The following is a 57,671-nucleotide window of genomic DNA, read 5'->3' on the forward strand; positions in this document are numbered from 1 at the left end:
TCTTTCAACCGTGGATCGAAATCAAGTTTTGATGCCCGAAAAAATGCATTTCTCGCACTCTGCTTGTTTCCATCTTTGATAAATGCTTCTCCCAGTGTAATCATTCCGCTTTGGTAAAATACATCAGGGGTCGCAAGTTTCTCTAGTTCCTTTATCGCTTTTTTATGATCACCCAACTTTAGGTAAGCGTATCCCATTTGATAATCATCCTGATTATTCTGGATGGCGCCCCGGTCAAGGCTTTGAAATTTCTGATAGTAACTAATGGAGTTCTTATAATCTGATTTAGCGAAATAAGTAGCAGCAACAATCCGGTACATTTCTGCCTTGTATTGCTGGTCTATTGTTTCGATTGCTGGGATGGTGTAGCTAAGTACCTCGTCATATCGTTTATTCAAAAAGTATAAAGCCGAGATATAATATGGGTAACTCGCCTTATACGTTGTACTGCCCTGAAGTCTTTCAAATTCTCTTAACGCAGTAGTATAGTCAGCATCTAGATAATTTAAATATGCGAAATAGTAGATAGAAGCTTCGTTATATGGGCCTTTCTCATCTTTCAACTTTGCAAACAAGGGTTCCGCATCTGTATATTTTTTCAAAGTGAAATAAGAATAGGCAACCTTGAACCTGTATTCTTCGCTTTCATTGGAGGTAAGACTATTAGCATCGATTTCTTTATACCATTCAAGTGCCTTCTCGAAGTTCTTTTTCTCGAAATAGAAATTACCCAATTGAAGGTAAGCAGACTTAGTGAGAGCACTTGTTGGATATTCCCGAATGAACTTTAGGAATAGGCCTTCGGCATTTGAATTCCCGAGCTCCAGAGCGCACCGAGCAATATAAAATTGCGCACTTTCCTTAAGTACGGAAACCTGTCTGTTATCAACAGGTTGGGTAGAAGGTACTGTTCTATAATCTTCAACGCGGCTAAATTGCTCGCTTGCGGCAACGAATTTCCTTTTTTCAAAAAGTTCAACTCCACTTTTATAGGCATTGTTTAATGTATACCACTCAGTGGTTTGTGCCTTTGCCCCAAGTACTAAAGATTGAAGTAATATTATGGGAAGTGCGTATTTCTTTAGCATATCTTATTGATTGTAGCGAAGTTAACAGTAATACAAAGCTGATTCTCCACTGGAGAAATTAACACGTGTGGAAAACCCGTCAAAAATAACGTTTAAAACAGCAAAAACGGTATAATCCTTATTAAAGAAAATAGGGTTTTTCGCGTTTATCGCTGACCAGCAAGGAGATATAATACTGCCATTCTAACGGCAACTCCATTTTCTACCTGATCAAGAATAATTGACTGTTTGCTGTCGGCAACATCACTTGTAATTTCGACTCCTCTGTTTATTGGCCCGGGATGCATTATAGTGATCTCTTTGTCCAGTGAGTTTAGAATCTCTTTATTAAGGCCATAGAGCATTGAGTATTCGCGGAGGGATGGGAAATACTTAATATCTTGGCGTTCGAGTTGAATACGGAGCATATTGGCAACATCGCACCAGTTTAAGGCATTCATCAAATTATATTCTACCTTAACATTCAAAGATTCGATGTATTTAGGGATTAATGTAGTCGGTCCGCAAACCATTACCTCTGCTCCTAGCTTCTGGAGGCAGAGAATATTAGATAAAGCAACTCTGGAATGTAAAATATCGCCAATTATGGCAACTCTTTTCCCAGTTACGTCTCCGTATTTTTCACGAATGGAAAACGCGTCTAGTAATGCCTGAGTTGGGTGTTCATGGGCGCCATCTCCTGCATTAACAATGTGTGCGTCTACTTTTCTGCTCAAAAATACTCCTGCTCCTGGATAGGGATGTCGCATAACAATCATATCCACCTTCATTGCCAGGATGTTATTTACAGTATCAATAAGCGTTTCTCCTTTGCTTACCGAGGAAGATGACGCTGCAAAATTAATTGTATCAGCAGAAAGCCTTTTTTGAGCCAACTCAAAGGACAATCTAGTTCTTGTAGAATTCTCGAAGAAGACATTTGCGATAGTAACGTCTCTAAGGGAAGGTACTTTTTTAATAGGTCTGTTCAATACATCCTTAAATGTATCGGCAGTTTCAAAAATCAGGTGAATATCTTTTTCAGTTAAATCCTTTATTCCTAAAAGATGACGTGTACTAAGAGTCTGATTATCTGCCATTGCTGTATGTAAAACGCTTGCCGTTTATTGTGTTTAAATGTTATTATTTTCTAGTACTAATTCTACTTTATCTTCCTTATCTGCCTCTTTCCAGCTTACAATAACTCTCTGAGAATTGATAGTGTCTACCTGGATACCAATGTAATCCGGCTCAATTGGGAGGTGCCGGGAGAATCTTCTGTCTACTAAAACAAGAAGTTCGACTTTCTCCGGTCTACCAAAAGCCAGCATAGCATCCATTGCAGAGCGAATCGTTCTGCCGGTCCATAAAACATCGTCTACGAGAATTACTTTTTTTCCTTCAATAATGAAATCAATCTTTGTTCGATTTGGCACTAAGACTTCGCGTCTTCTGAAATCATCTCTAAAAAAGGTAATATCAAGGTTTCCGTTATTGATCTTTGCTTTAGGTAGGATGGATTGAAGTTCGGAGGCAATACGGTCAGCAAGAAAAACTCCTCTTGGCTGGATACCAAGTATGACAGAGTCTGAAAAATCGTTGTGATTTTCTATAAGCTGATGGCAAAGCCGTTTAATAGTAATTTGAAACTTTTGACCGTCTAAGAGGATTAAGTTTTGCATCAGTATTGATTTGGGCAAAGGTATAAAAAAAACGTTTGGGACGATAAAAATAAAATTGGGGAAAATAAAAAACCCCGCTCGACGAGCGGGGTTTGATTATTCTAACGATTCAGTTATGAATTATCCTTTTTGGTTTTTTTCAGCACCTTCCATTTGCTCTTTCAATTGAGCAAGAACGCCTAGATCACCTAAAGTTGATTTTTCAACTGATTCTTTAACTTTCTTCACTGCATTTGTAGTAGCTTTCTGATCGTTTTTCTTTTGAGCAACCTCTGCGTTTCTAGCTTCGTTTTTAGCCTCTTCCCAGATACGAGAGTGAGAAACAACGATACGTTTAGCTTCTTTGTTAAACTCAATGATTTTGAACTCAGAAGTTTCTTCAGCTTTTAATGCTTTTCCGTCTTCTTTAACGGTGTGTTTGCTAGGAGCGAACCCTTCAACACCATAAGGAAGAGCAACGATAGCACCTTTGTCAGTTACTTTCAATACAGTTCCAGTGTGGATTGAATCCAAAGTGAAAATTGTTTCGAAAGTTTCCCAAGGGTTTTCTTCAAGCTGTTTGTGACCTAAGCTAAGCTTACGGTTATCAGCATCAAGTTCAAGAACAACTACATCAAGAGTTTCACCAACTTTAGTGAATTCATTTGGATGGTTGATCTTTTTAGACCATGACAGATCAGAGATGTGAATTAATCCGTCAACTCCTTCTTCGATCTCAACGAATACTCCGAAGTTAGTCATGTTTTTAACAACTGCTTTATGCTGACTACCAACTGGGTATTTCTGAGCGATATCTTGCCATGGATCTGGAGTAAGTTGTTTGATACCAAGGCTCATTTTGCGCTCGTCACGATCTAAAGTTAAAACTTGTGCTTCAACTTCATCACCTACTTTAAGGAAATCCTGAGGATTACGTAGATTTTGAGACCATGACATCTCTGAAACGTGGATCAATCCTTCAACACCTGGAGTGATTTCAAGGAATGCACCGTAATCAGCTACAGTAACGATCTTACCTTTTACTTTAGAACCAACTTCGATAGCAGTATCAAGTGATTCCCAAGGATGTGGAGTAAGTTGTTTCAAGCCAAGAGCGATACGTTTTTTCTCGTCATCAAAGTCAAGTACAACCACATTGATTTTTTGATCAAGTGATAAAACTTCTTTTGGATGCTCAATACGTCCCCATGAAATATCAGTGATGTGAAGTAATCCGTCAACGCCACCAAGATCGATGAATACACCGAAATCTGTAATATTTTTAACTGTTCCTTCAAGAACCTGACCTTTTTCAAGTTTTGCAACGATCTCTGTTTTTTGGTTTTCAAGATCGTCCTCGATAAGAACTTTGTGAGATACCACAACGTTTTTGAACTCATGATTGATTTTTACAACCTTGAATTCCATTGTTTTTCCTACGTATACGTCGTAGTCACGGATAGGCTTGATGTCAATTTGTGAACCAGGCAAGAAAGCCTCAACGCCCATGATATCAACAATAAGACCACCTTTTGTGCGGCTCTTAACAAAACCAGTGATGATTTTGTCCAATTCAAGAGCCTCATTGATAAGCTCCCAAGATTTTTGAGTTTTTGCACGTTTACGGGAAAGTACTAACTGACCATTAGCATCTTCCTGAGACTCAACAAATACTTCAACCTGATCGCCAACTTTAAGATCAGGAGTATCACGGAATTCAGATAATGATACCATACCATCAGATTTGAATCCGATGTTCAATACCACATCCTTGTTGTTAATGTTAACAACTGTACCAGTGATAATTTCACCTTTGTTGATTTGATTAAAAGTTCCGGCATACATTTGCTCAAGCTTAGCACGCTCTTCGTTACTGTAGTTTCCGAATCCTTTTTCGTCTGCATCCCAATCAAAATCACCGGAAGGTGTTACCAGGGTTTTAGACTTAATGTCTTCAATTGACAATGAATCAGCTTCTGACTCAATGTCTTCTCTTTGTTTTACCGCTTTGGTGTCGTCGCCTTGGAGTTCTGCTGATTTAGCAAGTAGCTCCTTTTCTGCTTCTTGTTTTTTGGCCATTAATTATTTTATCTCCTTTTTCCCAACATCAATTGGGACGACAAAGTTACGTAAATATATTTTGATAAAAAGAAAATTATCTCATTATTTTATTGATATCTAGCAACTTTACACTATATGATATAAATAAAACTATGCCTTGCGAAAGCTTGTTAACCGTTATAATAAACATCTATGGATATGGAAGATTTCAAAAGTAACGATGATAGAATTTCACGGGCAGAGGATGATGTAAAAGCGGCTAATGCAGATCAGAATGCCAAAGAAAAACCTGTAGACGACGGGTTTAAAACTTCGAATAAGAAATATCAGAAACAAGAGTGGACTGAGCCTTTAGACGAGCAACAATTCGATGATACGGATTTAAGTCAAGGTTCTGAGTAAATTTGGGTATTTTACTATGGATACTGTTGCGTAAACCTACTCCTGGGTTTACGCAACGTATTTCTCTATCAGGTCAACTGCTTTTTGTACTCCATTTTCTTCAGATATCTTTTCAGCAAGTTCCCTGCCTTCCACAGGAGATATTTCCGACAGTTGTCCAATCCTGGTCTTAAATAATTGTGGTGTTAGCCTGTTTACTGGAACAGGTTTAACGGCTAGTCCCTTTTTATAAGCCAAATCTCCCCAGAAAAACTGATCTCCTACCGGATATAGCACCGGGCACACAAACATCGGCTTTCCTGCTCGTAAGCACTCCGCTGTTGTGCCAATACCACCATGATGCATCACAGCCTTAACCTTCGGAAATAAAGTTTCAAATGGAGCACTATCAGTTATATAAACATTCGAAGGAATTAAATCTCCCGTTTCCCAGTCACTCCAGGATGCCACAATCAGAAAGCGTTCTCTGATTTCTGCAGCTGTTTGGAGGATCATTGATGCAATTTCTTTCTTTATCTGCATGCTGCCGAAAGTGATCAGTACAGGAGGAGGACCGCTGCTCAGGTAATCCGTTAATTCTTGAGATAACTGTTGTGCTTTTACATCGGGAAACCAAAATCCAGTTAACTGATGAACAGACGACCAGTCTTTCGGACGTTCAAGAAAATGCTCGCTGATACCATAAAGGGATAGTTCTTTGTGCGGATCCTGAGGGGTATGGTCAATTATGCCGTTCTGCTCGCAAAAGTTGCTAATCGGTTTACTTAGTAACTGATAGCGTAAATTATTTAGTTTAAAGCTCCATTTATACAAGAATTCGGGTATCCAGAAACCACTGATAATAGGATTTATAAATGCAGCTGTTTCTTCCGTTGCAGGTACCACGGCCGCCTTAATGCACTTAGTCTTTAATTTTCCAGTAAAAATATCTGACAAGGTTTTGGGCCTGTATATAAAGAGATCACTAGACTGAGCCAACTGGTAGCATTCATTAAGCGATTGTTCGATGAGAGGGTAGATTAATTTGTCCAGATTCCTTTGAATAGCAAATAAGTTTGCTTTCATTATTTTACTACCCTCATTTGAATTAAGGACCTCTTGATAATCAACATCAACTGGATGAAAATTTATACCATAACCTTCTACCAGGGATTTAAAGTTTTTTGAGGTTGACAAAGTTACATGATGCCCATTTGCAGCAAGAGCCTTACCCAAAGTTGCATATGGTTGTACGTCGCCTCGTGTTCCAATGGTAGATATAGATATTTTCATTTTGGTTCTGTTTTCAAAGTACAGCAAAAAGTCTTCAACCTATTTTAAAAACAGATTAACGACTTCTCCTCTCTATGCTTTATCCTTTAATAACAAAGAAAGTGCAAAAGTTTTTATACCTACCTGAAATAATTATTTCGGGTACCAAACAGGAAAACAGAGATGTGAAATTATTGAAAGCTAGACTACATGTCTGAAATTAGATACAGCTATTGCTATTGGTATTCAAACGTGAATGGTTTAACCTTTTCCAATACAAACTCCAATTGTTGGACTTCATTCAGGTTTGTATTATCCAGAATAATGGCGTCGGTTGCTCTTATAAGTGGGCTTTCTTTACGAGTAGTGTCCTGATAGTCTCTGTGGGCAAGATTCTCAAAAACTTCCTCTAATGTTACTTTTTCGTCTTTGCCCTGTAGTTCCTTGAATCTACGTTCTGCACGAACTTTAGGATCGGCTGTCATGAAGATTTTAACCTGTGCTTCCGGAAAAACTGTAGTGCCGATATCACGGCCATCCATTACTACATTTTTAGACTCTCCCATCCGTTGTTGCTGTTTTACCATTTCGCGTCGTACAGCTTTAATGGCACTTACTTCACTTACTTTTTCGGAGACACCCATCTGCCGTATTTCATCAGAAACCTCAATTCCATTAAGTGTGATATGGCTTTGATAATCTCTTGAATGGAAATTTAAATGAATATCATCTAATGCATTTTCAACCCGCTCTTCATCTTTAATGTCAATGTTGTTTTTTTGCAGATAAAGGGTAACTGCCCGGTACATGGCACCAGTGTCTATGTAAATAAAGTGAAGTTTTTTCGCAAGTGCTTTAGCTAAAGTACTTTTGCCACAAGACGAATACCCGTCAATCGCGATTATAATATTATTTAACATAGCGATACAAAGGTAGGGTTTATTGATGATTTTAAACAGCAGGTCGACTAATTTGTAATTCTATATATGGTTTTTTTAAGAGAGGATTTGGTTCAGTATATAGTTTTTAAAACCTCGAGAAGTGGCGGGAAAGGAGGCCAAAATGTTAATAAGGTTTCCACTAAGGTGGAGATTAATTTCGACTTCGAGTCGGCAGCTTTTCTAAGTGAAGAAGAAAAGGCGCTTTTAAGAATCCGGTTAATAAACCGGTTAAATGCTGAAGGTAAAATTCAAGTTGTAAGTGACGAGGAAAGAAGCCAGCTGCTCAATAAGGAAAGAGCCCTAAATAAGCTTTTATTGCTAATCCAGGCTAGCCTTGTGGTGCAAAAGCCGAGAAAGAAGACTAAACCCAGGAAAAGCGATATAGAACGACGTCTTAAGGATAAGCAGAAACGGGCGATCAAGAAGCTAAACAGGAGAGGAGGGATTGATTATTGAAGTCAGTTGAATCTGTAATAGAGACTAACAGATCCATACTGTTGGGGTGATATTTGCTCTTTTAGTTCTTTAGTTTGAAAAACCATAGCAAAATTGAAGGTCCATCGGTTTTCGGAGTATGTATATCCCAGTTCCTGTGTAAATAATACCCGATTAGGTTTGAAAGTGGCAGGCCCTTTATTCTGGGTAAACATGCCACCTTGTATAGTAGCATTATAAGCAACAAAGTTAAGCATAGGGCGTGCGTAAAAAAAAGACTCTTTTTTAATAGTAGAATCCTGCTTCTCCCTGGTAATTCTACTATTATACATAGCAGAACTAAAAAGGGGATTTAAATTTCCTGTTCTATATAACAGCCCAGCTCCCGCCCCTGAAAATGTGCTCCCCAAACTAAGATAAGTACTTAAAGTGAAATCATTTTTTCCTCTACGGGCAAGCAAGTTTGAAAAGCTAAATGATGAATTAATTCCAGATTCGTTATTTATTTGATATTCCCACCCGTGGATAGTATAGAAGCCAACGGTCTCGTGCAGCGTTTCCTGAACCTGCTTGCCATAGGCCTTCGGGCCGACAATCCCAACCTGTAATCCTCCCTGGAAGACCGATTCCTTATTTGTGAACCAATTCAGCTTCACTCCGCCGTATAAGTAACCCGCGAATGGCCTGTCAACTTCTTGAAGGTTTTGGATGTCTCCTGAATTAGCATTATACATATATTGCCCAACCTCTGCCTCCCAGGTTTTCTTCTTTAGAAACTGCCTATCGGTACGTCCGGCATGTTTGAACGTTATAAAAAGTCCATTAGTGTAATAACGGTCCTGACCGATAGCTAGATACGCATCATTGTCAGAACGAAATCCAAATTCGTTATCAAAAGTCTTTTCCTGAGAAAAAGCTCTAACAGACAGGGCAAATACAAATAAAATAAGTACCAGACGTTTCAATTCTTCGCGTATTTAGTCATTCTCTCACATTTGGGGATGGTTAAGCAAGTTAGCCACTAGATTTGAGAATCTGCCTGAGATACCAGAACGGATATGAATTCGAAAAATTGCTGGGAGGCCAAAGCAGCTTAAGGTGTTCTTAAAATAAAAGGGGCAGCGCCCCTTTTATAATTATTATGATTCAGAAATAATTACTTCTGGTGCTGTTAATTTTAAAGTAAGGTCAATCGGATCTTTAACTTTTTCGTTAAGAAGAGCGATATCGATTACTTCTTTCATTTCTGTTACATAGTGAAACGTCATGTCTTTGATATAATCTTCTTTTATTTCAACTATGTCCTTTTGGTTAGCTTTCGCAAGTATCACTTCTTTTATGTTAGCTCTTTTGGCTGCAAGGATTTTTTCTTTAATTCCTCCAACCGGCAACACCTTACCTCTAAGAGTAATTTCACCCGTCATTGCAAGATGCTGTTTCACTCGTTTCTGAGTGAACGCAGACGTGAGAGCAGTTAGCATAGTGACACCGGCCGATGGACCATCTTTAGGAGTGGCTCCGGCTGGCACATGTATGTGCACATCCCATTTGTCAAACAGCCCAAAATCAATATTAAATTTGTCGGAATAAGCCCTTAGGTAAGCCATGGCAATCGTAGCTGATTCTTTCATAACATCACCAAGATTACCTGTTAACGAAAGTCTGCCTTTACCCGGACTAATACTTGCCTCTATAAATAAGATATCTCCGCCAACCTGTGTCCAGGCAAGGCCTGTAACCACACCCGCAACTTCGTTACCTTCATACAGATCTTTATCGAAAATAGGGGCTCCTAAAAGTGCTTCAATATCAGGTTTTCCAAGAGTAGGGGAAAACTCGTCGCCCATGGCTACCTTAGTAGCAACTCCCCTGACAACGGAACCTATTTTCTTTTCGAGTCCGCGCACTCCTGATTCCCTTGTATAATCTTCGATAATTTTTTCAATTACCGGTAGTTTCAAAACTACGTCTTTCCGTTTCAAGCCATGCTGCTCAAGCTGCTTTGGAAGTAAATGTTGTTTCGCTATTTCTATTTTTTCTTCAATAGTGTAACCATTCACTTCAATTACTTCCATACGGTCCAGAAGAGCAGGTTGTATGGTGCTCAAAGAATTCGCTGTTGCGATGAACATCACTTTTGACAAGTCGTAATCGAGTTCTACATAGTGATCATAAAACGCGTTATTCTGCTCGGGATCCAATACTTCCAAAAGGGCTGATGATGGATCTCCCCGAAAATCGTTACCTACTTTATCAATCTCATCAAGTACGAATACCGGATTTGAAGCACCAGCTTTTTTTAGAGACTGTATTATCCTCCCTGGCATTGCTCCAATATACGTTTTACGATGTCCTCGTACCTCTGCCTCATCACGGATACCTCCTAGAGCAATTCTCACATATTTTCTGCCAAGAGCTTTTGCGATAGATTTTCCTAACGACGTTTTTCCAACTCCCGGAGGGCCCGCAAGACAAAGGATGGGGGCTTTCATATTATTTCTAAGCTTTAAAACGGCCAGATACTCTATGATACGCCGTTTAACTTTTTCCAACCCATAATGCTCCTTATCAAGAATTTTTTGAGCTCTCTTGAGGTCAAAATTATCCTTTGTTACTTCTTCCCAAGGAAGGTCAAGCAGTAACTCAAGATAGTTCATCTGGACGGAATAATCTGCAGCAGCAGGATTCATCCTTGCCAGTTTGTCAACTTCCTTATTAAAATGGGTTGCTGTATCCTTGCTCCAGGCTTTCTTAGAAGCTCTGTTTCTTAAGCTCTCAATTTCAAGGTCAGGAGAATTTCCACCAAGCTCCTCCTGAATCGTTTTTAGCTGCTGATTTAGAAAATATTCCCGTTGTTGCTTGTCCAGGTCTGTCCTCACTTTAGACTGGATCTGGTTTTTCAGCTCAAGCATTTGTAGCTCGGTGGTTAAGTGCTCCAGAACCATTCTTGCTCTTTCATGAAGATTTGCCACTTCCAGCATATTCTGCTTCACAGGAACATCAGCATTCATGTTAGAGGATATGAAATTGATCAGGAAGGAGGGGCTTTCAATGTTTTTTATAGCAATTGCAGCCTCACTGGGAATATTAGGAGAAAATTGAATGATTTGCATGGCCATCTCTTTAATTGAAGCCACCATTGCTTTAAACTCCTTTCCGGCTTCCGGCCGGATCTCTTCAAATTTCTCAATTCCTGCCTTAATATAAGGCTCCGACTGGATCTGCTCCCGCAACCTAAAACGCTGTTTCCCCTGAATGATAACAGTGGTACTACCGTCTGGCATCTGAAGCATTTTTATTATTAGTGCCACCGTACCTACATCATTAAGCTGCTCAAATGTTGGATCTTCTATGGCTACATCTCGTTGTGATACGACACCAATTGTGCGATCTCCCTTATAAGCATCCTTAATAAGTTTTATAGATTTATCACGGCCAACTGTAATAGGGATAACTACCCCGGGAAACAATACAGTATTGCGTAAAGGCAAAATGGATAATACGTCAGGCGTCTGTTCATTATTCATTTCCTCTTCGTCTTCCTGCGACATCAAGGGAAAGAATTCAGTGTCTTCGTTTATTATGGGTAATGATTGAGCGATATCGTTAATATTCATTCAAGTCTTTTCTTAAGTCAAGATGACAGTTTGATTCTCTTTTACGATTAAAAATTAATGAACAGACAAAGTTGCAAGGCTTATGCCAATCATAAGTATTGCTAATGCTAATGATGAAATTAGGAAATTGTCTGTTAAAAAGTCAGGCAATCTATAAGTTTTTTTACAAAACTGAGTTAATGAGAGAAACATTAATTTAAATTGCTTTGTATTAATACATCCTTCGTTTTGACTGTAAAGCCAAATAATATTTCTTATACTTACTGGAAATAATATTACCTTTCTGCCGTTATCCTGAAGGATTAATTATATCAATCTAACATGAAATTTAGTACTTTATTTTTATCAGTTGCTTTGTTATTTGGCGGCGTTACGCATGCACAGCAGAAAACTGCAAGTAATAACAAATACGTGAATTTGGGTCAGAAGGCTGTGATGGATGGAAATTTCAAACAAGCTGTTGCTCATTTAGAAAAAGCTCTGCCAGAAGAGGCTAATAATCCACAGGTTTTATATATGCTTGCCTATTCTTATTATCATTCTGAAGAATACGAGAAAGCAATAAGTGGTTTTGGACAAGTAATTTCCCTGCGCCCCAGCGAAGTATCTGCTTACTACTATAGAGCAAAGGCCAGAAATTTCATTGCTGCTAAAGCTACAAGCGAGTTGACACTTGTAGAGCGCGAGAAACTTTTGAATGCAGCTATTCGTGATTACTCAAAAGCAATAGAACTCACTCCGGATGATATTAAGCTTTATCAAAACAGAGCTATTGCTTATCGTGATTATGGCATTTTAAAGGGACAGAAGGTTCCTAAGATATATGATAAGAACGTAGCGTCGAGTTCGTTTAAGTCATGCATTAATGATTTGCAGAAATTATTGGATTCTAGTCCGGGTAGAAAGGATATTCAGGAAGAGATGAAGAAAGCTAAGGTTTATATGGCGAATTTAGATAACAAGTAAGTTTACTAAACTTAAAAAAAGAAAGGCTGAAGGTTTTGAACCTTCAGCCTTTCTTTTTTTAAGGGAGTTTAGGGATAGCTAAAAAGTCTTTTTGCACGTATTTGTACCTACTAGTGATCTTTTTTTAAGACAGATTTTGGCACAATTATCCAAAAGACCCTGTTTTTATAGCATTTTCGAGCATTTTGGGAAGTGGCTTATTTTTTGTATTTATTTGATCAGATAAGTTAATCAATCTAAAACGAAAAACATACTACTATGGGAAATCTACTTTATTTGATCGCAGTTGTCCTGGTAATTATCTGGGCTGTGAGTTTCTTCGGAGGATACGCTTCAGGCGGAATTATTCATATTCTTTTAGTGATTGCAATCGTTGCAGTTCTTCTAAGAGTTATAAGAGGAGCCGTATAGCCTTAGAACGACATAACTAAAAAAAATCCGGTTCGCCGGATTTTTTTATGCCCTTTTACTTAGGATTATCGAGGCGAACTCCAAATCTTCAGGATATGTTATCTTCAAATTTTTAAAATCGCCCTCCACCGTGTGTACTTGAACCCCTAATTTCTCAACAACGCTAGCATCATCAGTAAACTCAGGTTGATATGGCTTCTGGTAGGCTGCCTTAAGAATCTCAGATTTAAATACCTGAGGTGTCTGCACTATAAGAATAGTGTCTCGATCTATAGCTTCCGTTATGAGCCCTTTTTTTATTCTTAAAGAGTCTCGAGATGGAACTACGGGGATGGCAGTTCCCAGCTCTTCTGCCGTATTAAAGCATCTTGTAATTAACTCTTCTGTTATAATCGGCCTAACCGCATCGTGAACAGCTACCAGGCCTGAATCGGGTATTGTATCTAAAGCATTTTTAACCGAATCAAATCTCTGTGCGCCCCCACTTTTAATTTCGTGTGGTATTGTAAAGTTGTATTCCTCGCACAAGTTTCTCCAGTACAAATGGTAAAGATTATTTAGCACAAGGATTATTTTCGCCTTTTTACTTGAAGAATAGAAGGCCTTTATACTGTGCATTAGAATTGGCAGTCCATTTACTGGAATGAATTGTTTGGGAATTTCGGAGTTCATCCTGCTTCCCGACCCGCCAGCTACTATGATTGCATAATTCATTTATAAATTCAGAAATTAGGGTTTAGTATTTATCTAAAATAAAAAAGATCTGGATTAAAATAACCCAGATCTTTCTTTGTAAGAGGAGCGAAGTATGCTCAACTCCCAAGTATGTCTTTAAATAATCAACATAGCGTCGCCATAGCTGAAGAAGCGATATTTCTCTTTTACAGCAACTTCATAAGCGTTCATTACATGCTCGTAACCTCCAAATGCACAGATCATCATTAATAAAGTAGACTCTGGCGTATGGAAGTTCGTAATCATACTGTTAGCGATACTAAAATCATAAGGCGGGAAAATGAACTTACTTGTCCAGTCATTTGCAGATTTAAGAGTTCTGTTGGCTGACACCGCCGACTCAATGGCCCGCATTGTGGTTGTTCCAACTGCACAAATACGGTTTTTATTTTCGATACCCCGATTTACAATGTCGGCGTCCTTCTGCTCGATAATGAATTGTTCAGAATCCATCTTATGTTTAGTAAGATCTTCAACCTCTACGGCCCGGAAGGTTCCTAGTCCAACATGGAGTGTTACTTCTGCAAATTCAACCCCTTTTAATTCAAGGCGTTTCATCAGCTCGCGGCTAAAGTGAAGTCCAGCAGTTGGGGCAGCTACAGCTCCTTCTTTTTTAGCAAAAATTGTCTGATAACGCTCTTTATCGTCAGCTGTAGCTTTACGTTTAATATATTTGGGGAGCGGAGTTTCACCAAGGATTTCGATGTTTCGACGGAATTCTTCATCCGTACCATCGAAAAGGAATCGAATTGTACGTCCGCGGGAAGTAGTATTGTCTACTACTTCGGCAACTAACAGATCGTCGTCTCCGAAATATAGCTTGTTTCCCACTCTGATTTTACGGGCTGGATCTACAAGAACGTCCCATAGACGAAGCTCTTTATTTAACTCTCTAAGAAGAAATACTTCTATAGTAGCACCAGTTTTTTCCTTATTGCCATACATGCGAGCTGGAAATACTTTGGTGTTATTAAGAATCATCACATCCTTATCATCAAAATACCCCAATACATCTTTAAATATCTTATGCTCTATAGCACCTGTGTTTCGGTCAAGTACCATCAACCGAGCTTCATCGCGTTGCTCAGCAGGCGTATGTGCAATCAAAGAATCAGGTAAATTGAATTTGAACTGCGATAATTTCATAAAATCTTAATAATTTTTTAGGGCGCAAAGTTAGTGAATTAATTTCTATTTCATTAATTATAAATAATGTGTTTTGTTTTAATGTATTAGGTTTAGTTTCTAAATACGTATTACCCATATTCGAGCCTGCTTCGGAACCACGAAGAGTTGAATAAACCTATATTAGGGTAGTAATAGGCTTTTCTAGGAAGTATCCCAAAGTCATCCACGAACCAAGTACGGATAAAGGGGGCAAAATATCGCTATAATGTCGCTGTAATGTCGCTATAAATTCGCTATAAGGGTGTAAGAAGGAGTAAAGGAATAGTGTGAGGGAAGTGAATACCTCAATTATACAAAAAATTTACTGATTATTTAGGATAAAACAAGGGGAATTAGGCTGAATGTAAATGATGGAAATCTACACTGGAGCAGTTGAGGGGATGAAAGCAAATAAAATAGCAACAGTGGCACATAGCTGCCTCTATTGCTATTTTTTATATTTTAGGATTCAAAAAACCTATAGGCCGTTCTCATCGCATGTTAAGGATATATATATCAAACCTCCTATTACAATACAACCCAGTCCAAATACTAATGCAAATTCCATAACCCCTCCTCGTTTATAGTAGTTGTTACGTATTGTCGAATCCTAAGGTTGTAAAAATCTGATATTTAAGTTTTAAAACTACCATTCGAGATCTTTTACATACTTAAGAATGATCAAGCCAAGGGGAGGCAATGTAAGACTTATAGAATGACTTCGCCCATGTTTTGGAACGGGGAAGGTTTCTATGTCTTCCTGGTTATTTAATACATTACTTCCGCCATATTTCAAGTTATCTGAATTAAAGATTTCTGTATAATATCCTTTCTTGTAAGACCCTATCCGATAATTCTGTTGGGGAACTGGCGTAAGGTTAGCAATAAACAAAAGGTGCTCGTTGCTGTCTTTACCTTTTCTTACCCAACTGATTACACTATTACGATGATCATTAATATCGATCCACTCAAATCCCTCATTACTGAAGTTGTTTTCATATAGCGCAGGCTGGCTCCTGTACAGTTCATTTAAATCTTTAATAACTTTTTGAATCCCGTTGTGGTAAGGGTTTGCGTTTTCATGCCAGTCGAGACTGAAGTCGTGCCGCCATTCATGCCTTTGTGCAAATTCACCTCCCATAAACAAGAGTTTAGCTCCTGGGTGGCCATACATATAGCTATAAAGCAATCGCAGGTTCGCAAATTTTTTCCAATCATCCCCAGGCATCTTATTGATCATGGAGTGCTTACCGTAAACAACTTCATCATGCGATAGCGGCAGGGTGAACTTCTCAGTAAAAGCGTAAACAAGACTAAAAGTAATTTCACCCTGGTGATAGGAACGGTAGATTGGATCGGTTTGGAAGTAATGCAAGGTGTCATGCATCCAGCCCATCATCCATTTCATGTCGAAACCTAATCCCCCCGTTGCTGTTGGGTGTGTAACTCCCGGCCAGGCGGTCGACTCCTCTGCTACGGTGAATACTTCAGGGTGATGATCATGAACTGCAGCATTGAATTCCTTTAGGAAAGAAATAGCCTCCAGGTTTTCACGTCCTCCATAAATATTAGGGATCCATTCTCCATCCCTGCGGGAGTAATCAAGGTAGAGCATTGATGCAACTGCATCTACACGCAACCCATCAATGTGGTATTTATCTAACCAAAAAAGTGCATTCGATATTAGAAATGACCTAACCTCGTTACGTCCAAAATCGAAGATATTACTTCGCCAGTCTGGATGAAAACCTTTACGGGGATCGGCATACTCGTATAAAGGAGTACCATCAAAATAGCCAAGACCATGTTCATCTGTAGGAAAATGCGATGGTACCCAATCTAAGATCACACCAATACCCTCCTTATGTAGTTCATTTACCAAGTACATAAAATCCTGGGGTGTACCAAAACGGCTGGAAGGTGCGAAGTAGCCAGTAATCTGATAACCCCATGAGCCATAGAAGGGGTGCTCCATTATAGGCATGAACTCTACGTGTGTAAAATTCATGTATTTGCAATACTTGGGTAATTCTGCTGCCAGCTCCAGATAGCTCAGGAACTCGCCATTCTCATTCCTTCTCCATGAACCAAGATGTACTTCATAAACCGATATGGGTTTGCTTAAAGCATGCGCAGTGCGACGCTCTTTAAGCCAGTCTTCATCATCCCATACAAATTGAATGTCTTGAACTACGGTAGCTGTTCTAGGTGGAGTTTCCCAATAGAAAGCGTAAGGGTCGCCTTTCTCTACTGTATAGCCGTTGATTGATTCAATATAGTACTTGTAGAGGTCGCCTTTGGATAGACCGGGAATAAAGGTTTCCCAAATGCCAGAGTGATCTTCTCTCTTAACCATATGATGCTCGAAGCGAGACCAGTGATTAAAGCTTCCTACAACAGATACAAATCTGGCGTTAGGCGCCCATACAGCGAAGTAGATCCCTTCTTGTCCATTGTGTTTAACCTTGTGGTTTCCTAACTTGTTATACAAATGGTAGTGCCTCCCTGCCTTGAATAATTCAACATCAAAATCAGAGATTAAAGTGAAACGTCCATTTTCATCGGTAAAGCCGTCAGAAAAAGGCACAGTCATTTCCTGGTTTGCTGATATAATATCGTCTTTTTCTCTAGTTGCCATAATTGCAAAATGTGTAAGGAAAGCTTATGCTTTAGCCAGGGTTTGTTCTCCCAGTATTGCTTTAATTCCTCTTATCGGGATAATGACCCAAGAAGGCCGGTTGTTTAATTCGTAGTTTAGCTCGTAAACTGCTTTTTCAAGCAGGAAGGTCTGGATCAGTATTTCGAGGCTTTCCTTGTCTTTAGGAATGATCATGGTGTCTTTTACTGTATCAAGGTACCCTTTCATAAAGAAACCAGCCATGTAATGATACCATTGCTCGGCGTATGGGATTAATTGCTCTGCATCCGCCTCACTAATTTTATCATCAAGGAAAAGGCCGGCATAGGCAGCATAATGGAATGATCGTATCATCCCCGCAACATCTCTTAAGGCTGACCGCTTTAAACGTCTTTCACTATAGGCCTTAGCAGGCTCTCCTTCAAAATCCAATATCACGAAATCCTTCCCGGTAAAAAGCACCTGACCAAGGTGATAGTCACCATGAAGACGTATCTTAACCACGTCTATTTTCTTGCTATAGATCCGCTTGAAGGTGTTAAGTATTTCTTCTCTCATTCCAAGGACCTCCATTGCCTCATCTTTTGCGTCGCCCTGAATCTTATTCAGATTCCTACGCTGATTATCAAAGGTGGCTCTCACAAGAGATTGCAGTGATGAGAAAAGCGAACGTTGATAGTGTAATGAATACTCCTCAGGTTTGAAAGCCGGATCTTCATTGCTCGATGCCAGTAATTTGTGCATTTCTCCTGTCCGTTTTCCTAATAATTCAATTCTCTCAGCAATGGATGCATCCAACAATTTCTTTATTTGCTCAGGAACCTCTTCGTATGCGACGGGAGCAATCAAAGAACCTTTAAGTTCTGCGGTTGGTGCTTCAACTCGGGTACCTGACAAAATCTCTTCATAGAAAGCAGTTAAACGATCTATCGTAGTTGCCCAGGCATCGCCACTATTCTCGACCATCTCCTGCATCATACCAAGAACCATGGTAGAATTTCCCATCTTCCATTCTACTGATCCTGCTAATTGAGGAATATTTGCAAAGTTGGATTCGGCGAGAAACTTATTTATCTCGAGGTCTGGATTAATTGCGGTGTCAACTTTCCTGTAAAGCTTAAGGAAGAACTTATTGTCGAAGGTTATTGAACTATTGCTTTGTTCTGCTGATAGGACCTTCGACTTAATTTTAGTATTTTCTTCTGGATATGCAGCTAATAATTCGCTTCCCGAAAAGCGCAGCTCTCCACTCGGTAACTTTATATAGCTTTGGTCTCTCATATATATGAACAAAGCTTTTTGGAAGTCTTCACTAAAGGCGGAATCAAACAGTGCCCCCATATGACCTTCGGTTTTGATCTGGCAAATGATGGCCTGAGGCGCTGTGGTTGATAGTTCAGTGGCAAGCTGATCAGGAGCAAAACTTACTGGCACCTGATAAGTATCCGGCAAGCCGTGTTGATAATTAACCTCAAGTATCAGTATAAGCGCCGGGTAAGGAGTTAAAGGGACATCGGCCTTGTTCACAATCCGAACACTTTCAATACCGCGTGCTTTACCGCCGAACCATCTAACTTTTAACAAGTATTCGGGGAAAATTTCGGTTTCCAGGACACGCAAAGTATGTTCATCGCTTATAGCTTCCCATGAGGAAAGTTCGATTATCGGCAGATCTTTCCTCTCTGTTACTTCCGCATGCACTTTTTCCAGCTGGAACCAATGGCAGTCAAAGGGCCCGAGTGTAAAGAAATAGGGCTTGTCGTCCTTAACTGACGGGAATTTATTTTTACTTAGGATCTCTACCGGTACATAGCCTTTAAATTCTTTCAAATCTATTTCAGCCGGTTGAGCGTATCGTGAGAGGTTCACTACTACCAGGATTGTTTCTTCCTGATACGTTCTAGTAAAGGCGAGTATCTTGGAGTTTTCTGTTGCTATAAACTTAAGATCTCCCCGGCTAAAGGCCTTGTACTGTTTGCGTATATTAATCATACGCTTTGTCCACCATAAAAGAGAATTTGTATTTCCTCTTTGGATATCTACGTTCACAGATTCGTAGTGATAGGCTGGATCAAGTATTACGGGAAGGTAAAGTTTATGAGGATTTGCCTCAGAAAATCCTGCATTCCTGTCAGCCGACCATTGCATCGGAGTCCTTACACCATCCCTGTCTCCAAGATAAAAATTATCACCCATTCCGATTTCATCCCCATAGTAAATAACAGGAGTACCCGGAAGGGAGAATAGAAGATAATTTAGCAATTCGATTTTAGCCCTGCTATTTTCCATTAAGGGGGCTAAGCGATGGCGTATTCCAAGATTTATCCTTGCTTTTGGGTCTTTAACGTATGCCTTATACATATAATCCCGTTCTTCGTCGGTCACCATTTCAAGTGTTAGTTCATCATGGTTACGCAAGAACATTGCCCATTGACAAGTCTCGGGGATTTCTGGAGTTTGATCAAAGATATCGGTGATAGGATAGCGGTCTTCCATTTGCAATGCCATAAACATTCTTGGCATTACCGGAAAGTGGTAATTCATATGGCATTCATCCCCATTGCCAAAGTAGGCTGCAGAATCTTCAGGCCACATATTTGCCTCAGCAAGCAGCAAAGTTCCCGGGAAGTTTTCGTCAACGTGCTTTCTCAACTTTTTAAGAAAGACGTGGGTTTCGGGTAAGTTTTCGCAATTTGTTCCTTCGCGTTCAAACAGATAGGGAACTGCGTCTAAGCGGAAGCCATCGACGCCAAGTTTACACCAAAAGTCTAATACCCTGAAGACCTCTTCCTGCACGAGCGGGTTGTCGTAATTTAAATCCGGCTGGTGATGGAAAAAGCGATGCCAGTAGTATTGCTGCGCGATCGGGTCCCAGGTCCAATTGGAAGCTTCAAAATCCTGAAAAATTATACGTACCTCCCGAAACTGATTTGGGTCATCCGTCCAGACATAATAGTCCCGGTAGGGAGAACCTTTAGGTGATCGCCGGGCTCGTTGGAACCAGGGATGTTGATCTGAAGTGTGATTTATAACAAGCTCGGTAATTACTTTCAGATTCCTTTTATGTGCCTCTTGTAAGAATGCCTTAAATTCTTCAATATCTCCGTAAGAGGGATTGATGCTATAGTAGTCGGCTATATCGTAACCGTCATCCTTGAGGGGTGAAGGGTAAAATGGGAGAAGCCAGATTGCAGTTACGCCGAGGTTCTGCAGATAGTCTAAACGTTCCATCAGTCCTTTGAAATCCCCTATCCCATCACAGTTTCCGTCGCGGAAAGCTTTTATATGCAATTCGTAAATAATTGCGTCTTTATACCAGTGAAGTTTATCGTCAAGCATAATGATAGTCAGTTTAATTTTAAATGTTTGAGCGTATTACAACATTTGTTCCTGCTGCTCTACTCTGAATACATGGGCTGGCATTTCGTAAGGGTTCAGCTCAACGTAATTCCATTCGCCATTCCACGTATATTTACTGCCACTAAGTAGGTCGTGAACAGTAAACGGTTGCTCATGAGTCAGCCCGAGTTCCTGTAATGGAACTTTAACCATCGCTCCCTGAGTATGATGAACGTCGAGATTTGCCGCCATAATCAAAGCATTCTTAGATTTCTTATCCGTTTTTGCATAACAGATAATATTATCGTTAGTGGTTGGGGCAAGGCTTATGTTCCACGTAGATTGAAGGGCCGGATTTTGCTTCCGGATTTTATTTATTCGCCCAATAATTTCTTTAATTCGGGTATATTGATCCCAATCCCAGTGCTTTATCTCGTATTTTTCGTTATCGATGTACTCCTCTTTTCCTGGTCGGGGTGTGTTTAATCCAAATTCATACACGGGTCCATACAGACCGTAATTAGAGGAAAGCGTTGCCGCCAAAAGAACACGCAGGATATGGGCGTTTTCGCCTCCATATGTTAGTTCCGGGGGAAGGATATCCGGAGTATTAGGCCAGAAATTGGGGCGGAAGAAATAACGTTGCTCTGTTTTAGTTAGTTCCGTCATGTATTCTTCCAGCTCGTATTTATTATTTCTCCATGTAAAGTAGGTGTACGATTGGTTGAAGCCCGCTTTGGCCAATCGTTCCATTCTTCTGGGACGCGTAAATGCTTCTGCCAGGAAAATTATTTCAGGATGTTTTGCCCGAACCTCTTTGATCATCCATTCCCAGAAGGGAAAGGCTTTGGTATGGGGATTATCTATACGGAAAATGGTGATACCCTGGTCAATCCAGTAATCAATCACACTTTTTAATTCTTGCCAGAGATTCTCCCAATCTTCCGTCTCGAAATTAATCGGCAGAATGTCTTCGTACTTTTTCGGAGGGTTTTCCGCGTATTGGACCGTTCCATCAGGCCGCCATTTAAACCAAGAAGGATGCTCTGTTACGTAGGGGTGGTCCGGTGCGCATTGGTAAGCAATGTCCATTGCAATCTCGATATCCAGTTTTTTGGCTTCTTGCACCAATTCTTTGAAGTCCTGCAATGTTCCCAGCTCTGGATGAATGTCTTTATGTCCTCCCAATCGGTTTCCTATTGCCCAGGGTGAGCCTGGTTCTCCAGGTTCCGTTGTTAAGGAGTTGTTTTTTCCTTTACGGTTAATCTCGCCAATTGGATGTATAGGAGGGAAATACAGGACATCAAAGCCTAGTTTCGCCACCCGTGGAAGTACTCTTTTTACATCCTGGAATGTCCCGTGCTTATCGGGTTCAGAGGCTGTAGAACGGGGAAATAGCTCATACCAGGTGCTGAACGCCGCTTTTTTACGTTCCACCTCGACAACAAATTCGGAACTCACAGTATCCATAGATTGGTCGCGGTATTTCCTAACGAGCTTAGACACTTCATCGCCACAAGCCAAGGCTACCGAAATTTCTTGTTCTTCGTTTTTTCTAATAGAATTCGCCCAGCTAAGCAAAGTTGCGGCATCTGTTTTTTCGGCAATTTTTGCTGCTTTCTCAAGCATTTCCACACCGATAAGGAGTTCTACGCTGATATCTTGCCCTGCGTCAGATTTTTTTCGCAGGCCTAACTGCCAGGTGGTAAAATGATCTATCCAGCCCCTGATGCGAAAATTTAAGAAACCGGTTTCGCGAGGTTCAACTGTAGCCTCCCAGTAATCGTTAATAACGAAATTCAGGGGAATTTCTATCCAATTATTTTCGCCAGCCTGTTTTATCTCTACAGAAGCTGCCACCTCGTCGTGCCCATCGGCAAATATGCTTGCTGAAATAAGCAAATCTTCATGTATCGCTGCTTTTGCTGGATATGTACCACCTTCAACCTGGGGTGATATAGCAGTAATAATCACTCTTTTTCTACCGTTCGGATTCATTAGCAGATGTTTTAAGCAGACAGTTGTTTGTCTTACATAGGTTCTAGCAGAAAACTTATCATTAGTCTAAAAGTTTGCGAAAAGTGAGAGAAAGGGTAATTGTTAGGTATAGGTATATGCAATGTATAAAGTGCTTTATTTAAATTAATTTTTTTTGAACGATTTTGAAGATCTGTTGTTGTAGGTTGGGGTAGTTATATGAAAAGAGTGCTGGTCTGCGACGACGAACAGGATATTTTAGATATTATTGAATTTGTGTTAGCCGATGCCGGGTGGGAGGTTTTCACAACAACTCATGTTAACGACATATTAGATCAGGTTGAAAATTCGCATCCATCAGTGATCCTTATGGATAATTGGATCCCTGGAACGGGAGGGATAACAGCAACCAAAACCATCAAGAGTCATCCATCTTTTAGAGGGATACCGGTGGTTTATATTACAGCAAACAACGATATTAATCATTTGGCTAGTGAAGCAGGAGCAGATTATGCACTTCCAAAACCTTTTGATCTGGATCTGCTTGAAAAGGTGGTTGAAGAAGCTTATCTTAAAAGAGAAGAAGGAATGGTTCAATGATTACATTCTGATTTCCTAACACTGAAGTTATCCTTCAGGAATTACGTCTGCCAATCGATAGGGCGATTGCCTTGTTGCCCGAGAATTACATTTGTTTTCGAAAAATGCTGGCAACCCAGGAAGCCCTGAGCTAGTGGCGAAGGATGAGGCGCTTTGAGCACATGGTGTTTGTTCGTATCAATGTAAGCAGCTTTTGATTGTGCGAATTTGCCCCAGAGTAAGAATACTAAGCCTTGCTTTTGATCTGCCAGTTTTCGAATGGCTGTGTCTGTAAATTGCTCCCAGCCCTTATTTTGATGAGAACCCGCTACCCCAGCCCTAACTGTAAGCGTGGCATTTAAAAGTAAAACCCCCTGATCTGCCCATTTTGTCAAATCACCATGGTCTGGGATTTTAAACCCCGGTATATCTGTTGATAGTTCTTTAAAAATATTTCGGAGGGAAGGAGGGATTGGAACGCCACGTTGAACTGAAAATGATAGTCCATGCGCCTGACCGGGGCCATGATACGGATCCTGACCAATAATAACAGCCTTCACCTGCGATACAGGCGTATGATTAAATGCATTGAAAATTAGGCTTCCCGGAGGATATATTGTTTTTCCTTCCTCTTTTTCCGCTTTCAGAAATGCCCGCAATTGCACCATATAATCCTTTTCAAATTCCTCTCCCAAAAGCTCTTTCCACGATTCATCTATTTGAATTGCCATAATTCTCTGTTTTCTTGTTTAAGCAGTTTAATAAGCAGATATTTGCGCCACAAAATAAAGAAATATTAGAAATGCCAAATATTTTAAGGTTAATTATAGCTTTTGCGGTGTTGGGTGCTGCGGTAACACTATTCGTTTTTGGACACTGGGGCTGGGGTATACTTGCCCTGCTTTTATCGATAATAGTGGTTGTTACCTTCTTCTTTAATGAGAAAATGCTTTTAGCTCAATATTACCTTAGAAAGGAGAACATGGAAGGTGCTGAGAAATGGCTAAACAATATAAAGAATTACGAGAAAGAATTGATCAAGCAGCAGCACGGATACTATCACTTATTGCTGGGTTTGATTGAGTCGCGTCGTGCGCCAATGCAATCTGAAAAGTTTTTCAAAAAAGCACTGTCTCTTGGAATGACTATGGATCATAATATTGCCCTTGCAAAATTGAGCCTTGCCGGAATTGCCATGGCAAAAAGAAATAAGAGAGAAGCTCAAATGTATTTGCAGGAAGCTAAAAAAGCCGATAAAAACAAACTTCTTGCCGAGCAGATCAAGATGATGCAAGGTCAGATGGTCCAAATGGATAAAACAGTTGTGCAGTCCAGAGGTGGTGGCGGATTCAGAAGATAGACCGTTTATAAAATATGAAGGCCCTTAAACGAGGGCTTTTTTTTTGAGATTTAAATTTGTTACTGAATTCCCAATAAAGAACTCTAAGGCTATTTTATCATTCAGGTTATAAACCTCTGCCTTTGGTTTTGTTGAAACCTTTTATTGCTGCGTTTCAATACGTGGATGGAAAATCATTTAAGCAGGGCGCATCAATCCTATGTGAATAGCATTCGCATCAGGGTTTGGCTTCTTAAAGTTAAGGGTTGGATTTAAGTTAGATGGTATACTTGTTTAAATAAGGCAGAAGATCACCAGATGATTTTATTTGTCATCCAGGTGATCGAAGTAAGGGCCTCTATCTCTATTTCTACTGATTATATCGTCGTCGCTTACAGAATCAAAGTTGAAAAAAGTTTCAGCTTGTATCCTTTTAACCAAATTATTTATAAACGAAAGGTCGAAATCTTCCTTGTTTAATTTTATCAGGTACTCCTTCTCTGTGATTTCAATGCTTGATAATTTCATTTCTAATTTTTTATTTTTCTAAAGTTATTTATCCTAAATAATCCAAATGTTTTCGGCGTTTTAAGATATTGTTAATAAAGCTACTTAACTATTTCTTAGCTGGTAATAATGTTGCATTTATTTTGCTAAGATGTTAAGCAGTATAACAGAGAAAACAACAATTTGTTTTAACCTCATCATTAAGAAAGTAAAAAATGCTTAAAAAAATATAAGATTAATAGGAATAGGAGCAACTGTGGAAGTCGTAACAAAAAGATTATTGTTCAAAACAAACTATCTGGCCAGCGTCTTTAATAGAAAATCGAATAGCTATGAATATTGAGGAGAACGAATCTTTAGAAAATCAGGACAGGCCAACGGATAAGCCGGTTCATGATAATACGGTAGATAACAGTAATAAGAGTGCTAACAAAAACGATTACGATTCTGATATGGAACGTTATCAGCAGGCTGTAGACGCTTCTGAAGCGTCCTTCACTATCGAGCCCGAGAAGGGGTTAACTCCAGATCCTGAAACATTAAACAGTGAGGCTGAAAACGAAGGTAATAATGTAAAGAAGTAACTCACATTTGTAATAACTATAAAAACCCGGCCTGAACGGGTTTTTATAGTTACTCAGTATTTTTTAATGGTACTGTACTATTCTTTTACTATCGTCTTGCGTTCAATAATACGATCTCTGCCTCCCGAACCGCCAAGTAAGGCAAATAGAAGTACAATTAGCACTATTCCTCCTACTATCCACAACCAGGGGAAGGAAGATGCTGTTTCACCGCCTCCATTTATATCGACGTTAATATCTGTAGTTCCTGCTCCTTTTTCTTGTGCAAAAGCCATTACGTTTACAAACGCAAGTAGCAAAATTGAATTTAGCTTTTTCATATAAGTAGTGTTTTATATTCCTTTGCAGATATCTTGCCAGAAAAATACAGGCTTGGGATGCTTATATTTGATGATGTAGGGAGAGGAGACGTCTTCTTCTCTATACACCACTAAATGTAAAAGGGTACTGAATGCCAGTACCCTTTTACATTTAGTATCAATACAGTTTTAGCTACTTTCTAATTGTAGGTGAACTTTCCAAATTCAGAACTAACAGTTACTTGTTTTCTGTCAGCAGCCTCAACCCGTCCTACTATGCGAGCATCAATGTTGAAGTTTTTAGAAATGTTAATGATGTCTTCTGCTATTTCTGATGGGACATAGAGCTCCATCCTGTGACCCATATTAAATACCTTATACATTTCTTCCCATGAAGTACCAGACTGCTCCTGAATCAAACTAAAGAGAGGAGGAATAGGGAAAAGGTTATCTTTGATAACGTGAAGTTTCTCTATGAAGTGAAGTACTTTTGTTTGCGCGCCGCCACTGCAATGAACCATACCTGAGATCTGACTCCGATATTTTTCGAGTATTGTTTTGATAACCGGTGCATAAGTCCTCGTTGCTGATAAAACCAATTTTCCGGCTGTTACTTTTTCCCCAGTTTCAACGGTCACTTCGTCGGTAAGTTTTTTCCCTCCTGCAAATACAAGTTCATAGGGCACTGCAGGATCGTAGCTCTCCGGATATTTCTCAGCGACATACTTATGGAAAACATCGTGGCGGGCAGAGGTTAAGCCATTAGACCCCATACCTCCATTATATTCTTTTTCATAAGAAGCTTGTCCGTAAGAGGCTAGGCCTACAATAACATCACCTGCCTTAATCCTGTCGTTTGAAATTACATCCTCTCTTTTCATTCTGCAGGTAACTGTAGAATCAACAATGATCGTTCTTACAAGGTCCCCGACATCTGCTGTTTCTCCGCCAGTTGAATATATTCCAATTCCCAACTCTCGAAGTTCCGAAAGGATTTCCTCAGTACCGTTAATGATCTCAGCAATAACCTCTCCTGGTATTACATTTTTATTCCTTCCAATGGTAGAAGAAAGAAGTATATTGTCTATCGCCCCAACGCAAAGAAGGTCATCAATATTCATGATGATAGCGTCCTGAGCAATACCTTTCCATACAGAAATATCACCCGTCTCTTTCCAATAAACATATGCCAGGGAAGATTTGGTTCCTGCACCATCAGCATGCATAATATTGCACCACTTTGAATCGCCAGCTAATATATCGGGAATTATTTTGCAGAATGCCTTAGGGAAAATTCCCTTATCAATGTTTTTGATTGCGTTATGAACGTCCTCTTTTCCGGCAGAAACGCCCCGTTGGTTGTATTTCAAATCTGACATCGGGTGCAAAGATAAAAATTTAGACGTGAGAAATGACGGTGTGAAGGGCTTTGGTTTCTTAACAGTAAGTGATTCATAAACAAAGCCCGAGGAAATGTTAGAATTCGCCTCGGGCTTCAATTATATGATTTACTTTTAACTCCCTTTTAGTAGGGATATCTCTTTATTTGATAAACAACAACTCTCTGAACTTAGGGAGAGGCCATTTATTATCGGCAATCAATTGCTCTAATTTGTCAACGTGATAGCGAATTGGTTCAAAAAAGGTTTTCACAGTCTCGTCGTAAGCAACTGCTCTTTCTCGCGGACCCTCAATTACGTTAGCCTGTTTACGTGCATTAACCATTTGCTTCACATTTGCCCTGATCTGATTTACGTGTTCAGAGATTTTAGTAATGATTTCCAGCTGGGCCTGGTATGTTTCCTCTCCAAGACCAATTTCTTTTAAACCACGTACGTTATTTATCAAGTCCGACTGATAGTCGATAGAAGCAGGAATAATAACATTGTTTACTAATTCGCCCATAACCCGAGCTTCAATCTGAAGTTTTTTATAATAGTTCTCTAACAAGATCTCATGGCGTGCATGAACCTCACGTTTAGAGTATACTGCGCTCTCCTCAAACAGTCGCTCTGTTTTTTCAGTTACCAATGCATCAAGAGCTTTTGGCGTAGTTTTAATGTTTGCTAATCCCCTTGATGCTGCTTCTTGCTCCCACTCTTCCGAGTATCCGTTACCTTCAAAACGGATAGCTTTAGATTCCTTGATGTAACGTTTGATAACAGTCATTATAGCAACGTCTTTCTTTTCTCCTTTACGAAGAAGTTTATCGACGTCAACTTTGAATTTATTCAACTGGTCTGCAACGATGGTATTTAATACGGTCATCGGGCTTGCAGAGTTTGCTGATGACCCAACTGCTCTTAATTCAAACTTGTTACCAGTAAAGGCGAAAGGAGAAGTACGGTTACGGTCAGTATTATCTAGCAGGATTTGAGGAACTTTAGGAATGTTAGTCCAAAGTGCTGCTTCATTTTTCATTTTGCTGGTAACACGTGAAGACTCAATTTCATCCAGCACATTGCTTAATTGACTTCCAAGGAAGATGGAGATAATAGCTGGAGGGGCTTCATTGGCACCTAAACGGTGATCGTTACTAACTGATGCAATAGATGCACGAAGTAGATCAGCATGTTCGAAGACGGCTCTGATGGTGTTAACAAAGAACGTAAGGAACATCAGGTTGTTTTTAGGAGTCTTCCCTGGTGAAAGAAGGTTCTTTCCAGTATTAGTGATCAGCGACCAGTTGTTGTGTTTTCCTGATCCGTTGATACCCGCAAATGGTTTTTCATGAAGAAGCACCTTGAAGTTATGCTTACGGGCAATCTTATCCATCAAATCCATTAATAACTGGTTGTGGTCGATGGCTAAGTTGATCTCTTCGTATATGGGAGCGCACTCGAACTGAGAAGGGGCAACTTCATTATGACGGGTTTTAAGAGGAATTCCTAGTTTAATAGATTCAATCTCCAATTCCTGCATATATGCCAGTACCCTGTCAGGAATAGAACCAAAATAGTGGTCTTCTAGTTGCTGATTCTTAGCCGACATATGGCCGAATAGGGCTCTTCCTGTCAGATACAGGTCGGGCCTAGCGTTGAATAAAGCCAGGTCAACAAGGAAGTACTCCTGCTCAATACCGAGGGAGGCATTTACTTTTTCGATACTTTTATCAAAGTACTGCGCAACCGAAACAGCTGCTTTGTCGAGAGCAGCTAAAGCTTTTAATAAAGGAGCTTTGTTATCTAAAGATTCGCCGGTATAGGAAACGAATACAGTTGGAATACAAAGGGTTTTACCCATTAGGAAGGCAGGGGAAGAAGGATCCCAAGCTGTGTAACCACGAGCTTCGAAAGTACTGCGGATACCGCCATTAGGAAAACTTGAGGCATCTGGCTCTTGCTGAGAAAGTGCGTCGCCTGTAAATTTTTCTATCGCAGCACCATCTCCAGAGGGCTCAAAAAAGGAATCATGTTTCTCGGCAGTAGAACCATTTAAAGGCTGAAACCAGTGGGTATAGTGAGTCGCACCGCGAGAAATAGCCCAGGATTTCATTGCAGAGGCAACCTGCTCTGCAATATCGCGCTCTATTCTTACGCCGTGGATGATTGAATCATTTACACTTTCAAGGGCTTCTTTAGATAAATATTCGCTAAGTTTCTTTTTATCAAAAACATTAGACGCATAAAATTCGGAAACTTTATCCGATGGTGCTTTTACTTCAGGAATGCTCCTTGAAAGCACTGCGTTTAATGCCTGGAACCTCAAATTTGCCATTGTATCTCGTTTAATTTTTATTTTTTTCTAATCTACCTAGAATTCTAAGGTTCAAATATTTGCAAAAAGTATTGAATTATCTAAACATTGTTTAAAAAAAGAGTGCTTTTCGAATAAGTAAAAAAAGTTTTCTGAGCTTATGGAATATGATAGTTGGTCAGCATCCAATCAATAAACGAACGATTATGCTTAGCTCAAAATTAAACGTATACAGCATCGAGTGGCTTGATGTTGTATTTGCCAACCGGAACCAGAGTTATGGAGCTTATGAATTAAGAAAAAATTATAATTCGCGACTAACCAAAGCCTTATTTATTGCCTCTGCACTCTTTATTGGCGGAGTTTGTTCTCCACTGATCTATCAATATTTGAAGGGAGAGGATGTGGTTGTCTCCGGCACGGAAGCCCCAACAATCCTTCCTGCAGACAAAGTAGTAATTGTTGAGCTCCCAACTAAGAAAGTTGAACCGGCAAAATCAGAAGGGCAATCTAAACCAGAAAAATTAAAAACGATTAGGCATGTAGCTCCAAGGGTTGTTCCTGCAAACTCTTCAACTATTGAAGACCCGGCTACGCCACAAGAGATCGAACATGCAGTGATTGGCCCGATTACACAGGAAGGGACAACCGGAGCAACAAATGCTATTAGTACGCCAACAGAAGGGCAAGGGGGAAATGGAATAGGTGAAGGTACATCAAACAGTTTAGGTGATGATATCCTTACCCCAGGTACTTTAGAAGTTCAACCTGCATTTCCTGGTGGTTTTGATGCCTTTGCCAACTACCTAAGGAAGAACCTTCGCTATCCTGTTGCAGCTCAGGAGGGTAACATATCCGGACGTGTTTATGTGAATTTTATAGTGGAGAAGGATGGAAGCCTTACAGATATAAAAATCGCTAAAGGAATAGGTTTTGGTTGCGATGAAGAAGCAGCAAGGGTTATCAAAAAGTCACCTAAATGGAGTGCAGGTGAACAGAATGGAAGGAAGGTACGGGTAATGTTTACCATACCGATTGTATTTGCAATGGGGGAATAATCCTAATTTGGTTCCTAATCCTAATAATAGAAGGCGCTGAGAGATTTGGATAATTATTATCTTTCAGCGTTTTTTATGCTGATAAAGGTTAGTGAAAATACTTGGACTAGATTTCTGAATGCCGCGCCACTCAGTTCAACTACTCAAACACGGAAGTTTTTAGAAGTAGGAGCAAAATGTTCAAGGCGACAAATTGTTTACTTCATTTGGAGTAATAATGAGGGTGTTCAAACAATTGGATTTGCAGCACTTGAAAAGCAAAAGACACTGACTCAACCTATTTACAACCTTTATCATAATTTTCTTATAGGCCACGGAATTGATGAAGAAGCCCTGGCCGAAGACTTTTATCTTCTATTCACAGAGCTTAAATCGAGGTATTTATTTATTAGATTAAGATTACCTCCAGCGTTCAAGTATATCGACTCCTTAGAACGTGCACAGGTTTTTTTGAGATACAAAAAAACGTATGTAAAAAGTTTAGATAACCTTAAGTATTCACGAAACCTTCATCGAATTATAAATAGAGGCTTAGCGAAAGATTATAAGTTCATCAAATCAGACAAATTTGGTTCGGGTTTCACAGAAATCCTTAACCATAACAGGAAGTTTTGGTCTTTGCGAAAAAGGCGGTTGCACAGAAAATTGCTTGAGTCCTTACTTGCAGATGGAATTGCTGAAGTGTACGAGCTTTGGAAGTCCTCAGAACTTTCAGGCGCTATTTATATCTTCCGTGATGATTTCCGTTGCCAGGTTCAAACAATGTTCCTTACTAAACGAAATGGAAATGAGGAAGCACATACGCTGTTATACCATTTAGTTATGGCAAAATATAAAGAAAAAGGATTTGAAAGCTGTGATTTTCTAGGAGCTAATATACCGCAGATTGCTTGGTATAAAGCAAAGTTTAAAGGCGACTTGGTTTCGTATTGTGAAGTGGAAATTTGTGGCGGTGCCTTTTACAAGTTATTAAGGGTATTTAGATACGCTGTTGGGATCTGATAGGAGGAAGTTTTATGTGGAAGCAAGTTACATCTGTTGAATGGGCTCAGAAGACTTTAGATCTACCATTTTCCATTTTTTTTAACCCTGAATTTCTAGGTACCCTAGCTCAAACATACTCCGCAACAGTGATTTATTATTTGTACGAGGAACATTCACAATTAAAGTCGGCAACAGCTTTCTTTAGTAAATCCAACGAAATTATCACGCCGGCAGAGTTTTACTATCACCCTTTCTGGGTTGCTAAACCAATGACGGAGTTTATTTACATTGAAATCCTTACTTCCATTATTTGTTCATTAAAAGCAACCTATCGAAGAATAACACTTAAGTTAGATCCTTCCATTACAGATATCAGACCTTTCATCTGGAATGGGTTTAAAATCGAAAATAAATTTACCTACGTGAATTTGAATAACCATCCTAGCGGCAAGAGCGTATTAAAGGATTCTCTCCGGCTGGAAACAAGGGAGTATTTATTCAAAGTAGAAGGTTATGATAAAAGGTCATGGGAGTTGAATTGTTCTTTTCATCAGTCTTTGGCCTTTTCCGCTCAATTACTGCGTGGGTATGAAAAGTTATTCAATTTATGGAGCGAGCATAATTTCCTCCAATCGTGCAACCTATATAAGGGAAACAAACTTATTGCTGCCGCTTTAGTATTGATTGATAATAAAAGTGGAAAAGTTTATCGAGTAATGTTAAATAGAGTGGATAATGAAAAGTACGCCCATACATATCTTAATTACTATTTTTTAAAATGGTGCAATGAACATAAATATTCTTACGTCGATTTTTGCGGCGCAAATATTCGGAATATAAGTCTTTTTAAGTCTCGATTCGGAACGACGTTAATACCCTACCACAAAGTGTACTACGACCCCTATTACAATACAATAGAACGCTTAGCCGCGAAGCTTGCGTCGGTCATAAGAAGAATAGTTTAACCGAGTAAATGGAAATTCAACAAGTCTCTCTGGAGACGTGGGAACAAATTAGTAACGGCACAATTGCTCCATCGATCCAATATAAAGCGGAATTTGTAACAATAATTTCCGAATCTTTTAATTTACGCCCAGTAGCTTGGATAGTGATGAAGAATGGGAAAGCTGTTTTAGGCTTTCAAACATTTTCAAAAGACGCCAAGCTCATTCAACCATCAATCTATATTTATACCTCAATTTGGACTAATGGTAACTTTCTTATTTGTCAGCAAGCATTACTAAAACTACTTGAATTGCTTAAGTCTAAGTATAACTCAATGCACTTCATATTTTCACCGAGCTTCACAGATGTAAGGCCATTTATTCGTTTGGGATTCAAGGCCTCTGTCAATTACACCATTTTAAAAAACTTAGATGAATTGGAGTTTCACGGAAAGTTAAAGGCAAGAGAAACCAGGGCGAGAAAAGAGGGAATAAAATTTTTTTGGGGAGATGAGTCTCAGGATGTCCTTGAGCAGTACAGGCGAGATTTTACGAGGTACGGGTTTTCGAAAAAATATGCCCAAGGCTTGGAGCTGCTCATAAAGCGAATGATAAAGGCTGGTTATGCCAAGGCTCTAACTGCCAGGCTAGGTGAGGAGTTGATAGCTTCTGGAATACTAATAGTAGATGATTTAAGGAAACATTCAATGAACATCTTAATAAGCTCTGAAAAGAAGCACTATGACACGGGCGTTCATACTGCGCTCTATATGGAAATATTCCGCCAATTGAAGAAAGATGGCTACGAAACCAATGATCTTTTTGGAGCTAATACACTAGGTATTGGTAATTTTAAATCAAATTTTTCAGAGGATCTTACTGCTCATTATGAAGTTAAATATAACTTTTTTCGAAGTTCTCTTAGTAAGCAGTTTAATAGTATGAGTCGGATTCTAAAGAGGTTTGTTACCTAAATAGTAAATGAGGAAGCTTAAAGTTTTATTTTTTCCGGCTTGGTACCCAAACCATCTAAATCCGATCGCCGGTAAATTTGTCAGGGACCATGCTAAAAGTATTAATAGTGATACTCACCTGGCAATTTACTATGTAATAAATGATCCTTCCTTAAACTCTTTATTTCAATTTAAGGCAGGTGTTGAGGATGGTATTAGTGTTTATAGGAGCTACTCTCTATGGATTAATAAATCTTACATGTTTCCGCTAAATGCGATCCTGTTTATGTTTGCTTCTTTCTATGGATATTACAAGGCTTATAGGATGTTTGGCAAAGCGGATGTTAATCACGTTCATGTTCTAACAAGAAGCGGTATTATCCCATTTTTTCTAAAATTTTTGCACCAAACTCCCTATGTAATCACGGAGCATTGGAGCAGATATCTTCCTGAACGAAATACCTATAAGGGACTTTTTAGAAAATTTGTAACAAGGATAATTGTTAAGCATGCTTCCGGTATGTCTGCTGTTTCAGAAGCTTTAAAGAGGGCTATGATAAAGCAAGGTTTAAGTCATAAAGATTTTCGTATCATTAACAATGCAGTAGATAGCAATAGGTTCACTTTATCGCCCAATTACTCCCAATCCAAGACTAATAGTTTTCTTCATATTTCCGGTATGGAAGATCATGTTAAAAATATCCGGGGCATCCTTGGCGCAGCAAAAATTGTAAAATCAAAGGGAAGGAGATTTGAACTGCATTTTGTAGGCCATTCAAAAGAGATTGATGAGTTTAAGAAAATTGTTTGTACTGAAGGTTTAGAGCAGGAGGTTTTCTTTCATGGGCATATAGACAAAGAGATCCCTGAATATTTTCATCAATCTAGCGCCTTCATACTTTTCAGTCATTTTGAAAATCAGCCAGTAGTTTTAATTGAATCTCTTCTGTGCGGAGTGCCGGTAATCGGATCAATGGCTGGAGGGATTCCTGAAATGATTAGTTCAGATAATGGACTTTTGGTTAGCCCAGCGAACAAAGACGAGTTAGCTGAATCGATGATTAACTTCATAGATGGAACCGTAGATTTCAATAGAGATAAAATTCGTTCTGAAGCGCTCAAAAAATATGGAAGGGCTGAAGTCGGTGCCCAATTGCTAAAATTCTATATGGATGTTATACTACCGCATTAAATAAATCTTTCCAAAATTCTGCTTGAACATAGAGTCTGCTGAAGTAGAACGATGTTTAATTCCCGACTTATCATTATTTTCAACATACACTCGATAGAAGTATACTCCATTTGCGAGTCGGTCTCCGAACTGATCGGTACCATCCCACCTAAAGTTTGAGATATTGTTTCCTATCCGCAGATCCCCTAATTCTTCTTTCAGAACCTCCCGTACAATCTTTCCGGTTGCGGTCATGATCTGAACTTTTATTTTATCCGGTACCTGCTGCCCGGTTATTTTAAATACAAACTGCATGGAGGTGGTAAAAGGGTTAGGGTAGGGCAGGAAGTGAGTGATCGTCGCTTCGTTGATCACCTCGAACGATACTTCATAATCGTTACTGCTGGTAAAGTTTCCCGACTTATCCTTGCTTCTTACATTTAAGGTATAGACCCCATCAGCAAGTTGATCAGGAAGGAATAGAAAAGTAGCTTTGTTATTGTCAGAGGTCCCTGGAGTTTGTAAGGTTACTTTATTTGAGCTAAAGGCAATCCTCTTGAGGTGGCCGTCTGCGTTATTCTTTAGGTAAAGTTCAACCGATGTAGTATCATTAAGGAGAAGGAACTTATTTTCATCTCGTATTAAAACTGCTATTTGTGGCTTTGGAGAAACCGTCTCCCCATTAACAATTCGCTGACCGTCAAATAACACATCTACCAATGGCCCTTTTTTATCCGGCTGCACATAGAAAAAGTAATTGATCTGGTTATTAAAGCCTAAGGCGTCTTTCAAATCCATAGGCTCAACAGAGATCTGAAGAAGGTTAGAATCGGTGAGGGCAGTGGTAGGGTAAGAAAATGAAAGACTTGTATTCGCTTTAGGATCCAGTGGGGCAAGCGTAGTTATTGTTCCTTTAATCTCTGTGTTGTCGGGTTTAATTATTTTATAGCGGGCAACGAGCGAATCGCTTTTGCTAATGCCTAAGTTGCTTACTCCAACCTTAAGCTTTATAGTATCTCCTCTCGAAATTGTTTTACTATAAAACTCGTCGGCAAAATCTGTATTTAGGGAAATATCCGGATATGATTTGAAAAGTACTTTCCAGGAGCTTAACTGAGCAGGGGAATAGAATTTATTGTCTTCCACATTAGCCCTCAGTTTTATAAACGGATAAATCGTTGGTTGTACATGCTTCAAATCCACAGAGCCAAGTCCTCCGGTAGGAGAAGCATTATGCAAGATTACTTCAGAACCGTCTTCCTTTATGCCTATCACACTATATTGAATTTGGTCTCCCTGATCTGTCTGGAAACTAAATTCAGCGCTTGTCCATTCCAGTGCAGGACCTATTTTATCGGAAGTGAAAAAACCTGAGCTAAAAGGATAGGGAAGATTGAAATTAACCGTAATTGCCTGTTCCCGTGCAGGCGTTACATGGCTATAATCTGCCGTAAACTCAGTTGCTGTACCAGGTGCTGAACCTTTTTTTCCAGAGAACGCAAAAGGTTCACCTAAGCCCACAGTATTAAAAATCGAAAGGCCTAAAGAGCCAAGAGCGGCTTTCACCACCGAAGGGAGGGTCTTGGGATCAAAATTCAATCCGCTCATACCTATCACGAAATAACCTGCCGGAATATTATTTATATACCTAATAAGGGAGTCTTGGCCAGCAGTAAGGCTGGTATTAAAATAAAATTGTCCTGTACCGTTAATGCCATCATTTTTATAATTGTGAGGACTTGGGTAGTTCAGGGGAGAATTTTGCTTCAATGGATTCAGAGCGATGATCGTTAGTCCTTGAAATTCTGAGGTATTAAAGGAAAATTTACCAGCCGAAATGCCGAGGCGAATAGCTCTTTCTGTTGATGTCGGTGCAAGGTCTCCGCGTGTTCTGATAAGTACAGGATAAGTGGTGTTTGCAAACCGGAACGATTTCTTGTCTTCCGAGTAAGTTAACCTGTCGCTAAATGTTAAGTTATCAAATTGCTGATAATGTCCCTGGTTCCAGCCGGCTGGACTGGATGGAATATAGGTGAAAGAGGTTTGTTGCCATCTACCTCCCTGCTGTTCATCAAGATTAACTTTGGCTCTCCAGTAGTAAACCTTCCCCGCATCCCAATTTACGTCCGGCTGCCATTGTGCAAACAGGCCTGAAGTAATGATAGGGGAGGATTTCTTCCATCCGCTGTCGAATGTGTTAATGGTATCAATTTCAAAAAGATATTCCGAACGTTTAACTGACAAGTTGTTTTGTTCTACTTCTAGTATCACCGGATTGGTACCTGCAATGCCGAAAGCAGGGGGCGAGACAAGCGATAGGCCTGTTGATGGAAGGAAGTAATTGTAAGTATAGGTATTATTGCTTTCATTAAGCTCCTCAACAGCATTGATAGGATCAGCACTAACAATGAAAGTGTTATTTCCTCCGGCCCTGTCAATGTCGTTATTGATTAAAAACGTAACAGTATCAGTGTTATAGATAGGAGAATAGGATTGATGGGGATAGTTTACTATTCTTTTGTCTTCCAGAATCCTTTTTACAGAAACCGAAACGCCAGAGGTAGATACCTTTCCTGGATTTCTAATAACTATGCTTAATTTTAGTTCCTTACTATTGGCCGTTATATTCTTATCACTGAAAAATACATCTCCTTGTCTAATCTCATAATCAGGTTTAGCAGGAGCGTAAAACCCAACAGTGGGATCTCCAAGGTAAATATATTGCCTTGTATGGGCTTGCTGTAAATTTTTATCTGCGATCTGATAGTCGCGCGTTGCGTATAGTAGGTTCATCGCTACGGGCTCTCCATAATGGGTTTTGAATGAATGATCATAGAACTTTTTACTGAAGGAGTATAAGTAACTTGCTACACCCTCACTACTTGTTCCAATCCATCCAATTGCTCCGCGACCTTTCTGAAGAATATAAGACTCTCCAAGTGAACCGTTAGTAAAAGCATTGCCCGTACTGCAGCCGTTGATTAGGAAAAATAAAAGCCGGTCTTGACTGTAATAGGAGGGGCTGCCGAGGGAAACTTCTGTTGCGCCAGTGCTGCCATGACCGAGGAAAGATAAAAAACCTGCCCCATTACTAATTTTGTTTACAATCTTATCTGACAGATTTTCTGTTACTGCATCTGTTACCTGCTTGTTAAAGTTGGTTATGTGGGCCCCCATGAATTCTCCCTTGGCAATTTTAGCAAGATCATTCAAGTAGCTGGTGAAAAGGCTGTTTTCATTAATATCCCGGCCTCCGGTTACATGGATCACGTTTTTTCTGTATAAAGAATCAGGTAAGGCGTCGTAAGCCTTTAGCTTGTTCAAATAATTAAAAACCTCCTCGCTGTTTTTTGCAGGGATCCTTCCGGTTGCCAGGGCCGGGGCCAGAGTATTATCAAGAATCTGAGAGGAGAATGCTGCATCCGATGCAGGGTAACCCATGGTAGGAACCAGGTCTTGTGCAAGCAGAGCACGCGGTGTTTCATACCCCTTTCCCAAAAGCAATAAGTACTGCGGCTTTGTCTTTGCGGTACCAAAAATATATCTAAGGTAGTTTCTGATGGCCTGCGGATGATGGGTTCCATAATAGAACTGGTCGTAAATATCATCTGTATTAATAAGGCTTGTCTTGTACCCTTTTGATATCTTATACTTCGAGTATTCCTCTGCTGCACCTGCAAGAGAGCTATGCGTGATAATGATCAAATCTGCGTTAAAACTGTTTCCATCAATTACATTAAAATTCACCTTCTCAATCGAGACTGTTTTTGCCGAAGAAATTGTTGTAACAAAAAGAGCGCTTTCCCCCGGATTATTAATGACAAATTCCGTATTACTGCCACTACTGGTTCCTGTGTACGCCCTGGCGTTTGTCGTGTCTAAAACCATTGCGTCAGTCCAGGAAGCATTGGTAAACCTGAGAAGGCTTGTTGGGGATTTCGAATTTAGCTTAAACGAAAGAGAATTAATGCCGGCTGCATTGAGTGATCTGGGGTAAGTGATCCGGGCATAAGAAAGAGCTTGATAGTCGGTCGCGGCATTCAGGTCATTTACAGAGCTAAAGGTAAGTGAAGTTACATCGTTGATATCAGAACTTTCAAGAGGTACTCTTGCGCGTATAGTTGAATAGGCGTTGAAAAGCGTGTCTTTTATAGTTTTAGATCCTATCAGGACCTTTAAATGGTGATTGAAGCTAGAAGTAGAGAGAGCATTTGATCTTCCGGCAACATAAAATTCAAGAAGGGGTTTAACGCTGTTAGTTATTACGCGGTGGGGGGTAGCAAGGGTTTTAGTTTGGCTTTCCGATTTCCCAAACACGGTGCCCATATATCCTTCTCCGTTTATGTATTCCGACAAAGACATCACATCCAGCAAATATTCTCCCGGCTGATACTGGTCTAAAAAGTTTAGTGAAGAAGTATAAAGTATGAAGGGTTCGGGACTTAATGATGTTGCATTTAATGATGGGGTTTGGTACCGTTTTCCTGCTATACTAGAAACGGTTAAGTAGTAGGTGGCTTGGTCTGTAAAAAGGCTTACTTCAGGATTAGGTTGAAAGGAGGGCTTTTCGTAAAGAACTTCATCCAATTTTCCATCGTTTTTATTACCAAAAAATAGAATTTGATCCCCACTGTCAAAGCTCCCGTCATTTTCTCCTGTAACAATTAGAGGAATTTCTTTTCCCTGAAAGAATATCTTAAAGTTTCTGGGATCAGTATTCTGCCCTATGAAACTTGCAGCTTGCAGCTGTGAGTAAGTAAGTTTATAAAGGCCGCTCTCAGAAACCCTGATTTTTAAATAGGGCTGATTTTTTTTGATCCACTCATTGCCATAAGGCTGCTGGGCAAAAAGCTTATTAAAAAACAGAAGGAATATTAAAAGTAACTTAAATCTCATCGATCAAATTCAATAAACAGTTCCCTCGCTGCTGTAGGCAACATTAGGAAGATGACAGACATTTCTACGTGAAATTCGTAAAGAGGTAACAAATCTTTTAATTTTTTCTTAGAACATGATAATTCCCCAATAATTAAGTCCATCGTGATAGTTTAACGGGATGTATATATAGTTTTTCTCTGGGGAAATTCATATAAAGGTAGTTTAAAGATTTCTTGTACGTTCGCTCGCATTCACGGATCCCTTCAGATCTCCAATAAGTCTCACCTTTTAAACCTAGCTGGTCTTCCATTACAATTTTGTCTGCCGACAAACATAATGCAGTTGGTATAGCAATTTCGACAAACAGATGTAAGGCTGAAAAAATACCGCAGTATAATGAGAACTGATTCGCGTTCTTTCGCGGTATGATAAAAATGTCAGAATAGGAACCGACCAAAGGATATTGAAGCTTGGCTCCTCTCAAGATGTATTTGAAGTTGTCAGAGAGCAATTTCAATCTTTCTATGTTTAAAGAAACATCTTTTTTTCTCCTAATACCCCTGAATACGTTTTTTCCAAAGAACATCTTCCTGTCCAGATTTCCTGAAAACGCAAATCCATGTTTCGCCAGCAAGGTAAGTGCTTCTTCATAGGTGGGCAGCATTTTTGCTACCTCAATACCTCTCTGATCAGTAGTAAATTGTATGGCGCTTTGTAAGTGAGGCCACCATGGAGAATGTGGACGGAAGGGTCTTGTTTCAGCTGAATCATTTAGCGAAAAAATTCCCGGAATGAAAGCGGTTGTTTCGTCCACCCTGAAATACTCCCTATAATTGGCTTCATTTATTTCGGGGTTGAGATAAAGATCATCACTAATAAAAAAATAATGATCGAAGTTAAGCAGTTCTATTGCCTTTAACGCTGTAGTAACATATCCCTGAAAATAGAAGGAGTTTTCATAAACCGCGATTACATCCTTTCGGCTCCCGGTATAGAAAGGCATGATAAACCAGATGTTCTGAAAGCGGGACGAATAAAGTTCCGAGAGCCTATCGAGATTCCCCTCATAGTTGTGGTTAAAAATTATCAGTAAGGCTACTCTGTTCATTGCGGGTTGGAATCTTAATAAGTTTAGCCAGAAAGCTATTCTTAAAAACCATGATCTGTAAGACAAAAATGCTAATAATATAAATCAGTCCTGAAACTAAAAGAAGAATGTTGCTTCTGTAAAAATCTTTTAAGACCAGGGTTAAGATAAAGGTGAAAATTAAGCTTGTTGCGATAAGTCTTAATAGATTATAGTCTATGCTGATGGTTATAAATTTCCGGGCAGCAGAAAAAATATAGGTACACACAACCACTTCAGCAACCAGGGATGCAGCTGCAGCTCCCTCATGTTTTAAAACTGGTATTAGAAGGAAGTTTAACAAAAGACTGCAGATCAGGCCGAAGATTGTTGCTTTAAGTATTTTTTGCTCCCGTCCGGAAGGCAATAGATATTGAGTACCCATAACATTGCAAAGACCAATAATAAGCGGAATAGGTGCCAGAATTTGAACGCAGGTAGCAGCGTGTTCATATTTATTTCCCGAAACAAAGCCAAGGATCTCTCTCGGAAAAACAAGGCAGAAAAAAGCGAAAGGAATGGTAAATAATAAGACAAGGCTAAAGTTTTGGGTCATAATCCTGGCGATTTCCTTTTGTTCTCCTTTTTTATGGAAATTAGCTATTCGAGGGATAAATACTATTCCCAGGCTCGCTGTTATTGACCAAACTATCTTTACTAATCTCAAAGGTACATTATACAAGCTCACACTTACAGGGTCTGTAAGAATACCCAGAATAATAGTATCCAGGAGAGTGTAAACACTTACTGCAAGGTTAATTGAAAAAAGGACAAACAGAGGTTTAAAATGTCGAAATGGCTTTAAGGGTTCGGAGGGGGTATAGTGGTAACTTTTTAAATACCTTGAAAAGTTTATCAACGCATTTATCGTGCTGATTACCACTGGTATGGAATAATATAAAAGGTAATCATTCGGCGATTTTACTAATAAAATAATGGAAGCAACACTTAGAGCTTTTAATAATACTGTTCTAGTAGTGATATAAGTGTATTGTTCTAATCCCTGGTAAAACCACTCGATAAGGAAGGAAGAACTTATGATGCTTATGCAAGACAATCTTATAAGATCTGAAAGTGACGCCAGATTGGGAACCCACAAAGGCAAGCATAAAAATATAAGGGAGAACAATAGTCCAAGTCCTCCTTGTATCATCACTAACTCCATTACAATCCTGGAATATACTTCAGGTTCATTCCTGTTTTTTGCAATCTCACGAACTCCATAGGCGGGGATGCCAATGCAGGAAAAGAGAATGAAATACTTGGTAAAGGCTTCTACATAGAACACCTGACCCAGGCTCGCGTTCGAAAGCAAACGGGTTGTATAAGGAAAGGTAATTAGCGGGAATACAATATTGGACATGGTTAGAATGAAATTGCTAACCATACTTTTCCTGATGCTCATTCCTGAAGTCTTTTCTTAATTTCTATAGAAAGATGCAAACTCCTGTTAATACATTCGTCCATGTTAAGATACTCCCATTCTCCAAATCTTCCGAGCAGCTGGATTCCGAGTCGCCTAAAATGATCTTTTAGCAGTTTTGTGGTCTCTTTATACTCTTTGTCGAAAACCACGTAAGCATGATCGGACACATGATATGCTAATGGTTTCACCAAAAATGGATCTTTCTCTCCTGCTGTTTTCATCTCTTCATAGCTTCTTTCCCCAATTGATTCCGTAATAGTAATATCTTGTTTTGGGGTGAAATAGTTACCGATATGTATGTATCGGTGAAATATTGATTCTTTTTCAGGTATATAAGTCCAGGTCTTGTTAGTTGTCCCTGATGTCCAAAGCATTGTAGTCACCTTGTTATACTTCAGTTTTCCTGCAGCTTCAATTATCTCCTGAGGTGTTCCCATGATCATCTCTGGCAGTCGGTTCAGCGGTATGGTGCTTATAAGTATCTCAAACTCTTTCTCCCCATTCACCGTCCAGGTATTTCTTTCTTTGTTGTTCCTGATGGAAGTTACTTTATATTGCCTGGTAATATTCAATTCCACGGCCAGCCTATCAATAAAGGTATTCTGATTGTTGGTTTTCGGATAGAAGAAGTGGCGATGCGCCATGTGGTCGTGTTCCTCATTGTTTAAGCTCCTTAGAAAGGATTCACGATCAGGAATCGGCAACTTCCCCTCTACCCAGCTCGGATCTATCTCTGAGGGGTCCCTATCCCAGATCTTCCTGCTGTAAGGCAAGAAGTAGATTTCGGATAAGGTGTTCCCAAATTGGTTCCTGAACCATTCTTCCAAATTTTTACTGATATTGTTTGTACTTGTTGTCTTGAAATCTGCTATGATCGCAGCAGCCATTTCGGGAAAATGTTCAGCTATTTCCCTTACAGAATATTCGATGGGATAGTTAACTTCTTTGCTCCCTAGTTTTATGGCAGCATCTCGTGTAACAACGTTCCAATCTTCTCTTGCTAAAACCTGATCAAATACAAAGTTTAAAACTGTACTGTGTTTCGAGTTAAAGCAATGACCGCCGACAGGGTGATAAGTAAAGCCATCAACAGAAAGAGTCCTTGCAATTCCTCCCACCTCATCCTTACTCTCAAGGACCTCAACATGAAAGCTATCTTTAAGAAAGCGGGCCAAACTTAAACCAGATATTCCTGCCCCTAAAATCCCAACTCTCATACTTTAATATTACGTAAATATCAGTTCATTAGGCAATGCTATGCCTTGCTGTTCAGCATATAAAGAGGCAATTGTAGAAATAATTTGAAAGGAGCGAATGTTACTATTACTTTGCATTGGAGCTTCGAGAGCTATAAATATACATGAAACAAGCTGTTGCCATACTCGCGCACAAAAATTTTGAGCATTTAGTAAAAATAATAGAAAGTTTCGATAGTGACTATTGGTTCTATATCCATGTAGATGAAAAGAATAATTATACAGCCGCGAACTTCAATTATCTGAACTGCCACCCTAAAGTAGTTTACCTTGCTAAGTTCAAGATGAACTGGGGGAGCCTTCTAATTGTGCAGAGCGTTCTGAGGTTGATCGGGGAGATATTGAAAGACAAGGAGATTAAGTACGTTCACCTAATGAGTGGACAGGACTTTTTGATTAAAAATAGTAGAGAATTAACTGATTTTCTAATACAGAATGAAGGAAAGCAATTTATGGAATACTTTAAATTGCCCAGTGAAGTGTGGTATGAGGGAGGAGTTAACCGGGTTAGATATTATTATCTTTTCGACCTGTTCAAAGCAAGAACAGGTATTCTAAGGAGAATTAATAACACGTTTGTTTTTCTACAAAAGAAGTTGAGATTAACACGAACTTTTAAGCCACAATATATCGCTATTTATGGCGGTAGGACCTGGTGGTCCTTATCGTCGGAATGTTTGAGTTACCTGTATAAATATGCCGAAGAATCTCCTGTATTGTTGAAAAGTTTCAGGCATGTTTTCTGCAGCGACGAGCTTCTGCTGCCAACGATCCTCATGAATTCTCCCTTTGCACCCTCCGTCGTCAATAATAGCTTAAGATATATTTGTTGGGAAAGCAGAAACGGAAATTATCCTGCGAATCTTGATGAAACAGACTGGCCTCCTCTTCAAAGATCAAATTGCTTTTTCGCCCGCAAGTTTGATTCTCCTGTTAGTGCTGGATTGCTTGACAAAATAGAACATCGCATTAGAGCAGCTGTTGCTTGATAGATAAATCACCTTAAGTTTACTTTTGGAAAAAAAGCGGAAAAATAAAAATGCCTGTTATCGAATTTTCCCGGGGACAGATCCAGAAAATGCCAGGAAAAGCAATACAGGAAGTTTGGTAATATTTCACCGCCTGTAGCTGATATAAATATTTTCTGCAATATTTGATAATATCAATTTTGCTCTTAGTTTTGATACACATTAAAACAAAAGACCCGATCGCAACACACCTGATCTTTCATGAACCTCTATAAGCATTATTCCTTCGACTTATGGTTAACCTTAATCCGGTCTAACCCTGAATTCAAGAAAAAAAGAGCAGAATATTTCTTTAGGAACTTTAATCATCTGCACAAGAGTCTTGATGAGGTCAACTATATATTTCGTCAGGTTGATTTAATGTGCAATGCAGTTAATGAGAAGACCGGTAAGAATATTGATGCCGACGAAATGTACCTGATGGTGATCAGTTTGATTAACGAAAATGCATTACCCTTATCACAGGTAGATCTGCAGCAAGTTTTCTCAGACATGGAAAACCTTTTATTTAATTATTTGCCTTTTGTTTATTGTAATGAAACAATTCCTGTTCTTTCACATCTAAAGGAGAATCCGGCAAATTCTATAAGCATATTAAGTAATACGGGATTTATAAAAGGAAGTACACTTCGGAAAGTATTGAGCGAACTGCAATTGACAACTTTTTTTAATTTTCAATTATACTCCGACGAGGCAGGACTTTCGAAGCCAAGCAAAGAGCTCTTTGAACTATTACTTGCGGAGGTAACAGAACGAAGAGGAAGTGAGATCATTTATCCGGAAGAAATAATACATGTTGGTGATAACCCGCGTGCAGACGTCGAAGGGGCAAGAACGGTGGGAATTAATTCTTTTTTAATAAATAGTAATGATTTAAGAATTGCAGATTTAATAAAAAAATGAGAAAAACCTATTCCTTACATAAGATCAGCGACCCGTCCGGTTTTATGTTTAATCCCGACGAATACAGCCGCTTTAAGTTTGGCGATGGGGCAGTTGCAAAAAAGTTTGGAACCTCATTAGCAAAGGGTTTTATAAAAGAAGTTTTAGCGTTTACCCCTATCCATAGGCAAATTGTAGTGTTTTCGAGTCCGTATGCATTTGTTCCAACAGCCACCTTCGCCATGAAGACCCATTTTGTTTACGAGTTGAATCATTGGTTGGCTGAAAATAACTACCCTGTTATTCAGGAAGCTAAAGTTTATCGTACGATCACCTATAAGGAAGATTACGGCAATCTGGATGCAAAACAAAGGCTCGCTTTAATAGAAAATGACTCATTTCACATCGACCGTTCCTTTCTGGAGAATAAGCTTTTGATCTTTCTTGACGATATCAGAATAACAGGAAGTCATGAACGAATGATCGACAGGATGATAAAGAGCAACTACCTTGATAACGATGTGTTCCTGGTGTATTTTGCTCAATTAACTAATGAGGGGATCCATCCAACCATCGAAAATAGTCTTAACTATCATTGCGTAAAATCTATCTTCGACCTGAATGGAATTATCAATTCAGGAGAGTTTCAAATCAATACCAGGATTGTAAAGTACATCCTGAGCAGTGATCCAGAAACCTTCGGAATCTTTATCAAGGATCAAAATGATGCTTTTATTGAAAACTTGTACAATATGGCAATCGGAAATGGTTACCACAGGATTGAAAACTATTCCGTAAACCTGAAATATATCAAACAGAATTTAATAATAAACAAAGCTAATTTAATAGTAAATGGCAATTAATCTTCAAAAAGGACAAAGGGAGGCATTAGATGCCCCGAAATTTATAGTAGGCTTAGGATGGGACACCAATAGTTCATCAACGGGTGCAAGTTTTGACCTTGATGCTTCAGTGTTTATTCTGGGCGAAAATAAAAAGCTCTTGTCTGATGAACACTTTGTATTTTATAACAATAAGAAGTCACCAGATCAGTCAGTTGAGCATGCAGGAGATAACCTCACAGGAGAGGGCGCAGGAGACGATGAACAGATCAAAGTGGATCTTTCGAAGATTGACTCGCGTGCAGCTGAGGTATGTCTGGTAGTTACTATCCATGATGCTGAAACCAGAAAGCAAAATTTCGGACAAATAAGGAACTCATACGTGCGGATCTTTGATGCTTCTACAAACACAGAATTACTGAAATACGAATTGGAAGAAGATTTTTCCATCGAGACAGCAGTTGAGTTCGGTCGGATCTACAAGCGCGACGGAAAATGGAAATTTGAGGCAGTGGGTGTAGGCATGAAGGGAGGCTTAGAAGAATACCTGAATAAGTACAACTAAAATTATCACAATTATGGCAATTAATTTACAAAAAGGTCAGCGCATCAACCTTGAAAAAGAAAACGGTGCGAAGTTGCAAAGTGTGTGTGTAGGTATCAACTGGGGAGCAATTGAGAAAAAGGGACTATTCGGATTCGGAAAATCAAAAGAAGCCGTCGACCTTGATGGTAGTTGTGCGCTTTATACAGAAGATAAAAGGCACATCGATACCGTTTACTATGGAAGCTTGCGGTCCAAAGACAGTGCGATACAACACAGCGGAGATGATCTGACCGGAGATTTGAATGGCGACGATGGCCTGGATAACGAGGTGTTAACTCTTGACTTTTCGAAACTAAATCCTTCTGTTTCTTATGTGGCATTTGTATTAAACAGTTTCAGAGGACAGGATTTCGGATCAATTCCTTTCGCGTCAATCAGGATCTACGAAGGTACACCGAAACGTGTTAATGAAGTTTTTGCTAAATATGATATAGCTAATAATCCTGGTTTCTCCGGTCATACCTCTTTGGTTATGGGCGTATTTTATAAGAAGAACGGCGAATGGAAATTTAATGCCATTGGTGAGCCAACCAGAGATCGCAAACTAGAAGAATCGATCAATACGGTACGTCAGAATTACTTATAGAAACCAAAATAACAGGCCCTTCTTCTAAATAGGATAAACAGAAGAAGGGCCGTTTAAAAAACAACTTATGGAAATACTTCCAGGAAATACAGAGCAGCTGCCATCAAAGGCTATTGACAAGGATGGTAATGTTGATTTATCAGCTATCAATCAACAAGATGCGGCAAAGTATGAAAGTCTCAGTAAGAGTCTTGAAAGCAAAGACGTGAATTCGATATTGAATTATGGCGCGGACGTACAGAATTCGATGGAGAGATACAGTAATGAGTTCTTGACTTCCGTACGAACATATAATTCAGGTGAGGTCGGAGGTTTGATCAATGATCTTCTTACTGAACTGAACTACATTGATGTAGATGAACTGAACCAGGGCGGATTTAAGCAGCTACTTTCTAAGATCCCATTTCTGAATAAGTTGGTATTCGATGCCAAAAAGCTTTTTCAGAAGTACGATACTGTTGTCAATAATATAGATAAGATCACGAATAAGATCAAGGCGGGACGTCTGAATGCTATTAAAGACAATAGCTCGCTCCAGACCATGTTTGATAGCAATGTGACATACATCAAACAGATGGAAGACCTGATCATTGCAGGTCAGCTGAAGCATAAAGAACTTAGTGAGAAGCTGGCTGAGATGGAGATAGCTCCTGCAAATTATAATGATTACGAAATTGCAGATCTCAGGGACTTTGTAGGACGCCTTGATAAGAGGCTTGCCGACATGAAAGTAGTTCGCTTTATCATGTTGCAATCACTAGCTCAGATTCGGGTAGTTCAAAACAACAATACATCAATTGCCGAAAAAGCACAATCAATTATCTCAACGACTATTCCAGTCTGGAAAAATCAGCTTACTATTGCAGTTGCGCTTCAGCGCCAGAAGGCTAATGTGGAAATGCAGAAGAAAATCTCTGATACCACCAACACTATCCTGCAGAAAAATGCAGAGTTATTGAAGCAGAATAGTATTGACGTTGCGCGCGAAAACGAGAAAACAGTGGTATCCATTGACACGTTGAAACGTACAACCCAATCGCTCATCGAAACATTGAATGAAGTAAAACGCATTCATGATGAGGGTACACAGAACCGTAAGGTGCTGAATAATGAATTACAATCTTTAGAAACAGAACTTAAAAAGAACGTTACTAATATAAATTGACAGAGCCGGGATGGACGAGATACGGGCAGGCATTTTAGATGAATCGAATAAATTTTTAACAAAGCTACAACTGCATTCAGCGTTTTTTAGCGATGAGATCATTTACAAGATCTATCTGAGAAGTCAAGTCATACATCAATTGTTCGAAAGCAATCCCGAACTCGACATCAATAAGCTCGAGCTCTTTCACCTTCAGTATACGGCTACAGTAATCGAATTATTGAAGAAAATAAAGAAGACCAACGAGCGTAACGTGAGCTTGCTTTATGACGAGATCCAGCTGAACGAAGATTTGATTAATAAGCTGGATCATTCGGTGTTAACGGAAAACAGTTTTAATCTGGAGAAACAAAGGCAGGCGGTAAAGATGAATACCTCCCTGAGGAGGCTTTACCAAGTCCTTTCGGAGAATTCTACAGAGTATCCCTTTTCCAGGAACATCAATTCATTTAATGCCAGGTACTCGCAGGACTTCTTTTTTGATATTTCTTCAGATTCTTTGTTTCAGGCAACAGAATATGATCAGAGCGATGTCTATACTAATGCTTATGCAACTATTCAACGTAAGCTCATGGGGCTTCTCTGCAAATACGACTTTCGGGCAGAGTTCTATTACGGGCTTAAAGCTGGGGATGCAGTGCTAGAAGTTTATAAATTCCTCGGCCAGGAACGGTATTTCTTTTATTATCCTAATCGAACGTTGTTTCTGCTTTTTGATATTGCCATGCTTGGAGATATTAACCTCAGTACGGGCTTATCAAAAAGAGCGAGGATCATTCACGAATTACGTGATAAGAATGACAAGTTAGAAAGCAGGGCAACTGTTCTGAAATCGAGCATGCCGATGGAAATAAGGAACCTGTTGACCGACCATTACAAAAAAATATCAGATATAGATTTCCTTCAAAATATTACCAACTTTGACGTTCAGGCTAATATTTTAAAAACAATGCTGAACACAGACAGCATATAACAACAAGAATAACAATTCACAAAAATGGACTTTTTACACACTCTTCTCGGAGACGACATTCAGGCAGGTTTATTAATCATTCTCAATCTTATCATTATTGAAAGTTTATTGTCTGTCGATAATGCGGCCGTTCTGGCTACTATGGTACTGGATCTTCCTAAAGAACAGCGCGAGAAGGCATTGAAATACGGTATTATCGGCGCATATGTATTTCGCGGCCTTTGTTTAATGGTTGCAGGCTGGCTGGTAACAGTCTGGTGGCTGAAACCACTCGGAGGATTATATCTGCTCTACCTTGCATTCGACTACTTTAAGGGAAAAGCAAGCAACAAGGAAGAGGAGGAAAATGTTGATAAGAACTCAAGCTGGATCTATAAATCAACTGTCGGTTTGTTGGGTAACTTCTGGTCGACGGTGGCTTTGGTGGAAGTGATGGATCTTGCTTTCTCAATTGATAATGTATTTGCAGCAGTTGCGTTTACCGACCATATGTTTCTGATCTATACCGGGGTATTTATCGGAATCCTTGCCATGCGATTCGTTGCACAGGGCTTTGTGAAATTAATGGAGAAGTACACCTTCCTAGAGGCTATTGCATTTATTGTTATAGGTGTTTTAGGATTAAAGCTTTCTGCTTCCGTTTACACCCATTTCGCAGAAGGATCTGAATTTGCCAAATTTTTAGAAAGCGAGCATATGGACATGGCTGTTTCCATATTTACTGTCGCGATATTTGTTATTCCGGTTTTAACTTCGAACTTCTTTAATTTCCCTAGGAAGAATATAGCTCAGGCAGATGTAGCTTACTCTGCAGAACCGGTTTTGGAAGGCCAGGATGAGATCATAGATAAAAACTAATACGATAAAAGCCGGAGGATTTGGGATCCTGCGGCTTTTAAACTTAACTAACTAACTAACTAACTAACTTAACTTTACGTAGGGTATGGTAAATAGTGAAGGGTATATTCAATTATTGAATACTTATTGAGTACTAAGTTCAGGGGCAAAGATGAAATCAAGATGAATTTTTGAAATTATTTTGAAGCTTATAATATGTAGTGAAATCTGTTGACGCTTAAAGCATTTGAAACTATTATCTTTTACTTTTGTACCCTAATTTAATGGGTTTGCATTCTCAGAAAAAGATTATACTATTCGCTCTTAGCCTAAGTATCCTGTTGATGCTGGGCAAATTCACAGCGTTTTTCATTACCCAGTCTAATGCCATCTTAACCGACGCGGCCGAAAGTATCGTCAACGTTCTCGCAAGCGCTTTCGCCTTTTACAGTATCTATCTCTCCTCTCAACCAAAGGATGTAAACCATCCGTACGGGCATGGTAAAGTGGAGTTTTTTTCTATGTTCGTTGAGGGGATACTTATTCTGCTAGCTGGTGTCCTTATTCTGTTTAAATCAGGATATAATTTGTTCTTTCCTACTCAGGTTAAGGATCTTTTTGATGGTGCCATTATTATAGCGGTAACAGGCGTGCTTAACTATGTTATGGGCTTTTACATGGTAAAGCAGTCGAAGAAATTGAATTCGCTAACGCTTTTTGCTGATGGTAAACATCTTCAAACCGATGCTTACAGCAGCGCAGGACTTGTAGTTGGCTTGTTGTTGATTTACTTTACGGGCATCTATTACCTGGATAGCGTTTTATCAATCATAATGGGCTTATACATTATCTATTCTGGCTATAAGCTGGTAAGAAAATCAGTCGGGGGCCTGATGGACGAGTCTGATCTGGCTAAAGTGGAGCAGGTGGTCGAGATTTTGAACGCAAACCGCCATAGTAGCTGGATAGATATTCATAACTTACGCACGCAGACCTATGGGCATGAGCTACACATCGACTGCCATGTAACCTTACCTTACTATTTCGAATTAAACAAGGTGCATGATGAGATTTCAGAGATAGATACTTTGATTAATATGAAGGGCCTTAATACAGAGTTTTTTATTCATACCGATCCCTGTTTACCCCAGTGTTGCCATTACTGTCGTATGCCGCAATGCCCTGTGAGGTCGAAAGTGCAAACTACGGATATTGAATGGACGGTAGAGAATGTAACGCGGAACTTTAAACATTATCACTATAGCCGGGAAAACAACTAGAAGAATTGTTCGGCCTTAAATCCGTAACTTAATAATAAATTCTGTCTGTCTGTTTTTGCTATTTGATTGTATTTAAGACTTGTATTCAAACTCAACCACTTATTGATCTTGAACGACAGGGATGAAGAACCTCTGATCACGTAATCTTCACTATAGTTGAGCGAATGTTGTATAAATCCTAACCCGTCTACAACTATCGCATTGCCAAAGCTGAATTTGAAGAAAAGACGAAGAGAATTTCTATAAGTCTGATAGTTCTCTGATGTAGTATCAGTAAGTCTTATTTTACTGGCTTCATATAATATGCCATTGCTCAAATTTAGTTGATTGTTCCCGTCGTCAAAAAAGGTATAAGCCAATCCAAGGCCTGTTTGCATTTGATTGATGATTTTAAGAGAATAGCTAGTGGTATAGTTACCTAAGCCCCAATAATAAAATCCTGTCTTTTTCTGGTTGAGGTTAAAATCAAGACTTGTGCTAAAATCATTATTGCTAAGTTTCTGGTCTTGCTTACCGTAAAGCCAGGAATTGCTGAAATTAAGGCTTACTTTCCGTTCCCGCACTCCAAATTTGAAACTGTTGTTCAAAATGTAAGAATCTGCAGAATTTGTTTTATTGATATTTCCGGTTCCGGTAAATCCGAGATAATAATGCGTGCTATCCGTAAACTGTGCAAATGCCTGCACGAAAAGCAAGAGGAAGGCAGCGGTAGTCCAAAGTCTTGTCATAGCAGGGACAAAGGTAAAATAAAACCTTTAGGGGCAGAACTCACAAAAGGAGTATGAATTTATCGCATATGATCTTAATAAACAATTAGGATTTCAAGAAAAAACCCGCGCTATGGGAGCCCGGGTTAACTAACCAATTATAATATATAAGTGTGAGATATTATCAAATATCAACCATTAAAGTTCAGAGAATTATCCTTTGCTATGAGAGAAAGGTTCGCTAAACCTGTTCACAATTATCGAGACAATGTTACAACATCTAATTGACTTTTTAAACTTTTTAGTCAACTTTAACATTCTTTAACAAAAATTTGATACAAAAAAAGGAGACAACTTATTAGCTGCCTCCTCAAACCTTAATCAATCTCACTAAACTGAACTATGAAAAAAAACCTTTTTCCTATGAATAGTGGTGTATACGGTACCGGTAGTAAAGGGTTTCCTTTATTACTGTTTTTAAAGAATTATTTGATTGTCAGTCATTAAGAAAATAGATCCGGAAAGTAGATCCCTCTCCTGGAGTACTTTCAACCTCTACTTTGCCACCTAGAGTTTCAGCCTGGGTTTTTACAAGGTTTAAGCCCATGCCTTTACCTGGAATATCTTTTGAATGGAAACGACTGTATAATCCAAAGATCTCCGACCCATGTTTTTCCAGGTCTATCCCAAGTCCGTTGTCACTCACACTTAAGCAAATGAAGTTGTCTACGAAGGTAGTACTAATATGAATTTTTGAAGCTCGCTCTGGGTGCCTGTATTTGATTGCATTAGTAATAAGATTATACAGGATGCTATAGAAATAACCCTTCACACTCTTGAAATTGTTTACTTTGGCAAAATCGCAGGTAATGGAAGTGCCGGCTTCCTCAATTTCCTGTCCCAGGGAAGTTTTCACCAGGCCAACCTCTTCTGAAATTACAATATCTTCCTTGATATTCACTCCTAAGTCCTGAAAAGAGACAATAGTAGTGAGATCTTTAACCACAGTATCAAGGCTCGTTGCCTCACTAACAATGTATTCGATCAACTTTGTGTTTTGCTCGTCATCAAAAGGAGCCATTTTTATCAATGACGCTAATCCGAGGATCTTGTTTATGGGCGACCTCAGGTTATGCGATACAATGTAAGAAAATTGCTTCAGGTTTATATTTTTCTCAATCAGGTCTTGGGTCATTCGTTCACGCTCTTCCTCGTCTTTCTTCCTTTCGCTGATGTCTTCATAGATTCCAAGGATGCCATAAACATTGCCATTTATATCTGTAAGAGGAAGCTTTGTGGTATCAACCCATAAGGTATCTCCGGAAGACTGAGTTTGTGTTTCGATAAAGTGGATCTTGGCTTCACCAGATGCTATAACCTGAGCATCATCATCCCTGTACTTATCCGCCTCCTCCTTATTCCATGGTAGCTCGTAATCTGTCTTACCCACAATCTCATCGACAGTAGAAAAACCAGCGGCGGCTGCAAAAACCGTGTTACAACCGAGATAACGGCTTTCCAAATCTTTCCAGAAAATAGCCTGAGGGATGGAGTTCAAAACATGAGAGAGCATTGCTTCTTTTTTCTGAAGAGTTTCCTCCATGGCCACTCTGTTTGAAATATCAAGCCCTGTTCCCACAATGCAAGTCCTTCCTTCGAAAATGATCGTCCTTCCTGTGAAAAAATAGGGGATCTTCTTCTTGTCTCTGGTATAAAAGTAAGCCTCTACAGAGGATTCTCCTTTCTCAAAGGCTTCATTTATTGCTGCTTTAAGCAGAGGCTTATCTTCTCCAGAAAAGAAGTCAAGAGGCTGCATATGTGCTATTTCCTCATTACCAAAACCAGAAACCAATTCGAAGTTTTTATTCCATTTTAAAAACTTACCGCTCCGGTCAAAAAAGTAGAATATACCGGGCAAGCTGTTAACAATAGACTCTGACAGTAATTTTTGCTTCAGCGTCTCGTTCTCTGCGAGTTTTCGTGCAGTAATGTCATTAACGATACCGTCAACACGGGTAAGTATGCCGTCAGTTAAAACAGGAATAGCCTTAACTTCAATCCATCTCAGACTTCCGCTTTTATGAAATATCCTATATTCTGTTAGCGTTTGCCTTCCTGCGTTCAAGTGAGCATCATCGGCAAACACCCTCTCCTTATCATCTGGATGTATTACCTCGGCCCAGAGCTTAGGGTTAGAGAAAAATTCTTCTGTTGTATAACCGTAAATCTTAGGGCAGCCTGCCGATAGCTTAAGGTATCTTTGATTAACTATATCTTTTGAGTAGAACCCTTCGTTAATAGAACTAAAAAGGTGAGTCATCTCCCGGTTAAGCTGCTCCAGCCGTTTTTGTGTCTGAAGCTGTTCTCTCGCAGCCACCGATATAGTTTCATTACATATCACTAAAATTCCTGATACAGCACCTTTATCATCCTTAATAGGGTTCAGATGGTAGGTTAACAGTATATCTTCTGAAGTGTTAAGGCGATGTACTGCTTCATCGGGGAGGGTTTTTGTTTTGCCCTGACGAGTTGCTTCAAGTTCAGGAGAGATAAATTTCCAACTATCACCCCACACTTCTTCTCCTGGTTTTCCCATTGCAAAGGGATGCATTGAAATCGATTGTAATGCAGGGATATAAGCATCATTGTAAAAAAGAACATTCCTTTCTCCCCAAAATAAGAAGATTGGAGTGCTGGAGTTTAATAGCAGGCTCAGGGAATAACAGAGGTTGGAAGGCCATTCGAAGAAACTGGCAGGTAAAACATGCCGCCAATCACCGGAGCGTATTAAATCTCCTGTTTCGCCTCCACCTTTTAAGAATTCCGGAATTGTGTTTGAGTTTTCCCCCATTTAGCAAAAGAATATGCCCGTTTACGATGCCTGTTGACAATCCATCCCAACTGTACATAAATCACATACCTCGTTCGCAACTTAAACGCATAGGATATCTAAAAGTTGCCATTTCTCAGTAATAATATGTGTGTTTATAAAAAAGCTGCGTAGAAGGTAATCCTTGCTATGCAGCTTTTAATATTCGGAATGAAAACTTATTTCTGGGTGATTTCGCAGAAGCTATCCATGATTTTCATTACTTCTATCCCTTCGGTAGGCGGACAAGGGTTCTCACCGTGTCCGAGGAAGTAATTGACTACCAGCTGGATCATTGGTTGCTGGATATGCTGCGGGGGAGGAACTTCGAATCGTTCTTCTTTGCCGTTCTTTCTAACAGTATAGTATTTATCAAAAACAGCAAAGCTGATTTTTCCTTCTGATCCTACTATTTCAACTAAATCAGTTTTTTCTTCAGGTGCTACTGTGAAACACCAAGTTCCGTTAAATAGTACCTTGTTTTCAAAAAGTATTTCTCCGGTTACCAGGTCGTCTGCCGGATAATAGTTACCCTGATTAACCGAAAAGCCGTGGTAGCGCTTAGCTTTACCAAAGAAGAAAAGCATAAGATCTATTTGATGAGGAGCAAGGTCGTGAAAGAGACCTCCACCTGAGACCTGAGGATTAACCCTCCAATTGTCCTCTGTTTTGGTGATCAGGTCTGACTGATGAGGCTGTAGCATTTTAAGATTCACAAACCTTACCTCTCCGATAACCCTCGCGTCGATCAATTCCTTGATTTTTATAAACAATGGAAGTCCCCTACGATAGTGGGCTACCGTTAATAGGGTATTAGAGGCTTTCTCTGCTTCAGCCATTCGGATTGCCGATTCTGTGTTCATTGTCATAGGCTTTTCTACATAAACCGGCTTCCCGGCTTTCAAAGCCTCCAACGTATACTCTTCATGATTCAGTGGAGGGGTGGCAATATAGATCGCATTAACTTCTGGGTCATTAATAAGTTCAGAGGCATTGGTAAACCATTTTTTAACTTTATGTCTTTGCGCGTAATCTTCCGCTTTAGCTGCGTTCCGCCTCATTACCGCTATTAGCTCTGAATTCTCAGCCTTACTAAAGCCTGGTCCACTTTTTACCTCGGTAACATCGCCACATCCGATGATTCCCCATTTAATTGTGTTAGTCATTTTATTTCTTTATAAAGCCTAATCCTTTCAACCAGTTCTCTACCCTGTCTGTCCACCAGTCCGGTGTTCTGTCTGGGGCAAGTCCGAAGCCATGTCCTCCCTTAGGGTATATATGCATTTCACCTGAAACATTGTTTTTTAACAGTGCTTCATAGAATTTTATGCTGTTTTGAACTTTTACCGTTTTATCATCTCCGGCATGGATCAACATGGTAGGAGGGGTTTGAGGACTTACCTGTGTGTCGTTCGAATATAGGTTGCTTAGTTCTTGCGAAGGAGAACTGCCTATAAGATTATCCCTCGAGCCCTTATGCATGAGCTCATCAGAAAGGCTAATGACCGGATAAACCAAGACCATGAAATCAGGCCGTAGATTAATATTTTCCTTATTGTCAATAACCGCTTTAGTAAAATGAGTTCCTGCGGTAGAGGCCAGGTGTCCACCTGCTGAAAATCCGATGATGCCTACTTTTGCTGTATCAATTCCCCATTCTTTAGCCCTGCTTCTAACAAGTTTAATAGCTTGTTGGGCATCTTGCAATGGGCCTATAGTTTTATCATGCATTATCTTATCTGACGGAAGGCGGTATTTAAGTACGAATGCAGCAATACCCATTTTGTTGAACTCAGCAGCGATATTGGTGCCTTCGTGGCTATAGGACACTATGCGGTATCCTCCGCCCGGAACTATAACTACGGCAGCACCTGTAGCTTTATCTTTTTTGGGAAGATAAATTTCTAAAGTAGGTTTGGAAACTTTTTCGTACCGGATCTGACCCGTGTTATTGACGTTCTTTATCTCTTCGTCTGGTCCATCTACAGCATTGGGAACCTTGCCAGGGTACAAAGGAATAAGCGTTTGTGATTGGGCATTAAAAAAAATTGCGGTAAAAAGCGCAATAACAAATGATTTATGCATTGGCGTGTTTTTACCGCAATAATAAGGATTTTTAGACAGTGATATTATCTATTTATAGTATCCTGACCGGAAAGTAAGTACATAACTCTCATGTTCGAGAGCATCCTTCCATGTATGTATCAAATGTTTATATGCTTCACCTACAGGCCTAATCTTCCGGTCCAGATCATATAATCCAAGTGAGTTAACATTTCCAGCGTCGTTTCTTAGTGCAGAATCCCAGTCCACCTGGTCTGTTAAACTATACCATGTAAATCCACAAATTGGAATACCATCACGCTTCAAGCGACGAACGTTAGCAAATTGTGTTTGTAGCCACCGTAAAGCATGAGCCTCAGATAT

48 protein-coding genes (2 of these 48 cut by a window edge) are annotated in these 57,671 nt (G+C 39.5%); 21 read left to right on the plus strand and 27 right to left on the minus strand.

All coding sequences use genetic code 11. The features are described 5' to 3' along the window. The 4 genes from J4N25_RS20555 to rpsA all read right to left on the minus strand — a co-directional run. Window positions 1-1,088, minus strand: the 5' end (the start) of a protein-coding gene (locus J4N25_RS20555) for a tetratricopeptide repeat protein (RefSeq protein WP_207423682.1). Its footprint begins 1,939 nt before the window's first position; 1,088 of the gene's 3,027 nt are visible here — the first part of the coding sequence; it begins with the start codon at window positions 1,086-1,088; its stop codon lies off the left edge, out of view. A 146-nt stretch (window positions 1,089-1,234) separates the two neighbouring features. After that, entirely contained in the window at window positions 1,235-2,167 is a 933-nt protein-coding gene (locus J4N25_RS20560; protein WP_207423683.1) for an aspartate carbamoyltransferase catalytic subunit, read from the minus strand. A gap of 33 nt (window positions 2,168-2,200) precedes the next feature. Then, complete coding sequence (gene pyrR, locus J4N25_RS20565; RefSeq protein ID WP_207423684.1) at window positions 2,201-2,749, minus strand: bifunctional pyr operon transcriptional regulator/uracil phosphoribosyltransferase PyrR; 549 nt, start codon at window positions 2,747-2,749, stop codon at window positions 2,201-2,203. Window positions 2,750-2,869: 120 nt separating this feature from the next. Continuing rightward, a complete protein-coding gene (rpsA, locus tag J4N25_RS20570; RefSeq protein WP_207423685.1) occupies window positions 2,870-4,807 on the minus strand; it encodes a 30S ribosomal protein S1 in 1,938 nt (645 codons plus the stop codon). Between the two features lie 180 nt (window positions 4,808-4,987). On the opposite strand from rpsA, the gene J4N25_RS20575 reads away from it, so the two are divergent. Beyond that, window positions 4,988-5,191, plus strand: a complete 204-nt coding sequence (locus J4N25_RS20575) for a hypothetical protein (protein ID WP_207423686.1) — start codon at window positions 4,988-4,990, stop codon at window positions 5,189-5,191. A 48-nt stretch (window positions 5,192-5,239) separates the two neighbouring features. On the opposite strand, the gene J4N25_RS20580 is transcribed toward J4N25_RS20575, so the two are convergent. Beyond that, on the minus strand, window positions 5,240-6,463 hold the full coding sequence (locus J4N25_RS20580; RefSeq protein ID WP_207423687.1) for a glycosyltransferase: 1,224 nt from the start codon (window positions 6,461-6,463) through the stop codon (window positions 5,240-5,242). Between the two features lie 215 nt (window positions 6,464-6,678). Continuing rightward, a complete protein-coding gene (cmk, locus tag J4N25_RS20585; protein WP_207423688.1) occupies window positions 6,679-7,362 on the minus strand; it encodes a (d)CMP kinase in 684 nt (227 codons plus the stop codon). A gap of 66 nt (window positions 7,363-7,428) precedes the next feature. Here cmk and arfB point away from each other — a divergent pair, with 66 nt between their 5' ends. Next, window positions 7,429-7,839, plus strand: a complete 411-nt coding sequence (gene arfB, locus J4N25_RS20590) for an alternative ribosome rescue aminoacyl-tRNA hydrolase ArfB (RefSeq protein WP_207423689.1) — start codon at window positions 7,429-7,431, stop codon at window positions 7,837-7,839. 2 nt (window positions 7,840-7,841) lie between these two features. Here the strand turns inward: arfB and J4N25_RS20595 are convergent, their stop codons facing one another. Further along, a complete protein-coding gene (locus J4N25_RS20595) occupies window positions 7,842-8,783 on the minus strand; it encodes a lipid A deacylase LpxR family protein (RefSeq protein ID WP_207423690.1) in 942 nt (313 codons plus the stop codon). A gap of 174 nt (window positions 8,784-8,957) precedes the next feature. After that, entirely contained in the window at window positions 8,958-11,435 is a 2,478-nt protein-coding gene (lon, locus tag J4N25_RS20600; RefSeq protein WP_242695962.1) for an endopeptidase La, read from the minus strand. Between the two features lie 321 nt (window positions 11,436-11,756). Between lon and J4N25_RS20605 the strand changes: the two genes are divergently transcribed. Continuing rightward, window positions 11,757-12,401, plus strand: coding sequence for a tetratricopeptide repeat protein (locus tag J4N25_RS20605; protein WP_207423691.1), 645 nt, complete (start codon window positions 11,757-11,759; stop codon window positions 12,399-12,401). A gap of 258 nt (window positions 12,402-12,659) precedes the next feature. Further along, window positions 12,660-12,812: a lmo0937 family membrane protein gene (locus J4N25_RS20610; RefSeq protein ID WP_207423692.1), complete on the plus strand. Its 153-nt coding sequence runs from the start codon at window positions 12,660-12,662 to the stop codon at window positions 12,810-12,812. Between the two features lie 45 nt (window positions 12,813-12,857). On the opposite strand, the gene J4N25_RS20615 is transcribed toward J4N25_RS20610, so the two are convergent. From J4N25_RS20615 to J4N25_RS20635, 5 genes are all read right to left on the minus strand, one after another. Next, complete coding sequence (locus J4N25_RS20615; RefSeq protein ID WP_207423693.1) at window positions 12,858-13,526, minus strand: 2-C-methyl-D-erythritol 4-phosphate cytidylyltransferase; 669 nt, start codon at window positions 13,524-13,526, stop codon at window positions 12,858-12,860. Between the two features lie 117 nt (window positions 13,527-13,643). Beyond that, the gene (queA, locus tag J4N25_RS20620; protein ID WP_207423694.1) at window positions 13,644-14,693 is read right to left on the minus strand and encodes a tRNA preQ1(34) S-adenosylmethionine ribosyltransferase-isomerase QueA; all 1,050 of its coding nucleotides are present in this window, start codon (window positions 14,691-14,693) and stop codon (window positions 13,644-13,646) included. A gap of 667 nt (window positions 14,694-15,360) precedes the next feature. After that, a complete protein-coding gene (gene glgB, locus J4N25_RS20625; protein ID WP_207423821.1) occupies window positions 15,361-17,307 on the minus strand; it encodes a 1,4-alpha-glucan branching protein GlgB in 1,947 nt (648 codons plus the stop codon). A 69-nt stretch (window positions 17,308-17,376) separates the two neighbouring features. Then, on the minus strand, window positions 17,377-20,691 hold the full coding sequence (gene treS / locus J4N25_RS20630; RefSeq protein ID WP_207423695.1) for a maltose alpha-D-glucosyltransferase: 3,315 nt from the start codon (window positions 20,689-20,691) through the stop codon (window positions 17,377-17,379). Window positions 20,692-20,727: 36 nt separating this feature from the next. Then, window positions 20,728-22,689, minus strand: coding sequence for an alpha-1,4-glucan--maltose-1-phosphate maltosyltransferase (locus tag J4N25_RS20635; protein ID WP_207423696.1), 1,962 nt, complete (start codon window positions 22,687-22,689; stop codon window positions 20,728-20,730). A gap of 198 nt (window positions 22,690-22,887) precedes the next feature. Here J4N25_RS20635 and J4N25_RS20640 point away from each other — a divergent pair, with 198 nt between their 5' ends. Then, window positions 22,888-23,268, plus strand: a complete 381-nt coding sequence (locus J4N25_RS20640) for a response regulator (protein ID WP_207423697.1) — start codon at window positions 22,888-22,890, stop codon at window positions 23,266-23,268. 41 nt (window positions 23,269-23,309) lie between these two features. Here the strand turns inward: J4N25_RS20640 and ung are convergent, their stop codons facing one another. Then, window positions 23,310-23,978 carry a uracil-DNA glycosylase gene (gene ung, locus J4N25_RS20645; RefSeq protein WP_207423698.1) on the minus strand — a complete coding sequence of 223 codons (669 nt, stop codon included), beginning with the start codon at window positions 23,976-23,978 and terminating at the stop codon, window positions 23,310-23,312. 71 nt (window positions 23,979-24,049) lie between these two features. Between ung and J4N25_RS20650 the strand changes: the two genes are divergently transcribed. Continuing rightward, on the plus strand, window positions 24,050-24,607 hold the full coding sequence (locus J4N25_RS20650; protein ID WP_207423699.1) for a tetratricopeptide repeat protein: 558 nt from the start codon (window positions 24,050-24,052) through the stop codon (window positions 24,605-24,607). Window positions 24,608-24,910: 303 nt separating this feature from the next. Here J4N25_RS20650 and J4N25_RS20655 read toward each other — a convergent pair whose 3' ends face one another. Then, a complete protein-coding gene (locus J4N25_RS20655) occupies window positions 24,911-25,114 on the minus strand; it encodes a hypothetical protein (RefSeq protein ID WP_207423700.1) in 204 nt (67 codons plus the stop codon). A 311-nt stretch (window positions 25,115-25,425) separates the two neighbouring features. Between J4N25_RS20655 and J4N25_RS20660 the strand changes: the two genes are divergently transcribed. Next, window positions 25,426-25,677 (plus strand): hypothetical protein, encoded by a 252-nt coding sequence (locus tag J4N25_RS20660; protein ID WP_207423701.1) that lies wholly within the window; start codon window positions 25,426-25,428, stop codon window positions 25,675-25,677. 77 nt (window positions 25,678-25,754) lie between these two features. Here J4N25_RS20660 and J4N25_RS20665 read toward each other — a convergent pair whose 3' ends face one another. The 3 genes from J4N25_RS20665 to J4N25_RS20675 form a co-directional block, all read right to left on the minus strand. Next, window positions 25,755-25,997 (minus strand): hypothetical protein, encoded by a 243-nt coding sequence (locus tag J4N25_RS20665; protein ID WP_207423702.1) that lies wholly within the window; start codon window positions 25,995-25,997, stop codon window positions 25,755-25,757. A 179-nt stretch (window positions 25,998-26,176) separates the two neighbouring features. Next, complete coding sequence (locus J4N25_RS20670; RefSeq protein WP_207423703.1) at window positions 26,177-27,355, minus strand: AIR synthase related protein; 1,179 nt, start codon at window positions 27,353-27,355, stop codon at window positions 26,177-26,179. A gap of 163 nt (window positions 27,356-27,518) precedes the next feature. Beyond that, complete coding sequence (locus J4N25_RS20675; RefSeq protein WP_207423704.1) at window positions 27,519-29,693, minus strand: glutamine synthetase III family protein; 2,175 nt, start codon at window positions 29,691-29,693, stop codon at window positions 27,519-27,521. Window positions 29,694-29,878: 185 nt separating this feature from the next. Between J4N25_RS20675 and J4N25_RS20680 the strand changes: the two genes are divergently transcribed. The 5 genes from J4N25_RS20680 to J4N25_RS20700 all read left to right on the plus strand — a co-directional run bounded on the left by J4N25_RS20680 (window position 29,879) and on the right by J4N25_RS20700 (window position 34,803). Then, the gene (locus tag J4N25_RS20680) at window positions 29,879-30,730 is read left to right on the plus strand and encodes an energy transducer TonB (RefSeq protein WP_207423705.1); all 852 of its coding nucleotides are present in this window, start codon (window positions 29,879-29,881) and stop codon (window positions 30,728-30,730) included. 75 nt (window positions 30,731-30,805) lie between these two features. Then, the gene (locus tag J4N25_RS20685) at window positions 30,806-31,732 is read left to right on the plus strand and encodes a GNAT family N-acetyltransferase (RefSeq protein ID WP_207423706.1); all 927 of its coding nucleotides are present in this window, start codon (window positions 30,806-30,808) and stop codon (window positions 31,730-31,732) included. A 14-nt stretch (window positions 31,733-31,746) separates the two neighbouring features. Next, on the plus strand, window positions 31,747-32,679 hold the full coding sequence (locus J4N25_RS20690; RefSeq protein ID WP_207423707.1) for a GNAT family N-acetyltransferase: 933 nt from the start codon (window positions 31,747-31,749) through the stop codon (window positions 32,677-32,679). An 8-nt stretch (window positions 32,680-32,687) separates the two neighbouring features. Continuing rightward, the gene (locus J4N25_RS20695; RefSeq protein WP_207423708.1) at window positions 32,688-33,632 is read left to right on the plus strand and encodes a GNAT family N-acetyltransferase; all 945 of its coding nucleotides are present in this window, start codon (window positions 32,688-32,690) and stop codon (window positions 33,630-33,632) included. Window positions 33,633-33,639: 7 nt separating this feature from the next. Continuing rightward, on the plus strand, window positions 33,640-34,803 hold the full coding sequence (locus J4N25_RS20700) for a glycosyltransferase (protein WP_207423709.1): 1,164 nt from the start codon (window positions 33,640-33,642) through the stop codon (window positions 34,801-34,803). Here J4N25_RS20700 and porU2 read toward each other — a convergent pair. The 4 genes from porU2 to J4N25_RS20720 form a co-directional block, all read right to left on the minus strand. Continuing rightward, entirely contained in the window at window positions 34,792-39,678 is a 4,887-nt protein-coding gene (porU2, locus tag J4N25_RS20705; RefSeq protein ID WP_207423710.1) for a putative type IX secretion system sortase PorU2, read from the minus strand. The two genes, J4N25_RS20700 and porU2, sit on opposite strands and share 12 nt — an antisense overlap. A gap of 133 nt (window positions 39,679-39,811) precedes the next feature. Then, entirely contained in the window at window positions 39,812-40,768 is a 957-nt protein-coding gene (locus J4N25_RS20710; RefSeq protein ID WP_207423711.1) for a hypothetical protein, read from the minus strand. Continuing rightward, window positions 40,737-42,191 carry a flippase gene (locus J4N25_RS20715; protein WP_207423712.1) on the minus strand — a complete coding sequence of 485 codons (1,455 nt, stop codon included), beginning with the start codon at window positions 42,189-42,191 and terminating at the stop codon, window positions 40,737-40,739. Before J4N25_RS20715 ends, J4N25_RS20710 begins: the two co-directional genes overlap by 32 nt. After that, window positions 42,188-43,429 carry a protoporphyrinogen/coproporphyrinogen oxidase gene (locus J4N25_RS20720; RefSeq protein ID WP_207423713.1) on the minus strand — a complete coding sequence of 414 codons (1,242 nt, stop codon included), beginning with the start codon at window positions 43,427-43,429 and terminating at the stop codon, window positions 42,188-42,190. Before J4N25_RS20720 ends, J4N25_RS20715 begins: the two co-directional genes overlap by 4 nt. Before the next feature lie 143 nt (window positions 43,430-43,572). Here J4N25_RS20720 and J4N25_RS20725 point away from each other — a divergent pair, with 143 nt between their 5' ends. The 9 genes from J4N25_RS20725 (at window position 43,573) to J4N25_RS20765 (ending at window position 51,668) form a co-directional block, all read left to right on the plus strand. Then, the gene (locus J4N25_RS20725; RefSeq protein WP_207423714.1) at window positions 43,573-44,457 is read left to right on the plus strand and encodes a beta-1,6-N-acetylglucosaminyltransferase; all 885 of its coding nucleotides are present in this window, start codon (window positions 43,573-43,575) and stop codon (window positions 44,455-44,457) included. A 240-nt stretch (window positions 44,458-44,697) separates the two neighbouring features. Next, window positions 44,698-45,399 (plus strand): HAD family hydrolase, encoded by a 702-nt coding sequence (locus J4N25_RS20730; protein ID WP_207423715.1) that lies wholly within the window; start codon window positions 44,698-44,700, stop codon window positions 45,397-45,399. Then, complete coding sequence (locus J4N25_RS20735; protein ID WP_207423716.1) at window positions 45,396-46,241, plus strand: phosphoribosyltransferase family protein; 846 nt, start codon at window positions 45,396-45,398, stop codon at window positions 46,239-46,241. The genes J4N25_RS20730 and J4N25_RS20735 overlap by 4 nt, the downstream gene beginning before the upstream one ends. Continuing rightward, the gene (locus J4N25_RS20740; RefSeq protein WP_207423717.1) at window positions 46,231-46,785 is read left to right on the plus strand and encodes a TerD family protein; all 555 of its coding nucleotides are present in this window, start codon (window positions 46,231-46,233) and stop codon (window positions 46,783-46,785) included. Before J4N25_RS20735 ends, J4N25_RS20740 begins: the two co-directional genes overlap by 11 nt. A gap of 13 nt (window positions 46,786-46,798) precedes the next feature. After that, the gene (locus tag J4N25_RS20745; protein WP_207423718.1) at window positions 46,799-47,413 is read left to right on the plus strand and encodes a TerD family protein; all 615 of its coding nucleotides are present in this window, start codon (window positions 46,799-46,801) and stop codon (window positions 47,411-47,413) included. Between the two features lie 67 nt (window positions 47,414-47,480). Beyond that, window positions 47,481-48,578 carry a toxic anion resistance protein gene (locus J4N25_RS20750; RefSeq protein WP_207423719.1) on the plus strand — a complete coding sequence of 366 codons (1,098 nt, stop codon included), beginning with the start codon at window positions 47,481-47,483 and terminating at the stop codon, window positions 48,576-48,578. A 10-nt stretch (window positions 48,579-48,588) separates the two neighbouring features. Next, the gene (locus tag J4N25_RS20755; RefSeq protein WP_207423720.1) at window positions 48,589-49,551 is read left to right on the plus strand and encodes a hypothetical protein; all 963 of its coding nucleotides are present in this window, start codon (window positions 48,589-48,591) and stop codon (window positions 49,549-49,551) included. A 24-nt stretch (window positions 49,552-49,575) separates the two neighbouring features. Then, entirely contained in the window at window positions 49,576-50,409 is an 834-nt protein-coding gene (locus J4N25_RS20760) for a TerC family protein (RefSeq protein ID WP_207423721.1), read from the plus strand. Between the two features lie 269 nt (window positions 50,410-50,678). Further along, a complete protein-coding gene (locus J4N25_RS20765; RefSeq protein WP_439648771.1) occupies window positions 50,679-51,668 on the plus strand; it encodes a cation diffusion facilitator family transporter in 990 nt (329 codons plus the stop codon). Here J4N25_RS20765 and J4N25_RS20770 read toward each other — a convergent pair. The 5 genes from J4N25_RS20770 to J4N25_RS20790 form a co-directional block, all read right to left on the minus strand. Then, the gene (locus J4N25_RS20770; protein WP_207423723.1) at window positions 51,665-52,396 is read right to left on the minus strand and encodes a DUF481 domain-containing protein; all 732 of its coding nucleotides are present in this window, start codon (window positions 52,394-52,396) and stop codon (window positions 51,665-51,667) included. The two genes, J4N25_RS20765 and J4N25_RS20770, sit on opposite strands and share 4 nt — an antisense overlap. A 475-nt stretch (window positions 52,397-52,871) precedes the next feature. Next, window positions 52,872-55,226 (minus strand): PAS domain-containing sensor histidine kinase, encoded by a 2,355-nt coding sequence (locus tag J4N25_RS20775; RefSeq protein WP_207423724.1) that lies wholly within the window; start codon window positions 55,224-55,226, stop codon window positions 52,872-52,874. A 197-nt stretch (window positions 55,227-55,423) separates the two neighbouring features. Next, window positions 55,424-56,410, minus strand: a complete 987-nt coding sequence (locus J4N25_RS20780) for a Gfo/Idh/MocA family protein (protein WP_207423725.1) — start codon at window positions 56,408-56,410, stop codon at window positions 55,424-55,426. A 1-nt stretch (window position 56,411) separates the two neighbouring features. Continuing rightward, window positions 56,412-57,329: an alpha/beta hydrolase gene (locus J4N25_RS20785; protein ID WP_207423726.1), complete on the minus strand. Its 918-nt coding sequence runs from the start codon at window positions 57,327-57,329 to the stop codon at window positions 56,412-56,414. A gap of 48 nt (window positions 57,330-57,377) precedes the next feature. After that, window positions 57,378-57,671: the 3' portion of a family 1 glycosylhydrolase gene (locus tag J4N25_RS20790; RefSeq protein WP_207423727.1), read on the minus strand. The gene runs 924 nt beyond the window's last position; the window shows 294 of its 1,218 coding nt (coding positions 925-1,218); its start codon lies beyond the right edge, outside the window — the gene reads right to left on this strand; it ends in the stop codon at window positions 57,378-57,380.

It is taken from the genome of Desertivirga brevis (assembly GCF_017355835.1).

Excerpts from the sequence above, each read along its gene's own strand:
- J4N25_RS20660 (WP_207423701.1), top strand. The coding sequence starts at position 25,426 with ATGAATATTGAGGAGAACGAATCTTTAGAAAATCAGGACAGGCCAACG.
- treS (WP_207423695.1), bottom strand. The coding sequence starts at position 20,691 with ATGCTTGACGATAAACTTCACTGGTATAAAGACGCAATTATTTACGAA.
- ung (WP_207423698.1), bottom strand. The coding sequence starts at position 23,978 with ATGGCAATTCAAATAGATGAATCGTGGAAAGAGCTTTTGGGAGAGGAA.
- J4N25_RS20610 (WP_207423692.1), top strand. The coding sequence starts at position 12,660 with ATGGGAAATCTACTTTATTTGATCGCAGTTGTCCTGGTAATTATCTGG.
- J4N25_RS20730 (WP_207423715.1), top strand. The coding sequence starts at position 44,698 with ATGAACCTCTATAAGCATTATTCCTTCGACTTATGGTTAACCTTAATC.
- J4N25_RS20755 (WP_207423720.1), top strand. The coding sequence starts at position 48,589 with ATGGACGAGATACGGGCAGGCATTTTAGATGAATCGAATAAATTTTTA.
- J4N25_RS20560 (WP_207423683.1), bottom strand. The coding sequence starts at position 2,167 with ATGGCAGATAATCAGACTCTTAGTACACGTCATCTTTTAGGAATAAAG.
- cmk (WP_207423688.1), bottom strand. The coding sequence starts at position 7,362 with ATGTTAAATAATATTATAATCGCGATTGACGGGTATTCGTCTTGTGGC.
- J4N25_RS20680 (WP_207423705.1), top strand. The coding sequence starts at position 29,879 with ATGCTTAGCTCAAAATTAAACGTATACAGCATCGAGTGGCTTGATGTT.
- J4N25_RS20635 (WP_207423696.1), bottom strand. The coding sequence starts at position 22,689 with ATGAATCCGAACGGTAGAAAAAGAGTGATTATTACTGCTATATCACCC.
- J4N25_RS20650 (WP_207423699.1), top strand. The coding sequence starts at position 24,050 with ATGCCAAATATTTTAAGGTTAATTATAGCTTTTGCGGTGTTGGGTGCT.
- lon (WP_242695962.1), bottom strand. The coding sequence starts at position 11,435 with ATGAATATTAACGATATCGCTCAATCATTACCCATAATAAACGAAGAC.
- J4N25_RS20715 (WP_207423712.1), bottom strand. The coding sequence starts at position 42,191 with ATGAGCATCAGGAAAAGTATGGTTAGCAATTTCATTCTAACCATGTCC.
- J4N25_RS20615 (WP_207423693.1), bottom strand. The coding sequence starts at position 13,526 with ATGAATTATGCAATCATAGTAGCTGGCGGGTCGGGAAGCAGGATGAAC.
- J4N25_RS20710 (WP_207423711.1), bottom strand. The coding sequence starts at position 40,768 with ATGAACAGAGTAGCCTTACTGATAATTTTTAACCACAACTATGAGGGG.
- J4N25_RS20750 (WP_207423719.1), top strand. The coding sequence starts at position 47,481 with ATGGAAATACTTCCAGGAAATACAGAGCAGCTGCCATCAAAGGCTATT.
- J4N25_RS20735 (WP_207423716.1), top strand. The coding sequence starts at position 45,396 with ATGAGAAAAACCTATTCCTTACATAAGATCAGCGACCCGTCCGGTTTT.
- J4N25_RS20670 (WP_207423703.1), bottom strand. The coding sequence starts at position 27,355 with ATGTCAGATTTGAAATACAACCAACGGGGCGTTTCTGCCGGAAAAGAG.
- J4N25_RS20685 (WP_207423706.1), top strand. The coding sequence starts at position 30,806 with ATGCTGATAAAGGTTAGTGAAAATACTTGGACTAGATTTCTGAATGCC.
- queA (WP_207423694.1), bottom strand. The coding sequence starts at position 14,693 with ATGAAATTATCGCAGTTCAAATTCAATTTACCTGATTCTTTGATTGCA.
- J4N25_RS20655 (WP_207423700.1), bottom strand. The coding sequence starts at position 25,114 with ATGAAATTATCAAGCATTGAAATCACAGAGAAGGAGTACCTGATAAAA.
- pyrR (WP_207423684.1), bottom strand. The coding sequence starts at position 2,749 with ATGCAAAACTTAATCCTCTTAGACGGTCAAAAGTTTCAAATTACTATT.
- J4N25_RS20780 (WP_207423725.1), bottom strand. The coding sequence starts at position 56,410 with ATGACTAACACAATTAAATGGGGAATCATCGGATGTGGCGATGTTACC.
- J4N25_RS20745 (WP_207423718.1), top strand. The coding sequence starts at position 46,799 with ATGGCAATTAATTTACAAAAAGGTCAGCGCATCAACCTTGAAAAAGAA.
- J4N25_RS20640 (WP_207423697.1), top strand. The coding sequence starts at position 22,888 with ATGAAAAGAGTGCTGGTCTGCGACGACGAACAGGATATTTTAGATATT.
- J4N25_RS20575 (WP_207423686.1), top strand. The coding sequence starts at position 4,988 with ATGGAAGATTTCAAAAGTAACGATGATAGAATTTCACGGGCAGAGGAT.
- J4N25_RS20720 (WP_207423713.1), bottom strand. The coding sequence starts at position 43,429 with ATGAGAGTTGGGATTTTAGGGGCAGGAATATCTGGTTTAAGTTTGGCC.
- J4N25_RS20605 (WP_207423691.1), top strand. The coding sequence starts at position 11,757 with ATGAAATTTAGTACTTTATTTTTATCAGTTGCTTTGTTATTTGGCGGC.
- J4N25_RS20740 (WP_207423717.1), top strand. The coding sequence starts at position 46,231 with ATGGCAATTAATCTTCAAAAAGGACAAAGGGAGGCATTAGATGCCCCG.
- arfB (WP_207423689.1), top strand. The coding sequence starts at position 7,429 with ATGGTTTTTTTAAGAGAGGATTTGGTTCAGTATATAGTTTTTAAAACC.
- rpsA (WP_207423685.1), bottom strand. The coding sequence starts at position 4,807 with ATGGCCAAAAAACAAGAAGCAGAAAAGGAGCTACTTGCTAAATCAGCA.
- J4N25_RS20580 (WP_207423687.1), bottom strand. The coding sequence starts at position 6,463 with ATGAAAATATCTATATCTACCATTGGAACACGAGGCGACGTACAACCA.
- J4N25_RS20695 (WP_207423708.1), top strand. The coding sequence starts at position 32,688 with ATGGAAATTCAACAAGTCTCTCTGGAGACGTGGGAACAAATTAGTAAC.
- J4N25_RS20725 (WP_207423714.1), top strand. The coding sequence starts at position 43,573 with ATGAAACAAGCTGTTGCCATACTCGCGCACAAAAATTTTGAGCATTTA.
- J4N25_RS20770 (WP_207423723.1), bottom strand. The coding sequence starts at position 52,396 with ATGACAAGACTTTGGACTACCGCTGCCTTCCTCTTGCTTTTCGTGCAG.
- J4N25_RS20785 (WP_207423726.1), bottom strand. The coding sequence starts at position 57,329 with ATGCATAAATCATTTGTTATTGCGCTTTTTACCGCAATTTTTTTTAAT.
- glgB (WP_207423821.1), bottom strand. The coding sequence starts at position 17,307 with ATGACTGTGCCTTTTTCTGACGGCTTTACCGATGAAAATGGACGTTTC.
- J4N25_RS20700 (WP_207423709.1), top strand. The coding sequence starts at position 33,640 with ATGAGGAAGCTTAAAGTTTTATTTTTTCCGGCTTGGTACCCAAACCAT.
- J4N25_RS20760 (WP_207423721.1), top strand. The coding sequence starts at position 49,576 with ATGGACTTTTTACACACTCTTCTCGGAGACGACATTCAGGCAGGTTTA.
- J4N25_RS20665 (WP_207423702.1), bottom strand. The coding sequence starts at position 25,997 with ATGAAAAAGCTAAATTCAATTTTGCTACTTGCGTTTGTAAACGTAATG.
- porU2 (WP_207423710.1), bottom strand. The coding sequence starts at position 39,678 with ATGAGATTTAAGTTACTTTTAATATTCCTTCTGTTTTTTAATAAGCTT.
- J4N25_RS20775 (WP_207423724.1), bottom strand. The coding sequence starts at position 55,226 with ATGGGGGAAAACTCAAACACAATTCCGGAATTCTTAAAAGGTGGAGGC.
- J4N25_RS20675 (WP_207423704.1), bottom strand. The coding sequence starts at position 29,693 with ATGGCAAATTTGAGGTTCCAGGCATTAAACGCAGTGCTTTCAAGGAGC.
- J4N25_RS20690 (WP_207423707.1), top strand. The coding sequence starts at position 31,747 with ATGTGGAAGCAAGTTACATCTGTTGAATGGGCTCAGAAGACTTTAGAT.